This is a genomic window from Faecalibacterium intestinale (genome assembly GCF_040096575.1).
GTDB lineage: Bacteria > Bacillota > Clostridia > Oscillospirales > Ruminococcaceae > Faecalibacterium > Faecalibacterium intestinale.
The window spans coordinates 1-57,671 of record NZ_JBBMEN010000010.1; the positions used below are offsets into that span (position 1 = coordinate 1).

The following is a 57,671-nucleotide window of genomic DNA, read 5'->3' on the forward strand; positions in this document are numbered from 1 at the left end:
CCCCGCCCCCCCCGCGGCGGGCCCGGCTCTGCATTTTTATAAAGAAAATCTTATACCCGCAGCTGCCTTTTTGCCATTTGCAGCGCACGGCGCAGCGGACGGTAGAGCAGCAGCATCAGCACAAAATTGCCAATGCCGTGCAGTGCATCGTAGCTCAGCCCGCTGAGCCACCAGCTCAGGGCAAAGGCGGGCGTTTTGGCAAACAGATATACCGCCGCGCACAGCCCGCCGAAGCACAGGCCGTACAGCCCGCTGAGCACCGCCCAGAAAAAGGCGTAGTCCATGCGGCGCAGCAGCCATGCCAGCAGCGCCAGCAGATACCACACATACAGGTACATCACCCACCACAGGCCAAAGCCGTACAGCACGCCCTGCAGCAGGATAAATACCGTGATAGCGCCGGGCGTCTCCCGGGGCAGTTCCAGCGCAAACAGGATGATGAGCAGGCTTACCGGCTCCAGATTGGGCAGACCGCTCATGGCCTGCTTGCTCACCACCAGCAGCGCACCCATCAGGCCGCTGAGCACCAGCCGCAGCACCCGAGTGTGCAGCGCCACCGGCTTTTTAGCCCTTGGTGTAGGTAAAGGCATAGCTGTCACCATCGTGGAGTTCGATGTCTGCCACGCCCACCGTGGTCATCTCACCGGCAGCATCGGTCAGGCACCACCAAGCCTGATCTTTATTATAGTCGGCGGTCTCGCCGTTCACGGTGGTCACAAAGCCGGCATCGGCTTCTTCCTGACTGATGATACCGGCCTTGGCCAGTGCGGTGCTCAGCTTTTCGCCGTCGGTCACGTTCAGCAGAACGCTGGATACGCTGCCGTCCGCAGCGGTAACGGTGAACTCCACCGTGGCCTGTGTCTCGGCGGCAGCGGAAGAAGCAACCTCAGAAACGGCCACAGAAGAAGCCACGGAGGAAGCGGCATCGGAGACAGCGCTGGAAGCAGTGGAGGACGCAGAAGCGCCGCAGCCTGCCAGCAGGCAGACGGACAGCACAGCACTGAGGGTCAGGGCAGCAAATTTATGCAGAGTGTTCATGGTTCAAGATCTCCTTGTTTCGTGCTTTGTGTGCAGAGCGCACGGCAGATATAGTACCATGAAACCGGCTGAAAATCAACGTTTTTTCTGCATGGCTTCAAAATATGCGGCGGCGACGCCTACCTGATTGGCCTCACTGGAAAAGGCGCAGGGCACGATCTGGCAGCGGGGCAAACCCTCCATGTAAGCCTGTCCCGCCCGGGAGGCGTACAGTCCATTGTAGGCGCTGCGCAGGCTTTCCAGCAGCAGGGGCTGCTTGCTGATGCCGCCGCCGATGGCCACCTTTTCCACATCCAGCAGAACGGTCAGGTTGTAGATCTGCACCGCCACCGCGTGGCAGAACCGCCGCAGCACCTCTAAGGCTTCCGGCTCCCCGGCGTTGGCGGCAGCAAAAAAGCTGCGTCCGTCCAGCGGGGCATCCTCCGGCAGCGCCTTGCGGGCACGGTACCATTTAAGCAGATTGCTGGTGCTGCACTGGCAGGCCATGTTCTGGTCCGGGGCGTCCCACGCTTCGGCGTTGGTATTGACAAAGCTGTACTCCCCGGCGGTAAAGTGCACCCCGCGCACCAGCTGCCCGTTGGCAATGATGCCGCCGCCCACGCCGGTGCCGATGATGAACACCGCCGCGTTGCAGCAGTCCTTCAGCGCGCCGTTTGCCAGCTCTGCCATGGCGGCGGCCTTGCCGTCGTTTTCCAGGATGACAGGGCAGCCGCACTTTTCCGCCAGCAGCTGCCCCACCGGGGTAGCGGTATTGTACAGCAGCGCCCCGCCGTTGGACACATAGCCGGTGCGGTTATCCACAAAGCCCGGCAGCGCCATGGCAATGCCGGTCACTTCATCTTTGTGGGGCGCATACAGCCGGTAGACTGCATCCAGAAATTGCGCCTGCGTATCCTGCGGCGTGGGCACCGCGCCGCTGTCCGTGCGGTGCATCTGCTCGTCCATGACCGAGTATTTGATCTCGGTGCCGCCTACATCAAAAACCATGATCTTCATTTTGTAGCCCTCCCGTAAACGGTCGTTTTCTGTCCCTATTATGGCAAATCAGCGCGGGAAAGTAAAGCCCCGGCGGTAAAAATGAAAACTGCAAAAATCACCCCGGCTTGCGGTTGCAATCCACCCCGCCCTGTGATATCCTGAAAAGAGAGTATCTATTATATAAAGGAAGAAACTGCCATGGATTGCAAACTGCGTGCCAAAAACTGCGGCGGCTGCCCCCTGCTGGGGCTGGACTATGCCGCGCAGCTGAAACAGAAGGAAGAAAAAGTGCGGGCTCTTTTGGGCAAATACGGCCCGGTGCACCCCATCCGGGGCATGGAGCAGCCCTACCACTACCGCAATAAGGTGATCTCCACCTTTGCCCCCGGCTGGGGCGGAAAGCTGACCTCCGGTATCTACGCGGCAAACAGCCATAAGGTGCTGCCGGTGGAAAGCTGCCTGCTGCAGGACGAAGTGCTGGACAAGACCATGCAGGCAGTGCGTGCTGCCGCCAACGCCTGCCGCTACCAGCCCTACGACGAGGACAAGGGCACCGGACTTGTGCGCCACTGCCTGCTGCGGCGGGGCGTAGCCACCGGGCAGGTGATGGTGGTGCTGGTGACGGCGCAGCCGGTGCTGCCGGGCGCAAAGAACTTTGTCAAAGCGCTGCTGGCGGAAACTGCGCAGCGCGGCGTGACCGTGACCACCGTGGTGCAGAACGTGAACAGCCGCAAGACCAGCGTGGTGCTGGGCGAAGCGGAAAAGGTGCTGTACGGCAAGGGGTTCATTCTGGACACCCTTTGCGGCAAGACCTACGCCATCAGCCCGCGCAGCTTTTATCAGGTGAACCCGGCGCAGACCGCCGTATTGTACGGCCTTGCTGTGGAAGCCGCAAAACTGACCGGCAAAGAGGTGGTGCTGGACGCCTACTGCGGCATCGGCACCATCGGACTGACCGCCGCCGACCATGCAAAGCAGGTGGTGGGCGTGGAGCTGAACCGGGACGCCGTGCAGGATGCCATTGGCAACGCAAAGCACAACGGCGTAAAGAACGCCCGTTTCTTTGCTGCCGACGCCACCCGCTGGATCAGTGAAGCCGCCGCAGCAGGGGAGAAGGCAGACGTGATCTTTATGGACCCCCCGCGCGAGGGCTCTACCCCGGAATTCCTTGCCAGCGTGGCGCGTATGGCACCCAAGCGTGTGGTTTATGTCAGCTGCAACCCCGTCACCCTTGCCCGCGACCTTGCCACCCTGACAAAGCTGGGCTATAAGGCCGAGGGCTTTACCCCGGTGGATATGTTCCCGCATACGGAGCATATCGAGACGGTATGTGCATTGTCCAAACTGGATATCCACGGCAAAAAGCCGTCCGGGAGACGTTGAAGCTTTTTTATCGCGAGTCAAAAAAATGGTGTGTCATTCAAACAGCATATTTGCGATATGCAATGCAACGCTGTTGCATTAAAAAGTTGAATTGCTAGTTGAATGAAAATGAGCGGTTCCCGGTTGAGAAAAGTTTTGCGGAGTGATATACTAATATTGTATGTACCCGGACAGGGGTGTCAGTTCACAGAGCGAGATAATTTGTAATGGATGGCTATTTCTTTATTTTAACGACCATTGATCTTTTTGTGCTTGGCTTTATGTGCCTTCTTACAAAGCTGAGCGAATCTTTGAATAAAAAGCAGAAGCGCGGGTTCTTTCTGGCCTTTGCGCTGATCGCGGCGATCTCGGTGCTGGAGGTCATCATCATTGTGGTAGACAGCACACCGCCGGGCTACCGCTGGCTGAATATTTTGTCCAACTATCTGGGCTTCGGGCTGACACCGGCGGTGGCGCTGTGCCTTGTATATGTGCTGGACAAAAAATCCGTCATCCGGCGCGGGTTCAAGGCAGCGGTCTGCTGCGAGGGTGTGTATCTGCTTTTTCTGGCGGCAACGCTGCCCTATGGGCCGGTGTTCTCGGTGAGCAGGGAGAACCTCTACGCCCGGGGTGAGTACTTCTATATTTATGTCGTTATGTATTATGTCTCCATGCTGTACCTTATGGTGGCTACGGTGCGTACGGCGGCGGTCTTTCAGAACCGCAGCCGCACGCTGATCTACCCGCTGATCCTTTTTCTGGGCGCGGAGACTGTGATCCAGATCGCGCTGCCGAAGCTGCACGTCACATGGCTGTGCGTCACGTTGCTGTCGGTGCTGTATTATATCTATTGCAGCGAGATGTGGAACCAACTGGACGCGCTGACCGGACTTTTGAACCAGAACAGCTACCTGAACCGCACCATCGAGATGCGCCGCAGCGGCGGGGTGCTGGTGGTGTTCGATGTGGATGACTTCAAGCAGATCAACGACCGCTACGGCCATTTACAGGGGGACGTCTGCCTTGCCGAGATCGCAGACTGCATCAAAAAAGCCTACGCCCGCTGCGGATACTGCTACCGCATTGGCGGCGATGAATTCTGCGTGCTGCTGAAGGACGAAGCAAGCGAAGCCTGCTGCGCAGCAACGCTGCAAGCTCTGCTGGCAGAACGGCGCAAGACGCTTGCCATTTTGCCAACGGTCTCCCTTGGCTCTGCCGTCTTTTCCGGGGAGGACGTGGTCGCAGTGAAGGACCGCGCCGACCGCGCGCTCTACTGTGCTAAAAAGGAACAGAAGGCCCGCGCCGCAGCGGCAAAGCCCGCAGATGGCAGCGAGCAGACAGCTTGAAATTCTGCCCGAACAACGGATAAACGGAGGAACACCGATGAACACAGACTGGAACAGCCCGCAGGGCGATTTTGATACTGCTGAAAAGCGGGGGGAACTGCTGATGCTGCTCAGCCGGCAGCAGGTCACCGTGCACACATGGGACGACCCGGACTTTGATTACATGGAGGAGCAGGACCTTGCGCTGGTGGTGCAAAGCCCCTCCGGCACAGAGGATCTGCTGATTGAGCTGTGCGGGGAGTTCTCGGTGTTTTTTGAAAAGTGGCATGGCGAGTACGCCGCTACCGCCGAGGGCTACGCGCAGCTGCAGCAGGACATCACCGCCATTCTGGACGGCAAAGCGGGCGCACTGAGTCTGTACACAGAGAACGGCTGGCAGGGCACGGTGCTGTGCACCGAGCTGCCCGGCGCAGAGGATGACGGAGCTGCTGCGGTGCTCAAGCGCTGCTGGCAGACGGCAAAGCCGGACACCGCCCTGCCTGCGGGCAGTCGGCTGGAACTGGTGTGCTGGGATCCGGCACAGAACCGGAAAGTGCAGCTCCCGGCGGAGGAATGATAGAACAAAAAGGTCGCTGCACGTATTTGTGCAGCGACCTTTTTTCTTTGGCTAGAATTCAAAAGAATTTTTTATAGATGCTGGAAGTCGCATAGGGTAGCATCCTCGCCCTCTCCGTCACCTACGGTGACACCTCTCCCAAAGGGAGAGGCCTTGGCAAAGAGATGAAGCTTATGTGGACTGCCAAAGGCTCTCCCTTTGGGAGAGCTGGCAAATCCATAGGATTTGACTGAGAGGGCGAGCTTGCTAAAAAATCGCTGCAATAAAAGGTATGCAGAACTTTATACAATTCGTTGTTTCTCTTTGTGATTCGCCACATAGTTTGCGATTGCGGAAGCCGCAGCGCCCAGCGCGATGCCCAGCACTGCGCCGCCGAGGATATCGGTGGGGAAGTGCACATAGAGGTACAGCCGGGTAAAGGCGATAAAGGCTGCCAGCACCAGCGCGGGTGCACCCAGCTTTCGGTTTTGCAGCCAGAGCGCATAGGCTGCCGCCACCCCGGAAGCGGTGTGCCCGGAGGGGAAGGAGTGCCCATGCGGACGCGCCACCAGCATGGTGATGGAGGTGTTGAGATCGCAGGGGCGGGGGCGGGCAAACAGCGGCTTGAGGAAGAAGTGCCCCGCCGCCATGTACAGCACCAGCGCCACCGCCATGGCAAAGCCCGCTTTGCGGGTGCGCCGGAAGAGCAAAAGCAGCAGGGTGAACGCGATCCAGATCTCGCCGTGGGCACCGGCGTAATCAAAAAAGATGGAGATCGCGTTCATTACCGGGCTGCGGAACTGGTACAGCCAGTCCAGAAAAGCAAACTCAAAGGGCATGGGTTCCTCCTTTTGGGCGGTGAAAGAGCGGATTTTTTATACAATATAGCATATAAATATTAAAAAATACAGAATGCGCTGTAAATTTGCGCGGACATTAGTTTTCCGAATGAAGGCTTCCCACGGTCGGGGGAAGCTGTCACCGCAGGTGACTGATGAGGGCGCGGGCAAGCTGCTGCTTGCGAGAAATTACCCCTCATCCGTCTGCTCACTGCGTTCGCAGCCACCTTCCCCCCAAGGGGTGAAGGCTTTTGCTCCGGGTCGAGCTGCAAAAATTGATTTCTATGATGAATCGTCCTCAGGGCAGGGGAAATTCCGTTTCCATCTGTTCCAAGGTGGGGTAGCTGTCGATGGCACCGTGGTGCTGCACGCTGATAGCGCAGAAGCGGTTGGAAAAAATCAGATACTCGGTCAGGCGCTTGCGGGAAAGCTTTGGCAGCTCGGCGGCGGTCACGCCGTCCCGCTGCAGCTGCCACAAAAACGAGCCGATAAAGCCGTCTCCCGCGCCGGTGGTGTCCACCGCCACCACCTTGGGGCTGCGGGCATGGGCGCTGGCGGTGCGGGTATAGGCGCGGGCACCCTTGCTGCCGCAGGTGTACAGTACCAGCTGCACATCCCCGGTAAACAGCCGGGGCAGCGCGGCTTCAATATCCTCCGTGCCGGTGAGGAAGGGCAGCTCCTCGTCCGAAAGCTTCAGGATATGGGTCAGGGGGAGAAACTGCCACACGGTCTGGCGCAGCTGCTCCCGGTCCGGCCAGAGAGGGAAGCGGAGATTGGGGTCAAAGCTGAGGATGGCTCCCGCCTCCCGCGCGGCAGTGATGGCGGCCAGATGGGCGTAGCGCATGGGGCTGTCCACCAGCGAGACGCTGCAAAAATGCAGGGCAAAGGCCTGCGAAAACCAGCCCGGATCGATCTGCTCCGGGGCGTACAGCAGGTCTGCGGAGGGCTTGCGGCAGAAGCTGAAAGTGCGCTCGCCGTTTTCCGCTAAGCTGACGAAGGCCAGCGCGGTGCTGGCTTTGCTGGTAAATTCCAGATGGGAAAGCTCCACGCCGCATCCAGCCAGCGCCCGGGCGATCTTGTGACCGAAGGGGTCGTCGCCCAGCTGGCTCAGCAGCGCACTGCGCCCGCCCAGCCGGGCAACGGCGGCACAGACATTGGCCGGAGCGCCGCCCACCCGGGGGCTGAAGGCGGGGACTTCGTCAAAGCTGCACCCCACCCGGGAGGGGATCATATCGATCAGCGCTTCGCCGATGGAAAATAAGATCCTGTCGGACATAGGGCTTCTTCCTTTCTGCATTCAGGTGTGCCGCAGGGTGCGGCAGTGTACAGTATACACCCGCAGGGCGCTGTGCGCAACTGCTTCTTTTATACGGTAATGGGCGGGTTTTGCGGTTGACTTGCAGCAGCAGATATGCTACAATTTCCAGACGTATGCAACAACAGGAAAAGGAAAAAGTGTATGGATCTGACAAAACAGTTCTTTAAATATGTCTCGCAGAATATTTTTGGTCTGCTGGGAACCTCGTGCTATATTCTGGCCGACACCTATTTTATTGCACAGGCCGCCGGTACAGACGGCGTTACCCTGCTCAACCTCTGCCTGCCCATTTATAACTTTATTTTTGCCATTGGCTCCATGATCGCGCTGGGCTCGGCGACCCGCTACGCCATTGCCAAGGCACAGAACGATGCCCGGGGACAGCGGTATTTCTCCAACGCCATCCTGTGCGCCGTACTGGCGTCCATCCCGTGGATGCTGGCGGGTGCCTTTGTGCCCGGGGCGCTGCTGCGGTTCATGGGCGGTGATGCAGGCATCGTGGCACTGGGCATCCCCTACGCCCGCATTTTTCTGCTGTTCACCCCGTTTTTTATGTGCAACTACATCGTGTCGGTCTTTGTCCGCAACGACGGCGACCCCTCCCTTGCCATGGTGGCGACGTTGAGCGGCAGTCTGTTCAATGTGGTGTTCGACTATATCTTCATGTTCCCCCTAGGGCTGGGGCTGGCCGGTGCGGCGCTGGCAACGGCGGTGTCGCCTATCATCAGCATCGCCATTTGCAGCCGCCACTTCTTTAAAAAGGAGAACACCCTGCAATTCGTGCGGCAGCTGCCCTCGGCAAGGCTGCTGGGGCAGAGCTGTCAGCTGGGCATCTCCGGCTTTGTGGGCGAGCTTTCCTCCGGCGTGACCACCACGGTGTTCAACTTTCTGCTGCTGGGGCTGGCGGGTAACGTGGGCGTAGCAGCCTACGGCGTGGTGGCAAACTTTGCGCTGGTGGCTACCGCCATCTTCAACGGCGTGGCGCAGGGCGCACAGCCGCTGGTGAGCCGCTGCTACGGTCAGAACGACCACGCCGGGGCGCGGAAGCTGCTGCTGCTGGGCAGCGGCACTGTGCTGGTGCTGGCGGCGGTGCTGTACGCTGCGGTGTTCGGCCTGACCGATACCTTTGTAAGCTGGTTCAACAGCGAGAACTCGGTGCAGATGGCGCAGTACGCCCACACCGGGATGCGGATGTACTTTGTGGGCTACTTCTTTGCGGGCTTCAACATCATGGCGGCGGGCTATCTGAGCGCCGTGAACCGCCCGGCGGAGGCTTCCATCACCTCCATCTGCCGGGGCATGGTGGCCATCGTGGCCTGTTCGCTGGTGCTCAGCGCGGTGTTCGGGATGCCGGGTGTATGGGCGGCCTTCCCGGCTTCGGAGCTGCTCACCGCGCTGCTGACCCTGTTTTTGCTGCGCAGAAAAGAGAGCGGAAAAGCTTAAATATACATCTCCTGTTCCCGCATGGTCTCCTCGGGTGTAAGCCCGGCCTGTGCGGCGCGACCGGTCAGTGCCCGCCATTGTGCAGGGGACTGGCCGGTTTCTTTTTTGAATACCCGGCACAGGTAGTTGGCCCCGGAAAAGCCGCACAGGCTGGCCACTACGTCCAATGTGTACTCCCGGTGCAGCAGCAGACGCTGCGCGGCTTCGATGCGCACGGTGGTCAGGTACTTGCCCGGCGGCACGCCTACGGCGGCGGTAAAGGTGCGCACCAGATGGCTTTTGGAGACGCCCAGCCGCTCGCTAAGCTCCTCCACGCCGTACAGCCCGGCATAGTTGGCGCGGATATCCTCAATAGCGGCCTGCACCAGCGGCGGCAGGGTGGGTGCGGCGCTGTCGGCATCCGCCAGCTCGCACAGCAGGGCAAAGACCAGCTGGCTGCGGGCACGGCTGTGGGTGGGCTTTTCCTCGGCAAGCCGCCCCATCAGCTCGGCAGCGGCAGGGCAGGTCTCGCCTTTGGCAAGGTAGGGCAGCTCCCGCAGGCCGTTCAAAAACTGCGTGCTGGCCTGCCCGGTCAGCTGGACGCACAACAGGTGGCAGCTGTCCTCCGGGGTCAGGGTGAGCGGGGCGCGGCTCAAAATCAGGTGTCCCGCCGCAGCGGACTGCGGCGGCAGCACCAGCACAGCACCGGCGGGCGTGGCCGATGCCCCGGGCAGGGAAGCTGTGCATCTGCCGCTGGAAACAAGGCAGACCCACAGCCCCTCGCCGGTCAGGGTGCGGGGCGCGGAAAGCTGCACATCCAGCAGTGCAGCCGGTGCGGCGATGGTGTTCCAGTCAAACAGCAATATCTGACACCTCTAATCAATAAAATGCTATTTTATATCACAAAATTATCTGCTATTATAGTACCAACGAAACAACACGCCGTCAAGGGCGTGAAACATCAAATATTTTACGGAGGATAACGATTATGGCTTCCATTAGCTGCCAGCACATCTACAAGATCTATCCGGGCGCAACTGCCCCGTCTGTTACCGACTTCAACCTGGAGATCCAGGATAAGGAGTTCATCATCTTCGTCGGCCCCTCTGGCTGCGGCAAGTCCACCACCCTGCGTATGATCGCCGGTCTGGAGGAGATCTCCAAGGGCGAGATGTACATCGGCGGCCGTCTGATCAACGACGTTCCCCCGAAGGATCGTGATATCGCCATGGTGTTCCAGAGCTACGCTCTGTACCCCCACATGACCGTTTACAAGAACATCGCTTTCGGTCTGGAGCTGCGCAAGACCCCGAAGGACGAGATCGACAAGCGCGTGCACGAGGCTGCTAAGATCCTGGAGATCGAGCACCTGCTGGACCGCAAGCCCAAGGCTCTGTCCGGTGGTCAGCGTCAGCGTGTTGCTCTGGGTCGTGCAATGGTTCGTAACCCGGCAGTCTTCCTGCTGGACGAGCCCCTGTCCAACCTGGATGCTAAGCTGCGTACCTCCATGCGCACCGAGATCATCAAGCTGCACAAGAAGCTGGCTACCACCTTCATCTACGTTACCCACGACCAGACCGAGGCTATGACCATGGGCGACCGTATCGTTGTCATGAAGGACGGCATCATCCAGCAGGTCGATACCCCGCAGAACCTGTACGATATGCCCTGCAATATGTTCGTTGCAGGCTTCATCGGCAGCCCCCAGATGAACTTCCTGGACGGCACCCTGATCAAGAAGGGCGATCTGTACGGTGTTGATCTGGGCGGCGACGTGATCCCCCTGCCCAAGGAGAAGACCACCGACGGCAAGCTGGATTCCTACGTTGGCAAGAAGATCAAGATGGGCATCCGTCCCGAGGATATCGACGACGAGCCCGAGTTTATGGCAAAGCACACCGACTGCCAGCTGGATGCTCAGGTCGATGTTTCCGAAATGATGGGCGCTGAGATCTACCTGTATCTGGAGTACAAGGGCAACAAGATGACCGCCCGCGTTGCTCCCACCTCCAAGGCTCGCAACGGAGACACCGTCCGCGTTGCATTCGATCCCCATAAGGTGCACCTGTTCGACATCGAGACCGAGCTGACCATCCTGAACTAAGACTTAGCAAAGATCATTTTTGATCCTCCTATCATACGAAAGACCGCCGAAGGGAAACCTTCGGCGGTTTTTCGTTTCGGTGCAGCCTGCCTGCCCCAAAACCTTGCGCTGTCCTCTTGACAATCGGTGCGGGCACGGTTAAAATATGTACTGTATCAAACAGTTTCACATCGAACAACTTGAACAGAGGAAAAACATTATGTGTACACAGCACCCTATTGAAGAGCACTGCAAGCTGGACCCGCCGTGGGATGGGCCGCAGGTCATTCCCGCCCAGCTGCGCCGGGTGGATAACCTGATCTTCCGCAGGCTGAACCAGTTTTCCCGCGCCAACGGGGTAGAGCAGACCACCCCCATGCACGGGTGGATCATCGAGTATCTCTACCGCCACCGGGACGAGCCGGTGTTCCAGCGGGACATCGAGCGGGAATTTTCCATCACCCGCTCCACCGTGACGAACATTTTGCAGCTGATGGAGCGCAAGGGCTACATCCGGCGGCAGAGCGTGCCGCAGGACGCCCGGCTCAAACAGCTGGTTTTGACCGAGGAGGGCATCCAACGGCACGAAAAGACCCTGCTTTCCTTCCACCAGACCGACGATTATGTGGCCGGACTGCTGACCGAGGAGGAGAACGCAGAGCTGCTGCGGCTGCTGAACAAGCTGCGGGAAGCGTTGAAATAACCGCCTTTTCCGTCAAAGCGCCGAAAAAGGACTTGTTAAATTAGTAATTATGAACATTTTACGAAACGGCTTGACATTTAAATTGTTTTGTATAAAATTGTTTTGTAACAAACAAATGAATTCAACAGGAGGAAACTCAGATGATCAAAAAGCTTGTGTCGCATCTGGGCGAGTATAAAGCCGCCTCGATCAAGACACCGCTCTTTGCTGCGCTGGAAGCCGTTATGGATGTGCTGCTGCCCACCATCATGGCCTTTATCATCGACCAGGGCATTGAAAAGGGCGATATGAACGCCATCATCCGCTATGGCCTGCTTACCTTTCTGGTGGCAGCCATTGCGCTGGTGCTGGGCGTGCTGGCGGGCAAATACGCCGCCGAGGCATCCACCGGCTTTGCCGGAAATCTGCGCGATGCCATGTATGAAAATATCCAGCATTACTCTTTTTCCAACATCGACAAATTCTCCACGGCAGGTCTTGTCACCCGCATGACCACCGACGTGACCAACGTGCAGAACGCCTTCCAGATGATTTTGCGGATGTGCGTGCGCGCCCCGGTGCATCTGGTGTTTGCAATGTTCATGGCTGTGTTCATCGGCGGCCCGCTGTCGCTGGTGTTCGTGGTGGCAGTGGCCTTTCTGGTGGCGGTGCTGGCTGCCATCATGATCCCCACCTTCCGCATCTTTGACCGGGTATTCAAGAACTACGATAACCTCAACGCCTCGGTGCAGGAGAATGTCTCTGCCATCCGCGTGGTCAAAAGCTTTGTGCGCGAGGGCTTCGAGAACGAAAAATACACCGCCGCCTGCGAGAGCCTGTACAAGCAGTTCGTCAACGCCGAAAGCCGCCTGAGCTTCAATAACCCCGCCATGCTGGTGGCAGTGTACGGCTGCAACATCGCGCTGAGCTGGTTCGGCGCAAAGTATGTGCTGCACGGTGCCATTACCACCGGCCAGCTGAATGCCCTGTTCGGCTATATCATGAACATCCTCATGGCACTGATGATGCTGAGCATGGCCTTTGTCATGATCGCCATGTCCGCCGCCTCTGCCAAGCGTATCGTGGAGGTGCTGGACGAGCACACCGACCTGCCCCCGGCAAAGCAGCCGGTGCAGCAGGTGGCAGACGGCAGCATCCAGTTCGACCACGTTACCTTCAAGTATAAGCACGGCAGCGGCCAGCCGGTGCTGAACGATATCAGCTTTACCATCCAGCCCGGCGAGACACTGGGCATCATCGGCGGCACCGGCAGTGCAAAATCCAGTCTGGTGCAGCTGATCCCCCGTCTGTACGATGCCGAGAGCGGCACCGTGCGGGTGGGCGGCGTGGACGTGCGGGATTATAACCTTGACGTGCTGCGCCGCGAGGTCTCCATGGTGCTGCAGAAGAACGTGCTGTTCAGCGGCACCATTCTGGATAACCTCCGCTGGGGCGATGCCAACGCCACCGAGGAAGAGTGCATCCGCATGGCAAAGCTGGCCTGCGCGGATGAATTCATCCAGCGCTTCCCGGATAAGTACAATACATGGATCGAGCAGGGCGGCTCCAACGTGTCCGGCGGCCAGAAGCAGCGCCTGACCATTGCCCGCGCCCTGCTGCGCAAGCCCAAAGTGCTGATCCTTGATGACTCCACCAGCGCCGTGGACACCGCGACCGATGCCAAGATCCGCAAGGCCTTCCGGGAAGAGATCCCCGGCACGACCAAGATCATCATTGCGCAGCGCATTTCCTCGGTGCAGGATGCAGACCGCATTCTGGTGCTGGATAACGGCCAGATCAACGGTCTGGGCACCCATGCGGAGCTGCTGGCGACCAACGCCATCTATCAGGAGGTCTACAACAGCCAGACGCAGGGCGGCGGCGATTTTGACAAGCAGGGAGGTGCGCAGTAATGGCAGTAAAAGAAGTACATGGCCCCGGCCCGCGGGGCGCACGGGGGCCGCGCCCCAAGGTGGAAAACCCGGGCAAGCTGCTGAAGCGCATCATGGATGAGGTGTTCCGCAACTATCTGCCCCACTGCATCCTTGTGCTGATCTGCATCGTGGTCAGCGCGCTGGCCAATGTGCAGGCCAGCCTGTTCTTGCAGACTTTGATGGACGATTACATCGTGCCCATGACCCGCCAGCAGGACCCCAGCTTTGCACCGCTGGCCGGTGCACTGGTGCGGATGTGCTGCATCTACCTTGTGGGCATTCTGGCCGCATGGGCCAACGCCCGCATCATGGTCAACGTAACGCAGGGCACGCTGCGCAATCTGCGCACCAAGCTGTTCACCCACATGGAAAGCCTGCCCATCCGGTATTTTGACACCCATCCCCACGGCGATATCATGTCCGTGTACACCAACGATGTGGATACCCTGCGCCAGATGCTCAGCCAGAGCATCCCGCAGCTGGTGTCCAGCGTCATCACCATCGTGTCGGTGTTCTTCAGTATGTGTATGCTCAGCTGGCAGCTGACCATCGTTACCATGCTCATGGTGGCGCTGATGCTGTTCTGCTCCAAGCAGATCGCAAAAAGCTCTTCCAAGTACTTCATCCAGCAGCAGCGGGATCTGGGCAAGGTGAACGGCTACATCGAGGAGATGATGGAAGGCCAGAAGGTGGTCAAGGTGTTCACCCACGAGCAGCAGACCCTTGCCGGCTTCCGTGAGCTGAACGACCAGCTGAAGGAAAGCGCCAAGCAGGCCAACGCCTTCTCCAACATCATGATGCCGGTCAATGCCCAGTTGGGCAACATCAGCTATGCTATCTGCGCACTGGTCGGTGCAGCCATGGCTGTGGGCGGCGTTGGCAGCATGACCCTTGGTACCGTGGTGGCCTTCCTCAGCCTGAACAAGGGCTTCAATATGCCCATCAGTCAGGTGTCCATGCAGGCCAACAGCGTCATCATGGCACTGGCTGGTGCCGAGCGCATCTTCAAGATGATGGACGAGCCCAGCGAGACCGACGAGGGCTATGTGACGCTGGTGAACGCCAAGTACGACCGCAACGACCAGCTGGTGGAGACGAACGAGCGCACCGGCATCTGGGCGTGGAAGCACCCCCACCACGACGGCACTACCACCTACCACAAGCTGGCGGGTGATATCACCTTTACGGACGTGGACTTTGGCTATGTGCCGGAAAAAACGGTGCTGCATGACATCAACCTGTATGGCCGTCCGGGGCAGAAGATCGCCTTTGTCGGCTCTACCGGTGCAGGCAAGACCACCATCACCAACCTGATCAACCGTTTCTACGATATTCAGGAGGGCAAGATCCGCTACGACGGCATCAACATCCATAAGATCAAAAAAGCCGACCTGCGCCGCTCGCTGGGCATCGTGCTGCAGGACACCCACCTGTTTACCGGCACGGTGATGGAGAACATCCGCTACGGACGGCTGGAGGCCACCGATGAGGAGTGCATCGCCGCCGCCCGCCTTGCCAACGCCGACGGCTTTATCAAGCGCCTGCCGGAGGGCTACAACACTATGCTGACCGGCGATGGCGCCAACCTCTCGCAGGGACAGCGCCAGCTGCTGGCCATTGCCCGCGCAGCCGTGGCAGACCCGCCGGTGCTGATTTTGGACGAGGCGACCTCCTCCATTGATACCCGCACCGAGGCGCTGGTGCAGCGCGGCATGGACGGCCTGATGTACGGCCGCACCAGCTTTGTCATCGCGCACCGCCTGTCCACCGTCCGCAATGCAGACTGCATCGTGGTGCTGGAGCAGGGCCGCATCATCGAGCGCGGCAGCCACGACGAGCTGATCGCCAAAAAGGGCAAGTATTACCAGCTTTATACCGGTAATCTGGCCGAGAACTAAACAATTTCCCACCTTCGCATAAAGCCGCCGCACAGCCATGCCGCCGTGCGGCGGCTCTTTTTATCTCCCGTGAAAATGGTATACAAACGCCCCGGGCTGTGTTAGAATGGAGCAAACGAGTAGAAAAGGCTGGTGAGTGTATGCATCCTTTGACGGAATATCCCCGCCCCGCCATGCGCCGGGACAGCTACGAGAACCTGAACGGCCCGTGGCAGTACGCCATCACCGCTTCGGCACAGCGCCCGGCGGGCTGGGACGGTGAGATCTTAGTGCCCTACGCGCCGGAGTGCCGCGCCTCCGGGGTGGGGCGCATATTGCAGCCTGGGCAGTGGCTGCACTATCACCGGTACTTTGCGCCGCCCGCCGGGACGGGCGGACGGGTGCTGCTGCATTTCGGTGCAGTGGACTACGCCTGTGCCGTGCAGGTGAACGGCCATCTGGTGGGCGGTCACCGGGGCGGCTACTGGCCCTTTACGCTGGATATCACCGCGCAGCTTAACGGCACCGGCCGCAACAGCCTGTGGGTGGCGGTGCAGGACCCCACCGGCCACGGCACACAGGCGCGGGGTAAGCAGACCTTGCAGCCCGGCGGGATGTTCTACCCCGCGCAGAGCGGCATCTGGCAGACGGTCTGGCTGGAGCGTGTGCCGGAAAACTACATTCAATCTCTCACCGTTACGCCGGACTACGATGCCCGCACCGTGACCGTGAAAGCCCATACCTCTGCACCCGGCGGCGCGGTGAACCTGTGGGCGGTGGTGCGCGCCGGGGGTGTGACCATTGCCGAGGACTGGGGCAGCGATGAGGCCGACCAAGACGGCACGGTGACGCTGCATATCGCGGACGAGTATTTCTTCCCATGGAGCCCGGACACACCCTTTTTGTACGACCTGACCGTGGGCACTACACAGGGAGAGGAAGAGCAGTTCGACACTGTGCACAGCTACTTTGCCCTGCGCAAGTGGAGCTGCGCACCGGACGCAAGGGGCGTGCTGCGCTTTTGCCTGAACGATAAGCCCATCCTGCTCAATGGCCTGCTGGATCAGGGCTACTGGCCGGAGGGGCTGTACACCCCGCCCTCGGATGCGGCGGTGGAGCGGGAGCTGAGCGAGGTAAAGGCGCTGGGCTACAACCTGCTGCGCAAGCACGCAAAGATCGAGCCGCAGCGCTGGTACTACCACTGCGACAGGCTGGGGCTTGTAGTCTGGCAGGATATGGTCAACGGCGGCAGCAAGTATAACCTGTGGTTCGTCACCTACCTGACCAATGTTTTGCAGCCGCTTATGCGCCGCCTGCCGGACAAGGCGGCGCTGTGGGGACTGCTGAGTCGGGGCAGCGAAAGCAGCCGGGAAGAATACCGCCGGGAGCTGGAAGATACGGTACAGGCGCTGCGCTGCCATCCCTGCGTGGGCTGCTGGGTGCCCTTCAATGAGGGGTGGGGACAGTACGATGCCGCCGGGGCAGTGCAGGCAATCCGTACACTGGACGACACCCGCCTTGTGGACGAAGCCAGCGGCTGGTACGATCAGGGCGGCGGGGATGTATACTCCCTGCACAACTACTTCTACCCTTTGCGGGTGCGCCCGCAGACGCGCACCGTGGCGCTGAGCGAGTACGGCGGCATTGCATGGCCTATGCCGGGGCACGAGCCGCCCCGAAAGACCTACGGCTACGGCACAGCCAAAAGCAGGGAGGAGCTGACCGCCCGCTACAAAAAAATGCAGCTGGGCACGGTGCTGCCGCAGCTGCAAAAAGGGCTTTCAGCGCTGGTATACACCCAGCTGACCGACGTGGAGGACGAGGTGAACGGGCTGTTCACCTACGACCGCACCGCCATCAAGCCGGACGCTAACGCCGTCCGCTCGGTGAACGCCGCCCTTGCCGCAGAGTTTGCAAAAGTAATAAAATAAAAACAACGCCCGGGTTTTCCACCTTCCGCAGGAAGGGTGTGGAAAACCCGGGCGTGTTGTTTTTACAAAGCCATTAGCTGTTGGCGCTGTTGGCGCTGGTGTCGTTCACGATCTTGGCGGCGGGCAGCTTGCTCATGGCAGAGCTGCTCAGGCTGCTCGCCATCTGAGCACCGTAGGCGGCAAGGGCGTCGTCCAGCTCCTCGCCCTTCAGGTCGCTCAAAATCTGGCTGCGCAGAGCGTCCAGCGTGGAGACGCCCAGCGGGTCCAGACGGACGGCCAGCATCATGGCATAGCCGGTGTACTGGATGGCGGCTGCCTGCCCGTAGGCAAGGCCGCGCAGGGTATCGGCGGCACCCTCCTGTGTAAAGGCATCGGTCAGGTCGCTTTCGCTCAGCAGGTCGGTCTGCAGGGTGCTGGTGGAGGGAACCTCTGCATCCAGCACAGCACAGATCCCGGTCAGTGCGCTGCTTGCGATGCTGTTAAAGGTGGTCAGCTGGCTGGAAGTGTCCTCCGGGGCGCTGGCGTTGTAGCTGTCCGCAGCTTTCTGGGCAAGGGAGAGCATCTCGGCCTTCTGGTCATCGCTGGCAAAGGCGAAGGTGCTGGTGTTGTACAGCGGCACGGTGATAAAGCCGATCTCGTACATGGTGCTGTCCAGATGCTCGGTCAGCTCGCCGTCCTCCACAGGGGTCTCGCCGTTTTTACCGTAGACAAGATCCAGCAGCAGGGTGTGCTTGTACTGCAGCTGCTGGAACAGCTTCAAAGTCTCCAGTCCGATGCCGTTGGCGGTGTAGGTGTCGCCGTAGTTGTCCATCAGCTGCTGGGCGTAGCTGTCGGCGGCGGACTTCTGCTCCTCGGTCAGCTCGCCGCCCAGCTCGGTAAAGCGGGCATCCACAGCGGCAAGGGTCTGCAGGGTCTCCAGCGTCTTTTGCGCCACATAGTCGCTTACCACGGCGGTCTCGCCGGTGTCGGCATCGGTGGTGATGGTGGCCTTAAGGAAGGACTTTACCTTGCTGGCGTCCTGCTCAGAGCCTGCCAGCTGTGCAGCCTGCTGATAGGCATCGTACTGCGCCAGCAGATATAAGCCGCTGGTCACCTCAAAATCGCCGATCTTGCCCACGGTGTCCGGGGTGGAGAATACACAGCCTACAAGGCTGACGGTCAGTGCAAGTGCGCATACCAGCGCAAGCAGTTTCTTTTTCATTGGTTTGGCTCCTTGTTGTTCAAAATGGCATCCATGGCTTTCAGGATGCTTTGCAGCAGTTCCAGCGGCTTTTCGTCCGGCTGCAATACCACCGAGAGATAGGGTTTGCTGCCCGCTCCGGCGGTGACACGGCCATTGAAAGCCTGCAGCAGGCCGCGGATCATGGCAAGTTCCAGCGTTTCCAGGTTCAGCACGAGGGTGTCCTTCTTCTGGGTCACCTCGTACACGCCCACGGCGGCGGCCTGCACGCGGACGAGGGAGACGTTGACCAGATCGCTCACCGAGGGCGGCGGGTCACCGTAGCGGTCAATGAGCTCGTCCAGCACATCGGCGGCGTCCTCCGGGGTCTGGATGGCGGCAATGCGCTTGTAAGCTTCGATGCGCCCCGCGCCGTCCGGGATATACTTTTCCGGGATAAAGGCGTCCACCCGCAGGTCCACAAGACAATCGCTCTTGTCCCGCTGGACGGGCTCGCCCCGCGCCCGGGCAATGGCCTGCCCCAGCATTTTAACGTAGAGGTCGTAGCCCACGGCTTCCATGTGGCCGTGCTGGCTGTGCCCCAGCAGACTGCCCGCGCCGCGGATCTGCAGATCCCGCATGGCGATGCGGAAGCCGGAGCCGAAAGCGGTGAACTCCCGGATGGCGGAAAGCCGCTTCTGGGCGATATCGGTCAGGGTCTTGTCCCGGCGGAAGGTGAAGTAGGCGTAGGCTTTGCGGCCGGAGCGTCCCACCCGCCCACGGATCTGGTACAGCTGTGCCAGACCCATGCGGTCGGCATCCTCAATGATGAGGGTGTTGCAGTTGCGCACATCAATGCCGGTCTCGATGAGGGTGGTGCAGACCAGAATGTCGATCTCGCCGTTCAGCAGGTGCTGCCACACGGGGTTCAGCTCTTCTTCGGTCATCTTGCCGTGGGCAATGCCTACCCGCGCACCCGGCACCATCTGGCTGACATGGGCGGCGCAGGATTCAATGTTGTCCACCCGGTTGTGCAGGTAGTACACCTGCCCGCCCCGGGCAAGTTCTTTCTTCATGGCTTCGGCAAGGATGACATCGTTATATTCCAGCACAAAAGTCTCCACCGGCTGCCGCTCGATGGGCGGCTGCTCGATGGTGGAAAGATCCCGGATGCCGCTCATTGCCATGTTCAATGTGCGGGGGATGGGGGTGGCCGACAGGGTGAGCATATCCACCCCGATGAAGTTCTCCTTCAGCTTTTCCTTGTGCTTTACGCCAAAGCGCTGTTCCTCGTCGATGATGACAAGGCCAAGGTCGTGGAACTTCACGTCCTTGGACAGCAGCCGGTGGGTGCCCACCACGATATCCACGCTGCCGGCCTGTAAGCCGCGCAACGTCTCCTTTTGCTGCTTTGCGGTGCGGAAGCGGGACAGCATCCCGATCTTCACCGGGAAAGCCTCCATGCGGGAGAGCAGGGTGTTGTAGTGCTGCCACGCCAGCAGGGTGGTGGGTGCCAGCAGGGCGCATTGCTTGCCGCCCATGATGCACTTGAAGGCGGCGCGCAGCGCCACCTCGGTCTTGCCCACGCCCACATCGCCGCAGAGCAGCCGATCCATGGGGTAGCCCTTTTCCATGTCCTGCTTGATCTCGGCGGTGGCGTGCAGCTGGTCGTCGGTCTCGTCGTAGTCAAAGCGGGTCTCAAAGTCCCGCTGCCAGTCGCCGTCCGGCGGGAAGGCGTAGCCCGTGGCCTGACGGCGGCGGGCGTAAAGCTCGATCAGCTCCTGCGCCATCTCCTCGGTGGCCTTTTTCACCTTGGCGCGGGTGCGCTGCCACTCGGTGCCGCCCAGCTTTGCCAGCTTTACCTTTTCCTCGTCACCGGGGGCGGTGTAGCGGCTGAGCAGATCCAGCTGGGTCACCGGCACATACAGCACATCCGAGCCGGAATACTGCACCTTGAGGTAGTCCTTGGTAGCGCCCTGTACCTCTAACCGCTGGATACCGGCGTACATCCCGATGCCGTGGCTCTGGTGCACCACATAGTCCCCGGGCTTGATATCCGAAAGGCTGGACAGGGCGTTTTTATTCTTCTTGCGCTTTTTGGCTTCTGCGGCGGCTTCCTCGTCCAGCCCGTGGCGGCGGCTGGAAAGCACCGCTGCGTGGGCAAAGGGGAAGGTACACCCGGCGGTCAGGTGTCCGGGCAGCACCTGCAAAATGCCCTTGGCGGGGCGCACATCCCGGCTCATGCTCACGGAATAGCCCTTGTCGGCAAGGTCGCGGGTCAGGGCAGCTGTGCCCTTGGGCGTACCGGCAAACAGGGTAACGGCGTAGCCTTGAGCGATGAGCGGGTCGAGATCCTCCCGCAGGGAGGCAAGGTCGCCGTTCCAGTTGGGGGCGGCAAAGGCTTCGGCGTTGATGAGATCCTTCAGTTTGAACTCGTTCATCCCGCGCAGAAAGTTCTCGCACAGCAGGGTGCTGTGGTTCTGGGCGGCAATGACAAGATCGTCCATGGTCTGGTACAGCACGTCCAGCCCGGGGCAGAGCACGCCCTCTTCCAGCAGTCCGGTCAGCTCCTCGCTGCGGCGGAACTCGGTGGCTTTCTGGGCATCCCGGATGCCGCCAACTTCATCCAGAATGAACAGCGGCGCGTCCAGATGATCCAGCAGCGTGGCCGGGGCGGGGTAGCGGATGCCGTAATATTTATCCATGGCCTCCGGCATCATGCCGGAATCCAGCTGGGAAAGGTCGGCTTCGGTGGCCTTTTCCAGCGCGGTGCGGTGCTTGCCGCGCGCCTTTTTGATGGCGCTGCGCAGCGCTTCTGCAGTCTCGGCGGTGCTGCCGAACAGCACCTCGCGGGCAGGGGAGAGGTAGATTTTTTCCAGTGCGCCGTCCCGCCGCTGGGTCAGCAGGTCAAAGGAGGACATGGAGTCGATCTCGTCGTCCCAGTATTCCACGCGGGCAGGCTGGCGCATATCCGGCGCGTAGATATCCACGATATCGCCGCGCACGCTGAACTGCCCCGGGCCGTCCACCTGACTGCGCCGCACATACCCGGCGGCAAACAGCCGCGCCACCAGCGCTTCGCGGTTATACACCATGCCGGGCTTTAAGGTGAGGGTGTTCTGGATGAACTCAGCCCGGGGCACGGTGTACTGCAAAAGGGCTTCGGCGGGCACGCAGACGGCCTGCAGCCGCCCGCCTGCCAGTGCACCCAGCACCGAAAGGCGGCGGTACTCGTACTCGCGGCCTGCACCCTCCACCGGGCGCAGCATAAAGTCCCGGGGCGGGAACACTGCAGCAGTAAGCCCCAGCGCCTTGAGGTCGTCCGCAAAGTGGGTGGCTTCGGCCTCGCCGGGGGTCACGATGCACAGCACCCGCCCAAGGTCCTTTTGCAGGGCGGCATACAGCAGCGCCCTGCCTGCGGGCGGCAAGCCGAACAGCGCCGCCGGCCCTGCCGAGCCAAAGCTTGCGGCGACCTTCTGATATTCCGGTGTGGCTTTGAGTAAGGCTTCGTACATGGAAAAACCTCCTTTCCTGTCAGGATGCGGGAGAATGATTTTTACCCGTTATACTTGCTCTGTGCCAGACTGAGCTTGCCGTCCATGATAAGCTTTGCGGCGGCTTCAAGGTCAGAGTAGCGGTCGGCGATGGCCTTGGCGTCCTCCGGCGGGAACTTGCCCAGAACCCATGCGGCAAGGTCGTAGTCCGGGTGGGGCTTTGCGCCGATGCCGATGCGGATGCGGGGGAAGTTCTCCCCGCCCAGCCGGGCAATGATGCTTTTCAGGCCGTTGTGCCCGCCCGCAGAGCCGGAGGGGCGGATGCGCAGCTTGCCGGGTGCCTGCGTAATGTCATCGCACAGCACCAGCACATGGTCGGCGGGGATCTTGAAAAAGCCCGCCATAGGGGCGATGGAATCGCCGGAGAGATTCATGTAGGTCAGGGGCTTCAGCAGCACCACCTTGTGGCCATCCACCTCGCCCTGTCCCCACAGGCCTTGGAACTTGGTCTTGCCCACAGAGATGTTCCACTTATCGGCCAGCGCGTCCAGCGCGGCAAAACCGGCGTTGTGGCGGGTGCCATCGTACTTTGCTTCGGGGTTGCCCAGCCCTGCAATGAGCCAGATATCGTTTTCATTCATGATGTGATAATACCTTTTCCTGATAATAGTGTGATACAACATCTAAGTATAACATACGCGCGCGCAAAAAGATATACATTATAAGCAAAAAATGCCCCCGTGCCGCAGGGCACAGGGGCAGAGAAGCATTATATTACAGCTCCAGTGTGATGGCAGCGGCCTTCCAGCGGCCGTCCTCCTTCACCATGGTGATGGTGCCGGATACCTGCGCGGCGGCGGTGCTGTCCGTGACGGTCAGCAGGGTGGCAGAAAAGTCGTAGCAGTTTTCTGCCCCGGCGCGCTTTTTCAGGGTGAGGTCAGTGGGCACCAGCTTGTCGCCGGACTGCCCTGCCAGCGCGGTGATGCGGGTGGGCAGGCGGTTTGCCATGACTTTATTCAGACAGTCGGCTGTCATGGCATCGCCCAGCTGCGCCTGAAGAAAGGCGTACAGCCCATCAGTATCTACCGCAACAAGCCCCGGTTCACTGCCGGCGGGTGCGGCGACATCCACGGCCTGCTCCACGGCAGAGGAGCAGGAGAGCAGCTGCTGCACCACGAACTCCGCCTGCTTTTTTGCGGGGTCGCTGCGCAGACGGGTCAGGGCGAACACGGCGGCAACAGCCGCGAAGAAAAGGACAAGGCTCAGCGCCTGCTTGCGAAAACTTTCAGATTTCATACGCGGCTCCTTTCCGGCAGAGGGTTACTTGCTCTGCTCGTTTTCCAGTTTCTGCTTTTTGGCGATGTAGGCTTCCATCTTGGGCTCTGCCCAGCCGTCCAGATTGGTCTGGCGCTCCCGGGCGATGCCCAGTGCCTGCGCGGGCACATCCTTGGTGATGGTGCTGCCGGCGGCGGTGTAGGCTCCATCGCCCACCTTGACCGGAGCCACAAGGTTGGTGTTGCAGCCGATGAAGCAGTAATCGCCGATCTGGGTGCGGAACTTATCCTTGCCGTCATAGTTGCAGGTGACGGTGCCGCAGCCGAAGTTGCAGTACTTGCCCACATCGCTGTCGCCGATGTAGGTCAGGTGGCTCACGGTGTTGCCACGGGCAAAGTTGGAGTTCTTGGTCTCCACATAGGCACCCAGATGCACGCCGTAGTCGGTGACGGTGTTCACCCGCACATGGGTGAAGGGGCCGATGTTGTTGTGGGGGCCGATGTGGCTGCCGTAGATCTGGCTGGCATTCACGGCAGTGCCCTCGTCCACGGTGCTGTCCTCGATGAGGGTGTTGGGGCCGATGACGCAGCCCGCGCCGATGACCGTCTTGCCCCGCAGGATGGTGCCTGCAAGGATCACAGCACCCGGGGCAATGACCACCTCCGGGTCGATCTGCACGGTGCGGCTGTTGATGACAACGCCGTTTGCAATGTGCTGCACAAGGATGTCCTCGCGGGCAGCCTCGGCGGCGTCCAGCTGTGCCAGAGCAGCGGCGCGGGCCTGTTCAGAAATAGGATTCTGCATGAAAAAAATCTCCCTTCCCACCAAAGCGCGCGGCGGAAGAGAGACAGAAAAGGCGACCGGAAAATTGTTGCCTGTCCGCCCCAGCACCCCGCTGCGGAAAGCTTTGTTCCGACAAAATAGAATTTGAAAAGTTACAGGGATAGAAAGTTGTATCCAACAGGACGAGAAATCGCGTGTACAAACAAAAAACCTCTCGAACTTTCTCCCATTCTATACTACCTTAAAACTTGGAGAAATTCAAGAGATTTGCATAAAAAATAACAGACAAATTCGGGATTTTGCATGGTGGAAAGGAATGGATTTTCTGGTATAATAGTTTAGCATTCACAAAACAATGTTCATCGTACGTAAAAGACAAGGCAAACGATGAGACCGCGGCTGCTATGCCGCCGGTCACGAATGGGAGGTAAACAACGCATGAGCAAAAAGTATCTGTATTACTTCAGCGAAGGCAATGACGCTTTCGGCGGTGACAAGGTCACCATGAAGAACACGCTGGGCGGCAAGGGTGCCGGTCTGGCCGAGATGACCGCAGCCGGTATGCCGGTGCCGCAGGGCTTCACCATCACCACCGACGCCTGCACCCAGTACTATGCAGACGGCCGTCAGATCAATGCCGACATCACTGCTGACATCTTTGAGCACCTCAAGGGTCTGGAAGAGATCACCGGCAAGAAGTTCGGCGACAACACCAACCCCCTGCTGGTCTCCGTCCGTTCCGGCGCACGTCAGTCCATGCCCGGCATGATGGACACCATCCTGAACCTGGGCCTGAACGATGAGGCTGTTGAGGGTCTGGCAAAGAAGACCGGCAACGCCCGTTTTGCATACGACTGCTACCGCCGCTTTGTGCAGATGTTCGCCGACGTCGTTATGATGGTTCCGAAGAGCCTGTTCGAGGTCGAGATCGACAAGATGAAGGAAGCCAAGGGCGTCAAGAACGACGTTGACCTGACTGCTGACGACCTGAAGGAACTGGTCGGCACCTTCAAGAAGATCTACGAGGAGAACGAAGGCCGTCCCTTCCCGCAGGATCCCCGTGATCAGCTGATCGAGGCTGTCAAGGCCGTGTTCCGCAGCTGGGATAACCCCCGTGCAAACGTCTACCGTAAGATGAACGAGATCCCCTACGAGTGGGGTACCGCTGTCAACGTGCAGCAGATGGCCTTTGGTAACTCCGGCGACCGTTCCGGCACCGGCGTTGCATTCACCCGTGACCCCGCCACCGGCGCTAAGAAGCTGATGGGCGAGTACCTGATCAATGCACAGGGCGAGGACGTTGTTGCCGGCGTGCGCACTCCTTCTCCCATCAGCCACCTGAAGGATCAGATGCCTGAGGTGTACGATCAGTTTGTCGAGATCGCTACCCGTCTGGAGAACTACTTCCGCGATATGCAGGATATGGAGTTCACCATTGAGGACGGCCACCTGTATATGCTGCAGACCCGTAACGGCAAGCGTACCGCACAGGCTGCTCTGCAGATCGCCTGCGATCTGGTGGACGAGGGCATGATTACCGAGCAGGAGGCTGTCCTGCGCGTGGAGCCCAAGCAGCTGGATACCCTGCTGCATCCCCAGTTCGATGCTGCTGCCCTGAAGGCTGCAGAGGTCGTCGGCAAGGGTCTGGCAGCTTCTCCCGGTTCTGCCTGCGGCCAGATCGTCTTTACTGCTGAAGAGGCAGAGGAGATGGTCAAGTCCGGCAAGATGAAGAAGGTCGTTCTGGTGCGTCTGGAGACCAGCCCCGAGGATATCGTGGGTATGCAGGTCTCTCAGGGCATCCTGACTGTCCGCGGCGGCATGACCAGCCACGCAGCCGTTGTTGCCCGTGGTATGGGCACCTGCTGTGTCTCCGGCTGCGGCAATGACAACGAGGTCAAGATCGATGAGGAGGCAAAGACCTTCGAGATCAATGGCCACAAGTTCGTCGAGGGCGATTGGATCTCCATCGACGGCTCCACCGGCAACATCTACGGCGAGCAGGTCGCAACCGTGGCCGCTACCGGCAACAAGAACTTCAACCGCTTCATGGGCTGGGCAGACGCAGCTCGTCAGCTGCTGGTCATGACCAACGCTGATAACCCGCGTGACGCACAGCAGGCAGTGGATCTGGGTGCTGAGGGCATCGGCCTGTGCCGTACCGAGCACATGTTCTTCGCTGAGGACCGCATCAAGGCTGTCCGTGAGATGATCTGCGCACGCACCGTGGAAGAGCGCGAGGCTGCTCTGGCCAAGGTCGAGCCGTTCCAGCAGGGCGACTTCGAGGCTATGTACCGCATCATGGGTGAGCGCCCGATGACCATCCGTTATCTGGACCCGCCCCTGCACGAGTTCCTGCCCACTAAGGACGAGGACATCAAGGAGCTGGCTGCCGATATGGGCATGACCTACGAAGACCTGAAGAACGTGGTTGCTTCTCTGCACGAGTTCAACCCCATGATGGGTCACCGCGGCTGCCGTCTGGCTGTTACCTACCCCGAGATCGCTGCTATGCAGACCCGCGCCGTGATCAAGGCTGCTCTGAACGTCTCTGCTGAGACCGGCCATGTGATCACCCCGCACATCATGATCCCGCTGGTCGGCGAGGTCAAGGAGCTGAAGTTCGTCAAGGACGTTGTCGTCAAGGTTGCTGACGAGCTGATCGCTGCTGCTGGTGTTGACATGAAGTATCAGGTCGGTACCATGATCGAGATCCCCCGTGCAGCTCTGACTGCCGGCGAGATCGCCAAGGAGGCTGAGTTCTTCAGCTTTGGCACCAACGACCTGACCCAGATGACCTTCGGCTTCAGCCGTGATGACGCTGCCAAGTTCCTGGGCGCATACTACGAGAACAAGATCTACGAGAGCGATCCGTTCCAGCATCTGGATCAGATCGGCGTCGGCAAGCTGGTCAAGATGGCTGCTCACGACGGCCGCGAGACCCGCCCCGATCTGGGTCTGGGCATCTGCGGCGAGCACGGCGGCGACCCCACGAGCGTGGAGTTCTGCCACAATGTCGGTCTGGACTACGTCAGCTGCTCTCCCTTCCGTGTGCCTATCGCACGTCTGGCTGCTGCCCAGGCTGCTATCAAGAACCCCCGCAAGTAATTGCGTGAGCGCTTGAAAAAGCACAAATAAAGCAAACGAACCGCCCCGGTTTCCACAGCAGGAAGCCGGGGCGGTTTTTGCATTGCGGCATCCACCCGTGCGGGCGTTTATTTGCAAACTGTTCAAAATTACCACAAAGAATTGCCACGATTATCTGGCATAATAAGGGTGCACTCAGGGAGAACGGAACGGACATCCCCCATAACCTCCGAAAGGTTCTCCCCGCAAATGCCCATGCAGGCACATTTCCCTGCGGGTGCAGCCGCAGCAGCGGTGCACAGCAGGCCCATAAAAACTGTCTCCCGTTTCTATGCGAGGCAATAGCCAGAACGGTGGACAGACTACCAAATCCCTCCTGATCAAGCCGCAATGTTCAGGGGTTCCTAATACAGCAGGCAGTGTCGCTTTCCTCCTCCTTTCCACGACACTGCCTGCTTTTTGTTTGTATATTTATATCGACAAAACGAAAATACCGGAGCATCTGCAGATGCTCCGGTATTTTATATTGCTTGGTCGTTTTGATCTGTTACTGCCCGGCGGGGAGTTCCTTCTCCCGCTCTTCCTTCAAAATGGCGGTGGCGCGCTGCATGGTAGCAGCGGCGCGGCGCAGTTCTTCATCCCCAAGCTCGGCGCGCATCCGGCGGTAGCAGCGCTGCAAAAGCGCCTGCTCCTCTGCCATCAGCTCCACCGCCTTGCTGGAAAGTTCCACATAGGTGCGCCCGGCCTCGCGGTCGGTCTTCCATGTCACAAAGCCGCTGTCCTGCAGCTTCTCGATGCCCTTGGAAAGCTCGGTCACCCGCAGCCCCATGGCGGCGGCAAGGTCCGCAAGATAGAGCTTTTCGCCGGGATGTGTCTCCTGCTCTACCTTGATATAATACAGGATGAGATAATCTGCCCGCTGGATGGTGCTGAACACCTTATCCACGTTGAGCTCGTGGAGGAAGAACCATTCCCCCTGATGCTGCTGCATTTCTTCCATGCCGATGCCCTCCCTTTATGCCCGCTGGCTGCGCGGGAGATAATCGTGGGTGCCGCCAAGGCTCTTGTAGGCCGGGCGGATGATCTTGTTGGCGCTGAGCAGCTCCTCGATGCGGTGGGCGCTCCAGCCCATGACGCGCGCGACGGCAAACAGCGGAGTGTACAGTTCCATGGGGATGCCCAGCATCTCGTACACAAAGCCGCTGTAAAAGTCCACGTTGGGGCTGACGCCCTTGAAGATCTTGCGCTCCTGCGCGATAAGCTGGGGTGCCATGCGCTCGATGCGGGTGTAGAGGGAAAGCTCCTTATCTCGGCCTTTTTCGTGGGCCAGCTGCTCCACATAGCCCTTGAACACCACCTCGCGCGGGTCGCTGAGGGAGTAGACGGCGTGACCCATGCCGTAGATCAGCCCCTTGCGGTCAAAGGCTTCGCCATGGAGCAGCTTTTTCAGGTAGGCTTCCAGCTCCTCGTCGTCCTCGATGTCGTGGAGGTTGTCCCGGATGTTCTGCATCATATGCATGACCATCAGGTTGGCACCGCCGTGGCGCGGGCCCTTGAGGGAGCACAGCGCCGCCGCCATGGCCGAGTAGGTGTCGGTGCCGGAGGAGGTGACCACGCGGGTGGTAAAGGTGGAGTTGTTGCCGCCGCCGTGCTCGGCGTGCAGCAGCAGCGCCACGTCCAGCACGCGGGCTTCCAGCGGGGTGTACTGCATATCCGGGCGCAGCATCCGCAAAAAGTTCTCTGCGGTGGAAAGGCTGGGGTCCGGGCGGTGGATATACATACTGGCGTCTTTTTCGTAGTGGTTATAGGCGTGGTAGCTGTACACCGCCAGCATGGGGAAGATGCCCGCCAGCTGGATGCTCTGGCGCAGCACGTTGGCGGTGTCCAGGTCCGCCGCCTTGGGGTCGTAGGACGCCAGCGTCAGCACACTGCGCGCCATGCTGTTCATGATATCGTGGCTGGGTGCCTTCATAATGACATCGCGGGTAAAGTTGGTGGGCATGGTGCGGCACTCGCCCAGCACCGCGCAGAACTGTTCCAGCTGCTCCGGGGTGGGCAGCTGACCAAACAGCAGCAGATAGCCTGCCTCCTCAAAGGCAAAGCGGCTGCCGCGGCTGCCGTTGATGAGGTCTTTTACGTCATAGCCGCGGTACAGCAGCTGACCGTCTGCCGGGTGCTTGACCCCATCCACATACTGGAACGCCCGGATATCCGAGATGTTGGTCAGACCTGCTAGCACGCCCTTGCCGGTCTCATCGCGCAAGCCCGCCTTGACCCCGAACTCCCGGTAGAGATCCTTGGGGATGCGGTCGTGCTCTGCACAAAGGGGCTGCTGCTGGTCGAAGTAGCTTAATACATTCTGCAAATGATCCATGTGTCTGGCTGCTCCTTTCCTGTTCGTTCGTATCAGTTTCTCATTTCATAATAACTTTTATATTACAGAACGGATATTTCAGTGTCAACCAACCATTTGTAAACAAAAATAAAACAATTCAGCCGTAGGGGTCGTACAGGTCGTACTCCTCGGTCTCCTGATGCTTTTCTTCCAGCACCCGGATGGCCTGTTCCAAGGCGCTCTGAGAGCAGCCGCTCTCGCTTACCAGCGCATGGACGGCGGCGGCAAGGTCGCCGTCAAAAAGGATGTCCAGCCGCTGCCGCATACAGTACACGCCGTACGCCCGCCGGGTGACCAGCGGCACATACACGTTGCAGTTGCCCTGCTTTGCCGACCTGACCCAGCCTTTTTCCTCCAACCGGTAGAGAAAATTCAGCACCGTAGCTGCTGCCCAGCCGGTAGCCTTGAGTTTCTGGCTGATGTCCCGCCGCGCCGCCGCGCCCGGGCACGCCCACACGGCAAGCATCACCTGTTCTTCCGCCGCCGAAAGCGGCCGCAGGGTATCCGGTAAACCGTACATCTGTTGTACCTCCGTAAATTTTACGAACTCCCCCAGTCACGGCTACGCCGTGACAGCCCCCTCGGAGATGGGGCCTTTGGCATAGCGGTAAAGTTTCCAGCTGAAGCGCAAAGTATCCGGTTGCGCCAGAGGCTCCCTCTCCGAGGGAGCTGGCAAACCCGCAGGGTTTGACTGAGGGAGTTTATTTTACATTTGTCTCAGTATTCCCAGTATACCGCATTTCCGCCAAAGGTGCAAGAGTGGAAAATCCGCATGAAACCAAGGGATAGTGCATATCTTTTACAATTGTCTTATATTTTGTCCCTGCACGGCGTACATTTGTGTGCTTTGTGCCATCAGGCGGGGTGCAGGGGCAATATCTTTGTGCAAAGATGCTCTTGTTTTCGGCATGGAAAAACCGGTATACTACGGCTACGGAAAGTAACAGACACACCGCAAAAACAGCGGTGCTGCGTGATAGGTATATCACAGGAAAAGGAGAGGTTGATTATGGCACGAGTATATAACTTCAGCGCAGGTCCCAGTATGCTGCCCGAAAAGGTGCTGCGGCAGGCACAGGCCGAGCTGCTGGAATACGGCGACAGCGGCCAGAGCGTCATGGAGATGAGCCACCGCAGCAAGTGGTTCGACGCCATCATCAAGGACACTGAAGCCACGCTGCGCCGGGTAATGAACATTCCCGATAACTACAAGGTGGGCTTCTTTCAGGGCGGCGCTACCCAGCAGTTTGCCATGGTGCCGCTGAACTTTATGACCACCGGCAAGGCAGACTATATCGTGTCCGGCAACTTCTCGGGTCTGGCTGCCAAGGAAGCCGCCAAGTTCGGTGAAGCCAAGATCGTAGCGTCCAGTAAGGATAAAAACTTCACTTATATCCCGGATGTAAACGCCATTGACTACGACAAGGACGCCAGCTACATCCACATCTGCCAGAACAACACCATTTTCGGCACCCAGTATGTGGAGCTGCCGCAGGTGGAGGGTGTGCCGCTGGTGGCAGATATGAGCTCCATGATCCTTTCCAAGCCCGTGGATGTCAGCAAGTACGGCTGCATCTACTTTGGCGTGCAGAAGAACGTAGCCCCCGCCGGCATGGCCATTGCCATCATCCGGGACGACCTGCTGGGTCACGCCGCAGACAACGTACCCACCATGATGAACTACACCACCCTGCTGGCGAAGGACAGTATGTACAACACCCCGCCGTGCTGGTGCATCTACATGACCGGTCTGGTGCTGAAGTATCTGGAAAACGACATCGGCGGTCTTGCCAATATGCAGAAGATCAACGAAGCCAAGGCCAAGGTACTGTATGACTATCTGGACGGGCAGGAGTTCTTCACGAACCCTGTGGAGCACCGCTACCGCAGCACCATGAACGTCACCTTCACCAGCCCCAACCCGGACATGGACAAAAAGTTCTGCGCCGAGGCTGCCGAGGCGGGCTTTGTGAACCTGAAGGGTCACCGTCTGGTAGGCGGTATGCGCGCTTCCATCTATAACGCTATGCCTGCCGAGGGCGTGGACAAGCTGGTGGACTTCATGGAGAAGTTCCGCAAAGAGAATGCATAAAGAGGGGTTTCAGATATGTACACCATCAAAACGCTCAACGCCATCAGCCCGGTGGGGCTGGCAAAGCTGCCCAAGAACCAGTTCGATGTCACGGTGGATGCCGATGCTCCGGACGGTATTCTGGTGCGCAGCGCCGACCTTTTGAACACCACCTTCAACGATAATCTGCTGGCTATCGCCCGCGCCGGTGCGGGTGTGAACAACATCCCGTTGGAGCGCTGCAGCGAGCAGGGCATCGTGGTGTTCAACACCCCGGGTGCCAACGCCAACGCCGTGGCAGAGCTGGTCGTCGGGATGCTCATTGCGGGCAGCCGCAACGTGGCAGCCGCCGCCCAGTGGTGTCAGGGATTGGCTGGTGATCCCGCCATGGCCAAGAGCGTGGAAAAGGGCAAAAAGCAGTTTGTGGGCAACGAGATCAAGGGCAAGACCCTTGGCGTTATCGGTCTGGGTGCCATCGGCTCCCGGGTGGCAAACTGCGCCATCGAGCTGGGCATGGAGGTCTACGGCTACGACCCCTACATCTCCATTGAAGCCGCATGGAACCTGAGCAGTCAGGTGCACCACTGCGTAAACCTGAACGATATGCTGCCCCTGTGCGACTACATCACCATCCATGTGCCCTACCTGCCCACCACCAAGGACACCATCAACGCCCAGACCCTTGCCCTGTGCAAGGACGGCGTCAAGATCCTGAACTACGCCCGCGGCGAGCTGGTGAACACCGCCGCCCTGCTGGAAGCCATGGACAGCGGCAAAGTGTCCGGCTACATGACCGACTTCCCCTCCGAAGCCATTCTCGGCCGTCCCGGCATCGTGTGCACCCCGCATCTTGGCGCTTCCACCCCGGAAGCCGAGGACAACTGCGCCGTCATGGCGGCGCAGGAGCTGAGCGACTACCTGCGCAACGGCAACATTGCCCACTCGGTCAACCTGCCGGAGGTGCACCAGCCCCGCGCCGGCGGCAAGCGCATCTGCATCATCCACAAAAACGAGCCGGGCATGATCAGCCAGATCACCGCCCTGACCACCGAAGCCGGCCTGAACATCGAAAACATGGTGAACAAGAGCAAAAAGAACATGGCCTACACCATGCTGGACGCCACCGGTGCTGTGGATGCCCGCCTGAGCGAGAAGCTGAGCAGCATCCCCGCCGTGATCCGGGTACGCATCCTGTAAGCGGGAAAGCAGCGGACAGGCTGCGAATCATAGAATAAAGATCCCCCTGCAAGCCTTTAAGTGCCTGCAGGGGGATTTTTGTGCTCCTACTATTCCGCGTTACACCCCAAAGAACTCTTTGGCAATGTCAGCGCTGCGCTTGGCATCCTTGGCGTACCAGTCCGCGCCGATCTTCTCGGCGTATTCCGGGGTCAGCACGGCACCGCCCACCATGATCTTGCAGTCCAGCTTGGCCGCGTGCAGGGCGGCGATGGTCTCCTCCATGCTTTTCAGGGTGGTGGTCATCAGGGCGGAAAGCCCTACCAGATGCACGTCCTTTTCCCGCACGGTGTCCACCACCGTCTCCACCGGCACGTCCCGGCCAAGGTCCAGCACCTCAAAGCCGTAGTTTTCCAGAATGACCCGGACGATGTTCTTGCCGATGTCGTGCACATCGCCCTTGACGGTGGCAAGGACGATGCGTCCCTTGCTGGCGCTTCCTTCGCCCTTTTGGGCAATGGCGGTCTTGATCTCCTCAAAGGCGCTCTGGGCGGCGCTGGCGGCCTGCAGCAGCTGCGGCAGGAACAGGGTGCCTTTTTCGTACTTAGCACCTACGATGTCCAAAGCGGGGATCAAGGCTTCGTCCACCACCTCCAGCGGCTGCTTTTCCGCCAGCAGGGCGCGGGTATGGGCGGCGGCGTCACCCTTCAAGCCCTTTTCCACCGCTTTCATCAGGGCAGCGTAGGGGCCGGTAAGCTCTGTTTCGGCAGCACTGGCGGCAGGCGCGGCCTTTGCAGCCTGTGCCAGCGCGGTGCTGGCGGGCACACGGCCGGCAAAGCGCTCGATGTACTTTGTGCTCTGCTTGTCCCGGTTGGTCAGCACGTTGTAGGCGTACACCGCCGCCATCATCTCCTCGCTGGAAGGGTTCATGATGGCAAGGTCCAGCCCGGCGTACATCGCCATGGTCAGGAAGGTGGTGTTCAGGTAGGTGCGGCAGGGCAGACCAAAGCTGATGTTGGACACGCCCAGCACGGTGCGCACTCCCAGCTCCTTTTTGCAGGCTTCCAGCGCCTGCACCGTGGCAAGCACATCCTCCTGCTGGGCGCTGGCGGTCAGGGTAAGGCAGTCGATGTAGATATCCTCCCGGGGGATGCCCGCTGCCAGTGCCGCTTCGGTGATGCGGCGGGCAATGGCCACGCGGTCTGCGGCCTTGGGCTGGATGCCTTTTTCGTCGATGGCAAGCCCCACGATGGCGGCTCCGTACTTTTTGCACAGCGGCAGGATGGCGGCAAGCTTTTCCGGCTCGCCGTTGGTGGAGTTGACGATGGGCTTGCCGTTGTACACCCGCAGACCCCGCGCCAGCGCTTCCACGTTGGAGGAATCCAGCTGCAGGGGCAGGCTGGTCACGCTTTGCAGTGCCTTGACCACCTGCTCCATCAACACCGGCTCATCCACGCCGGGTGCGCCCACATTCACGTCCAGGATCTGCGCCCCAGCTTCTGCCTGACTGACGGCCTGTTCCAGCACATAGTTCATGTCGCCCTCCCGCAGTGCCTGCTGGAAGCGCTTTTTGCCGGTGGGGTTGATGCGCTCGCCCACCACCGTGATGCCGTCCACCGTAACGGTGTCCACCGGGGTGCACAGCACTGAGGGCATCCGGTGCGCGGGACGCCCCGGGGTGCAGCCTGCAAAGGTGCCGTTGAGCAGCTTGATGAACTCCGGGGTGGTGCCGCAGCAGCCGCCGGCGGCAAACAGGTGCAGCTCCCGGTAGGGCTTCATCTGCAAGGCGAACAGCTGCGGGGTGATGTCGTAGCCGCTGCCGTCTGCCCGGGGCAGACCGGCGTTGGGCTTGACGAACACCGGGAAGTTGCCGGGCACGGCTTCTGCCAGCCGCTTTGCCATGGGGAAGATCTCCTTGGGACCCAGTGAGCAGTTGATGCCCACGGCGTCTGCGCCCAAGCCCCGGGCGGTGGCGGCAAAACTTTCCACCGTACAGCCGGTAAAGGTGCGCCCACCCGCTTCAAAGCTCATGCTTGCCAGAATGGGCAGGCGGGTATTCTCTTTGGCAGCCAGCAGGGCGGCTTTCAGCTCGTACAGGTCGGTGTAGGTCTCAAAAAAGATCAGGTCTGCCCCGGCGGCTTCGCCTGCCTTGACAATGCGGGCATACTCGGCCACAGCATCCTCAAAGGCCAGCGTTCCGCTGGGCTCCAGCAGCTCGCCCAGCGGGCCTACGTCCAGCGCGGTCAGCGTACCGTAGGGCGCACAGGCGCGCTTGCAGTTTTCGATACCTGCTGTGATGATCTGCTCCAGCGTGTAGGCGCTGCCCGCCAGCTTGTGGGCAGAAGCGCCGAAGGTGTTGGCGTTGACGATGCGGCTGCCCGCCGCAGCGTACTGCGCATGGATGCCCTCAATGAGCGCAGGGTCGGTGATGTTCAGCTCTTCCGGGCGTGCACCCAGCTTGAGCCCGGCGGCTTGCAGCATGGTGCCCATGCCGCCGTCCAGCAGGATAGTATTGCTCTGCTTGAAAAGTTCATTCACTTGCACAGGTCTTTCCCCTCTTTCTGTATTCGCAGCGGGTGCGCAGCACACAATGGCCGCACCCGGCCAGTTGTCCCTTTACCGGGTGGTCGCTGACCCCCAGCAGGGCAGTCACGCTCTTGCGCGGAGTCATCAGGTTGGTGTCGGTGACGCACAGCCCCGCCTTGCGCACCGTGTCCAGTGCTGCTGCCACCAGCGGCTGCACCGCGATGTCCCAATCGCCGTAGCCGGGCGAAAAGCGCCCGGTCAGATACTTTCCCTCAGTGGCCGCCCACTGGCGCAGCTGTGCCTCGGCGGCATCGGCGGTCTGCTCGGCCAGTGCGCTGCCCAAGGCATCGGAGGCCACCCCGGCGGCGATGTCGCCCACGCCCGCCCGGCGGATCTGGGCATCCACCCCGGGGCCCAGCGTTACCGCCAGCAGAATGGCCTGCCCGCAGCCTTTCAGGTGCTTGTGCACGTCCTCGCCGGGCAGAAGTCCGGCATCGGTCAGGGCGGGGGTATCTGCCAGCAGCCACACCGCCCGGGGCGTCGCTGCCGCCAGCAGCGGCACCGCGCACTTTTGCAGCAGTGCCAGCGTGGCAGCGTCCGGCTCGCCGTGCGCGCCGAAATACCGCGCCGCCTGCGCCAGATCTACTGCCTGCGGCTTTTCCAACGCCAGCGGGCGGGGCACACCGATCGCCATGAGCCGCACCTCCTTACTTCTCTTAAATAAAGTACTATTCAGTATACCGCACTTGTGGGCTTTTATCAATCCCGCAAAAAGGGAGAAATAAAAACTCCCTCGGTCATGACCGGGGGAGTGCGCTTTTTATTTGATGCAGCTTGCGCAGGGGGTATAGCCTGCGGCAATGGCTTCGTCATAGCTGGAAAAGAGGATCCGGTTCTTTTCCGCAGGCAGGTTGGCGCAGGTGGGCAGGTGGAACTTTTTGCTGTTCACGTTGCCGATGTAAGTCTGCTGCGCGGTGCTGGAAGCCGACGGGTCGGTGGGGTTCAGCTGGCTGTCCGGCACAAAGTGCTCGGTGCCCACGGTGAAGTTCTGACCGTCGCTGCCAATGGTGATGGTGCCTTGCAGGTCGGTGCGGTAGACGTCCACCTTTGCGTCCCGCAGGATGCTCAACGTCTCCTCGTGCGGATGACCGTACTTGTTGCCCGTGCCGCAGGAGATGACGCCCATTTCTGGCAGAACAGCGTTCAAAAACAGGTAGCCGGTGCTGGTGCTGGAGCCGTGGTGCCCTACCTGCAAAACATCGGCTTTCAGGTTGGCACCGCTGTTCACAAGGTCGGTCTCGGCGGTCTTTTCCATGTCGCCGGTCAGCAGAAAGCTGGTGTTGCCGTAGTCGATGCGCAGCACCAGCGAGGTGTTGTTGGTGTCGCTGTACCCGGTCACCGGGCCCAGCAGGGTAACGGTGGCGCTGCCCAGCGGCCAGACCGTGCCCACGGAGGGCACTTCCAATTGCAGACCCTGCTGCTGCGTATACTTGACAAAATCGTTGAAGCATTTGGTGCTGCTCTCGGTCACCGGGCTGTAAGCGTGCTGTGCCGGGAACTTTGCCATCACGGCGGCAAGCCCACCCACATGGTCCTCGTGAGCATGGGAGCAGAACACATATTGCAGCTGCTGCACCCCCTGCTTTTGCAGGTAGGAGACTACCAGACTGCCGTCGTCTACGTTGCCGCCGTCGTAGAGCATGAACTGTCCGTCACACTCCACCAGTACGCTCAGCGCCTGCCCTACGTCAATGAAGTGCATCTCAAAGGGCTGGCTTGTCCCGGTGGAGGGCTTGACGATGTGTCCGCCGTCGCCGGGCAGGCTGTCACAGGCGGTAAGCCCCAGCGCCAGCACAGCGGCCAGCGCCAGCGCAGCCAGCCGCAGGAACAGGCGGCGGGGGAACAGGGTTACTTTTTCTTCTTTCCAGTTTTCCACGTTGCGTTCTCTTTCTGTTGATTATTCTTAGGTTTATGGCCGGGCGCAGAGTTGGGCGCAAAGCGTGCACCCGGGCTGGGCTGACGGCCTGCCGGGGCGGCGGCGCGGGCATTTTTGCCGGTGCTGCGCCCCTTCTGGCTGGAATGTACGGTATAAGTGCCGTCATTGTGGATGGTCACCTCGGCGCTTTCTGCCCGGCGTGCGGTGCGCTGCACGGCGCGGCGGCCGGCGGCGGGCACCAGCAGGGGGATGAGGTCCTCCCGGTGGGTCAGCTGCAAAGCCTTGACCACCTTTTCGGCGTTGCGGGGCTCATAGTACTGCAGCAGTGCACGCTGCAAAGCCTTGCCTTCGGGGGTCTTTTCCACAAACACCGGCTTGAGAGTGTAGGGGTCAAGGCCGGTATAGAACATACAGGTGCTCACCGTGCCGGGGGTGGGGTAGAAGTCCTGCACCTGCTCAGGGCGCATATGGTTCTTATAGAGGTACTCGGCCAGATAGACCGCGTCCTTCAGAGTGCTGCCCGGGTGGCTGGACATGAGGTAGGGCACCAGATACTGCTTTTTGCCCGCCTTCTTGCTCAGCTCGTAGAACTTATCCTTGAACTTGTTGAAGGTCTCGATGGGCGGCTTGCCCATGTAGGCAAGGGTGTTGGGGGCGCAGTGCTCCGGGGCGACCTTCAGCTGGCCGGACACATGGTACTCCACCAGTTCCTTAAAGAAGGTATCGTCTGGGTCAGCCATCAGGTAGTCGAACCGGATGCCGCTGCGGATGAACACTTTTTTTACGCCCGGCAGTTCCCGCACCCGGCGCAGGATCTTAAGGTAGTCGCTGTGATCCACGATCATGTGGGAGCAGGTGGTGGGGGCAAGGCAGTGCTTGCCGCCGGTGCACATCCCGCGCAGCATCTGCTCGCGGCAGGAGGGGAAGCGGAAGTTTGCGGTGGGGCCGCCCACATCGTGGATGTAGCCCTTGAAATCCGGCTCGTGAGTCATGCGCTCGGCTTCCTCCACGATGCTGTCGGCGCTGCGGCTGGTGACCCGCCGCCCCTGATGCAGCTGGATGGCGCAGAAGTTGCAGCCGCCGAAGCAGCCGCGGTTCTGGATGATGGAGAACTGCACCTCGCGGATGGCGGGCACGCCGCCCATGCTCTCGTAGATGGGGTGGTAGCGGCGGGTGTAGGGCAGGGCGTACACCTTGTCCAGCTCTCCGCGCACCAGCGGCTTTGCGGGGATGTTCTGCACCAGATACTTTTCGCTCTGCTTCTGTACAATGATCTGGCCGCTGACCACGTCCTGATTGTCCATCTGAATGCGGCAGGCCTTGGCGTAGGCGGTCTTATCGCTGGCCACCTTTTTAAAACCGGCGCACTCCACATACCGCTGGGGCAGGTGGTCGAAATCGGTCAGGTAGCAGGTGCCGTTCACGTCCGTGATGGTCTCCACCGGCTCTCCGGCGGCCAGACGGCGGGCGATCTCTACGGTCTGGTGCTCGCCCATGCCAAAGCTGATGAGATCCGCGCCGGAGTCCTCCGCGATGCTGGGCAGCACGGTGTCCAGCCAGTAATCGTAGTGGGCAAACCGGCGCAGGCTGGCTTCCAAACCACCTAAGATCACCGGCAGGTCGGGGTAAGCCTGCTTGGCAAGCTTGGTATACACGGTGGCGCTGCGGTCCGGGCGGGCACCGGCCTTGCCGCCGGGGGAGTATTCGTCCTCGGCGCGGGGAATTTTTGCCACGGAATAGTGGCTGACCATGCTGTCCACGTTGCCGCCGCCGATGAAAAAGCCGTACTTGGGCTTGCCGAACCGCTTGAAGTCCTCGCAGTCGGTATAGCGGGGCTGTGCCAGCACGCCCACCTTGTAGCCCTCGGCTTCCAGCAGGCGGCTGATGATGGCAGTGCCAAAGCTGGGGTGGTCCACATAGGCGTCACCGCCCACCACCACAAAGTCCAGCTGCTCCCAGCCCCGGGCTTCCATGTCCGCCCGGCTGATGGGAAGAAATTCGGTGTAGATCTGGGGAGTAGAATGTTCCATTATTTTGTATTTCCTTATCTGCTGTTTTATGTAGAGCAATCATCATACAGACAGATCCAGCGGCAGATCTGATATATCTTTCAACCGCTTTCCCTGTACAAGAGTTTCTAATATCTCTACCGCATCTTCAGACCCGACCTCTTTGACCGCACGGAGCAATTCGTATAGAGCAAAATGATATACACAGTCAATATCTCCGGTTCCAAGTGCAAGAGAAGCAAGACGATTCGGCATGGGTTCTGCGGTCACAACAACGATGTGCGGCAAATGTCCCTTTCGGTTGCGAATAAGGTTTAATGCTTCTGTCCGGCTGTTTTGCGCACGGTCGCTGCGCATTGTATATTTTGCAGAAACGCTTGCGTGAAGGATCGGCTTGCCGCCATTGGATTTTCGGATATCTGTCATTTTGCAAACGGTGTCATCCACAATCAACTGTTCAGTGTTGATCACACGATCTTCATACAGGTCACGATATACCACAACATCCGGTGCAACAAGATAATCATTGCCCAATGCTGCTGCCAGCTGTGAATTCTGCTGTGTGAGTGCATTCAGATAGGCCAGATGCTCATATTGGGCGAAGTCACTTGTTTTCAGCTTGTTGTTGTTTCCTAGCTGAAGGATCGTCCAGTTTCCCGGACGGAGATTTTGCAGCTGTGGGAAAGTAGCTTGCAGGAATTCCATCGTCAGGAACTCAAATTGTTTTCCAAGCGTCTGTCCTGATATTTTGTCTACCGTTGAAATAGTGTGCGCCTGCTCGTCCACCAGAATATCAATGATTCGGCGTGCGATAGCTTTGGAACCACGACTGCTGGTATCTGCATTTGATGCAACACCGGCTGAAGTTAAAGTCAGAGTGTTGGTTTCAAACAGCCTTTTATGAAACTGAAACCTTGCTTTGGCAATCAACGCATCCATAGTCCAGACACTCCTTTATTTTTATTCCGACAGCTTGTGCGACCGGGGGTGGAAAAGCATTCCCGATCATTCTGCAAGCGATAGTCTTTTTGTTCCCGAAAGTCCATGTATCGGGAAAGCCTTGAATGCGTGCCATCATCCGACTGGTCAGGCGCGGCATTCCTTCAAAATCCGGCGAGGGGGCTTCGTTTGCGATTCCCCGCCCGTCTACGCCCAGTTCTGCCCAAGCGGTTCTTGCCCTTGTTGGTCCTAAATCGGGACCGCCATGTTTTTTGGAACCACCAACCAAAGTAGGGGCTATTTTATTAGCGCCGGAAGCCCATTTTTTTGCACCTTTCCAACCGCTCTGCGCCATCAGATCGTACAAAGTCTCGCCGACAGAAGGCGCTTCTCCTGAGCGCTCTTCCGGGTATGCAAATGCACCACACTGGTCTTTTCGGATACCGATGATAACCACTCTGGGGCGAAGCTGCGGTACGCCGTAATCCGAGGCATTCAGCAGCTTAATGTGCGTGACATAGCCAAGCTGCTGAATGGATGAAAAAATGTGCTCTCTGTACTCATCGAATCCCGGGTCAAGAAAACCTCTGACATTTTCCAGCATAACGGCGCGGGGATGAATCTCTTTGATCAGTCGGATGGCTTCCGGGAATAAGTCACGTTCATCGTCTTTTCCTAACTGTTTTCCAGCAATAGAAAATGGGGGACACGGAACGCCGCCGGCCAGCAGATCGACCCCTTTGTACGGAGTGCCGTCAAAATCATGAACATCTGCACAGATGACATTCCATTCCGGGCGGTTTGCCTTCAGAACGTTACAGTAGCTTTGCTCATACTCTATAAGTGCTACATGAACAAAACCAGCCATTGCAAGCCCCAAAGCCTGCCCTCCTGCACCGGCACATATTTCAACACAAGTCAGTGGTCGTTTCATCTTTTTCTCCTGCTTTTATTCCTCCGGTTGGTTCATCTGCATTTCCAGCCACTGCTGGCGGCTGATGAGCACGGCGCGGGGTTTTGCGCCCTCGTAGGGGCCGATGATGCTCTTTTGCTCCATCTCGTCCATGATGCGGGCGGCGCGGGCGTAGCCCAGCTTGCAGCGGCGCTGCAAAAGGCTGGTGGAAGCCTGACCGGCGTCGATGACCACATCCACGGCCTGCTTGAACATGGGGTCGGAGCCTGCATCCTCCTCGGCATCGGCACCGCCGCCCTTTTTGCCGTCCTGAATGGCGTGCTTTTCCATGGCCTCGATCATGGCTTCGTCGTACTGCACGGTGGCACTGGACTTGATAAAGTCCAGCACACGGCTGATCTCTTCATCCCGCACAAAGGTGCCCTGGATACGGGTGGGCTTGGGCGCGCCCACGGGCATAAAGAGCATATCGCCCTGACCCAGCAGCTTTTCTGCACCGGCACCGTCCAGAATGGTGCGGCTGTCCACCTGACTGGACACCGCAAAGGCGATGCGGCTGGGGATGTTGGCCTTGATCAGGCCGGTGATCACGTCTACGCTGGGACGCTGGGTGGCAACGATCAGGTGCATACCGGCGGCACGGGCTTTCTGGGCGATGCGGCAGATGGAATCTTCCACATCCTTGCCCACAACCATCATCAGATCGGCCAGCTCGTCGATGATAATGGCGATGTAGGGCATCTTTTCCAGCTCCGGCTGCTCGGCAGCCAGCTTGTTGAAGGACTTGATGTCGCGCACGTTGTTCTCTGCAAACAGGCGGTAGCGGCGCTCCATCTCCTGCACCGCGCTGCCCAGTGCACCGGCGGCCTTGCGGGGCTCGGTGACCACCGGCATCAGCAGGTGGGGGATGCCGTTATACTCGGCCAGCTCCACCACCTTGGGGTCGATGAGCAGCAGCTTCACGTCCTCCGGGCTGGAGCGGAACAGCAGGCTCATGATGATGCTGTTCACGCATACGGATTTACCGCTGCCGGTGCTGCCCGCGATGAGCAGGTGGGGCATCTTGCACAGGTCGGTCACCTGCGCCACACCGGCAATGTCCTTGCCAAGGGCGATGCCCAGCGGCGAGGTCATGCGCAGAAAACTCTGGCTCTCAAAGATGCTGCGGATGGAAACGGCGGTCTTTTTGTGGTTGGGCACCTCGATGCCCACGGCGGGCTTGCCGGGGATGGGGGCTTCCATACGCACATCTGCCACCGCGAGGTTCAGGGCGATATCGTCCGCCAGCGAGGTGATGCGGCTGATCTTCACGCCCGCCATGGGCTGCAGCTCGTACCGGGTAACGGAGGGCCCGCGGGAGATATCCAGCACCCGGGTGCGCACGCCGAAGCTTTCCAGCGTGTCCACCAGCTTCTGGGCGTTGGCTTTCAGCTCCTCCTGTGCGCCGGGGTCGCTTTCCTCCTGCGTTTTTTCAAACAGCTCGATGGGCGGGTACTGGTACTCGTAGCTGTCCACTGGCTCGGCTTCCTCGGTGGGGGCGGTGGCAGCTGCCTGCTCCGAGACGGCGGGCTTTTCCATGGCCGCTGCCACCAGCGAGTTGATGTCCTTTTCCTCCACCGGTTCGGCGGTGATGCTGATCCAGCCGTCCTCATCCGGCGCAGAGCGGAACGCCACAGCGTTCTCGGCGCTCACCCGGGGCACAGCGGGCTGGATGGGCGCAGCCTCCGGCTGCGGCGGCATCTGCGGCTGCACCACCGGCGCTGCCGGCTGGACGATGGAAGTATCAAAAACAGGGGCAGGGGAAGGCTCTTCCGGCTGGGGGGCATCTTTGGCAAAGAAATCTGCCGCAGCGGTGACTACCGGGTCTGCCACGATGGGCGGCGGCGTGGGTTTGGACGCAGAACGCAGTGGGTCTTGCCCGAAGGTGCCGCCCGGCCCGACGATCAGCGGCTCAATGGGCTCGCTGCCACCCTCGGAGAGAGCGGTGTGGTCGGGGCCAAGGTCTACGTCAAAGGCGGCGCGGGGATGGGCAACGCTGACCCGTACCGGGGTGATGGGCGGTGCAGCGGGCTCCGGCTGGGCAGGGGCGGCGGGCGCGGCTTCGGTGTCCGCCGCGTCTGCTTCCATCTCCTGCGTTACCTTATGCCCCCAGCGCAGCACGCCGGACATCCAGTCCGGCACACCCAGATGCAGCCCGGCAGGCTCGTCCTCCTCGTCCAGCGGTTCGTCCTCGGCTTCGTCGTATTCCTCGTCGATCTCCCGCTCTGCCTGCCGGATGGCGGCGCGCTCGGCACGGCGGGCAGCACTCTGCTCTGCAAAGGCAGAGCCGCGGGCGTGGATGCCGCCGGTGACGGCGCACAGCCAGACCCAGACCTCGGCGGGGGTGACATCAAAAATGTACAGGCTGCCGCACAGCAAGAGCACGATCATGATGAGGTTTGCCGCCGGGCGACCGCACAGCAAAAGCAGCACGCCGCCCAGCACAAAGCCTATTGCGCCGCCGGACAGCCATGCGTTGACGCCATTGGCGTAGCAGGCAGAAAGCATTTGCAGCGCCGACAGCCCCTGCGGCTGGATATCGGAAAACACGATGACCGTGCCGCAGACAAAGACAAGCCCTAGCACCAGCTTGAGGATGCGGGACAGCAGCTCCTCGCCCCGGGTGTACAAAACGGCCAGACAGCACACGGCCGCACCCAGCACAAAGCTGCCGCAGCCGAACAGCCCGAACAGCACATCATGGAGCACCCGCCATACGGAATCGCCCTGCACAAAGGCCAGCACCATCAGCAGCAGGCCGCCGAACAGGGTGCCAAGCCCTGCCGGGAGCCGCTGTTCTGCCTTTTTACGGCGGGCAGCAGTACGCCGTTTCGTTGATTTTCGTTTTTTCGTTGCCATTCTACTCTGTTCCCCAACTTCCCATAGACACAATAATTGATTCTACTATTGTACCACGCAAGGGCAAAAATGGCAAACCATAATGTTGTTTTTGTTGAGGAAATAAAACTCCCCCAGTCTGCTCCCGCTGGTCGCAGCCAGCCCCCTCTGGGATGGGGCCTTTGGCATGACGGTAAAGTTTCCGGCTAAAGTGCAAAGTTGGCGGCTGCGCCAGAGGCTCCCTCTCCGAGGGAGCTGGCAAAACCGTCAGGTTTTGACTGAGGGAGTTCGTTCCAGCCCCTCTCGTGAAAAGGCAGTTCCGAAACGCCCGCAGGCGTTTCGGAACTGCAAATAAAAAAATAATTCCGCTGCTTCTGCGCAAAGCGAACGCGGAGCGCAGTTCAAATCGTCCGGCGGGGGAGATGCAAGGCCTTACCCCCGTTCGATTTCCTTATACAGCCACGCCAGCGCGTCCGAAAGACCGCCCAGTTCATCGATCAGCTTTTCCTTTACGGCGCGGCGCCCGTCCAGCACCGTGCCCATGTCCATGACCAGCTCCCCGGTGTGGAGCATCAGCTGGGTGTAGCGCTTTTCGGGCATACCGCTGTGGGCGGCTACAAAGCCGGTGATGCGCTGCTGCATCTGCTCAAAGCAGTGCATGGTCTGCGGTACGCCTAAGATCAGCCCGGAGTGTCGCACCGGATGCACCGTCATGGTGGCGGTGGGTACGATGAAGCTGTGCCGCGCGCTGACCGCCAGCGGAATGCCGATGGAGTGCCCGCCGCCCAGCACCAGCGTGGCGCTGGGCTTGGAGATGCTGGCAATCAGCTCCGCCAGTGCAAGCCCAGTCTCCACATCGCCGCCCACCGTGTTCAGCAGCACCAGCAGCCCCTCGATGCGGGGGTCCTCCTGTACCGCCACCAGCTGGGGGATGACGTGTTCATACTTGGTGGTTTTTTGCCCCTGCGGCGCTTCGGTGTGTCCTTCGATCTGGCCGATGACGGTCAGGCAGTGGATGACATGACCGCCCCGGGTCAGGGTGACTGTGCCCAGATCCTCGATATCCTCTTTTTCCATCCGGTGCTGCTCTGCGGGGGTGTCTTTTGCCGTATCCATGCGCGTTCTCCTTCCGTAGCGGGGTCTTTGTGGGGTCAGTATCCCCCGGCTGCCGGGGAAGTATACAGGAGAAAAGAAACAAAAAACTTTGTGAATTTTTTGCTTTTTTACAAATAGGTATTTGACATTCGCCTTTCATGCTGTATACTCTAAATAATATAACAGGATAAAATGGAACATCTCTCTGCGCGCAAAGAAGCCCCTTGCATGGCGGCAGAAGCTGCAGCGCGTTGGGCAGAAAGGAGAATTTTCCCATGAACACCCCCCAAAAAGCATCGATCCCTGTGATCAAGCGTCTCCCCAAATATTACCGGTATCTGCGCTCCTTGCAGGCCGACGGCATTACCAGCATCTCCTCCCGGGAGCTGGCTTCTCAGATGGGCACCACCGCCTCGCAGGTGCGGCAGGACTTCAACTGCATCGGTGACGTGAACGGCCGGCAGGGCATCGGCTACTCGGTGGAGAACCTGCTTTCCATTCTGGAAAGCCTGCTGTTCGGCAACGGCGACCGTCTGCCCACCATTCTGATCGGCTGCGGTCGTCTGGGCAAGGCGGTGAGCCGCTTTATCACCACCGATACCAACGGCTACAAGCTGATCGCGGCCTTTGACGTGGCCGAGAACGAGGTGGGCAAGGAGATCAGCGGCATCCGCATCCGGCACATTGACGAGCTGGAAGCCTTCTGTGAGGAAAACAAGCCCAAGGTGGCGGTGCTCTGCGTCCCCCGCGATGGTGCACAGCAGGTCAGCGGACGGCTGGTGGATCTGGGCATCGAGGGCTTCTGGAACTTCTCCCACTATGATCTGTCGGTGTCTTACCCCGATGTGGTGGTGGAAAACGTCCATCTGGGCGACAGCCTGATGAGCTTGGGCTACCGTCTGCGCAATCAGGAGTGACGGCATGGCAAAATTGTATTTCCGCTACGGTGCCATGAACAGCGGCAAGAGCACGGCGCTGATGCAGGTGGCACACAACTACGAAGAGCAGGGCATGAAGGTGCTCATTTTAAAGCCGCAGGTGGATACCAAGGGCGGCGGGGAGCTGGTAAGCCGTCTGGGCGTGCGCCGCAAGGCAGATTTGCTGATCCCGCCGGAGCTGAATGTGTTCGAAGCCGTGAAGGCGGCAAACGATGCTTCTGGCCCGCTGGCCTGTGTGCTGTGCGACGAGAGCCAGTTCTTTACCCCGGAGCAGGCCGAGCAGCTGTTCATGGTCACGGTAGATCTGAACATCCCGGTGATCTGCTACGGTCTGCGGGCAGATTTTTCCCTCAAGGGCTTCCCGGGCTCTACCCGTCTGCTGGAGCTGGCGCACACCATCGAGGAGATGAAAACGATCTGCACCTGCGGGCGCAAGGCCATCTGCAACTGCCGCAAGGTGAACGGACAGTTCGTCTTTGAGGGCGAGCAGGTAGCCATCGACCTTGAAAACGATGTGCAGTATGTCAGTATGTGCCCCCAGTGCTACTTCAAAGCGCGGCGGGCGTTCTACGCTGCAAAGAAAAACTGAGATACTTTTATGTTGTATACAAGCAGCTGTACCGTGCCGGGTGCAGCGGCTTTTTTGCGTGGATTGCGGAAGAGTTACCCCCTCAGTCTCGCTGCGCTCCGCGGGGGCAGTTCCTGCTTGCCGGGGGATGTTCTCTTTTGACACCAAAAGAGAACCAGAAAAGTGCCAGCGATTTCGACGCGCTGGAGCCACGAAAAAGGGGCTGCTCGCCCCTTTTAACCCCAAAGAGGAGGGCTGCACCGGAAAAAACTGAAGATTCACGCCTGTTCGGCGTGAAGATCTTTTAACCGTTTTTTCCGGCTCCGCCGATTTGAAGCCCCTCAGTCGCTGCGCGACAGCTCCCCCAAGGGGGAGCGGGCACGCCCGCAAGCTTTGCACTTTAGCTGGAAACTGTATCGCTATGCCAAGGGCTCTCCCTTTGAGGAAAGACTTCCCCCGTTCCGGGGGAAGATGTCGCGCAGCGACAAAAGGGGGAGTCTGTCACCGCAGGTGACTGAGAGGGCGAGGACGCTGCCCTTGGGGTAGGTGGCTGCGAACACAGTGAGCAGACGGAAGGGGTATCCCCAACAGGCTGTATACAGACTGATATATTAATTTGCTGTGTTTCGCGACCACTGATATATCAACCGGGCGAAATACGCACGTTTTTTGCGCTATTGATATATCAGTTCGGACTGGGCAATTACTCGACGGAGGGGGGAGGAAGTGGGAAAAGAAGAGAGCAGCGGGGGGCGGCAGAGCATAAAAAATTACAGGCAGAACGGTAAATGTAACAGGAATTATTGAAGTTTTTGCCGTTCTTCCCATGTTGCATCCCAGATTTTTATGCAAGTCATTGAAGTATACAAGTTGCACGGTTTTTCAGCGCAAGTTTATTCATTTCGGCAAGGACGTCGAATCTCTTTCAAAAACAAGGGCAATATTTGTATGTTTTTATCCCGTATCACTGTAAATTGCATCTTTCTTTTTTCGGTGGCTTTTGTTATCATAATTGTATACAAGGGGGATATGTGCAGACCCCCTACATGAAGATGTTTTCTATTAGGAGGAGAACAAAAATGAGCAAGGCAATTTCTCGTCGTAACTTCCTGATGGCTACCGGCGCTGTCGGTGCTGCAGGTCTGCTGGCTGCCTGCGGCAGCAAGCCCGCTGCTTCTTCCACCGCTTCTTCCGCTGCTGCTTCTCAGGCTCCCGCTGCTTCCGCAGATGAGAGTCTGGCTCTGTCTGACGGCCCCGTCAACCTGAGCATCAGCTGGTGGGGCGGCGACAGCCGTCACGCTGCTTACCAGAGCGCTCTGGAGGCTTTCCAGGCTGAGCACTCCAACATCACCGTGGAGCCCACCTTCGCCGCATGGTCCGGCTGGGAAGAGAAGATGGCTGCTGCCTTCATCGCAGGCAACGCTCAGGATGTCTGCCAGGTGAACTGGAACTGGCTGTACAACTACTCTGCTGACGGCAGCAAGTTCGTGGACCTGAACACCACCTCCAAGTTCATCGACCTGACCCAGTGGGATGCCGCTGCTATGGACGCCTGCTACGTGGCCAACAGCCAGCAGTGCGTGCCCGTCTCCATGACCGGCCGTATCTTCTACTGGAACATGACCACCTTTAATAAGGCTGGCATCACCGAGGTCCCCAAGTCTCTGGACGATCTGATGGCTGCCGGTAAGGCTTTCCAGGAGAAGCTGGGCAACGATTACTACCCCATGCACCTGGGTGCATACGACCGTATGATCCTGATGGTGTTCTACCTCGAGTCCAAGTACGGCAAGGACTGGGCAGATCCCGTTACCTCCACCCTGAACTACACCGAGGACGAGATCGCTGAGGGTCTGGCCTTCATCAAGAGCCTGGTGGACAACCACGTCATGATGAACCTGAAGACCTACTACTCTGCAAACTCCGATACCGCTACCCACCAGTCCAACGAGTGGATCACCGGTAAGATCGCAGGCATCTTCGAGTGGGATTCCGCTGCTACCAAGTACGCTTCCGCTCTGGACGACAGCAACAAGGACGGCTTCACCGTCGGCGAGGAGATCAAGTTCGGCGACAACAACGGCGGCTTCTCCAAGGTGTCCATGGGTCTGGCTATCACCAAGACCTGCAAGAACGTTGCCGAGGCTGCTACCCTGATCAACTTCCTGCTGAACGAGGAGAAGGGCGCTTCCATCATGGGTTCTGAGTGCGGCATCCCCGCTTCCAAGGCTGGCCTGAAGTTCGCTCAGGACGCCGGCGCTGTCAAGAGCCTGGTTGCTGACGCAAATGCCAAGGTCATGGCATTCACCACCAACAAGCTGGATCCCCTGTTCGAGAACAACGACCTGAAGGCTTCCGGCACCGGCATCTATCAGGAAGTGTTCGACAACATCGACTACGGCGATCAGACCCCCGAAGAGGCTGTCGAGACTCTGCTGGACGGCATGGAGTCTGTTGGCTACACCGTCGGCTAAGCTTACCGCACTGACAGCAGCCTGAACCGGCAGCGATACTCTGAATGAAATAGGGGCATCTGCCGCCCGTACGACAGGTGCCCTTGTTTTTTCGGAGAATGATTATCAAACCTTGAATGAATTGTTGCCGGTCTGTGACCTGCTGCACTGTCTGCTTCAAAATCCTGTAAAAGGAGGACTTCGGATGAAAAAAAGTAATGCGCCCGCAGGCGCACGAACTCCGTTCCAGAAATGGGTCGATAAGTATCAGGGTCTGTTTTATCTGATCCCTTGGATCATCGGCTTTCTCGTCTTTAAGGCGTTCCCCTTCGGTCAGTCGCTGTATTACAGCTTTACCGATATGAACTTCTTCAAGGACGGTACCAGCTTTGTTGGTCTGGCCAACTACATTACCGCATTCCACACCAAAAAGATCACCAAGGCGCTGATCATCACCTTTAAGTACGCCTTTATCACCGTGCCCCTGAAGCTGATCTTCGCGCTGTTCATCGCCTACATCCTGAACTTCAAGATCGCCTGCGTCAACCTGTTCCGCACCGTGTACTACATCCCCTCCATTCTGGGCGGCTCTGTGGCTATCGCTGTGCTGTGGAAGGCTGTGTTCAGCGTGGACGGTCTGCTGAACACCGTGGTGCGCGCTGTCACCTTTGGTGCGGTGCAGGGCCCCGAGTGGCTGTCTGACCCCAACTACGCACTGTGGATCATCTGTTTCCTGCGTATATGGCAGTTCGGTTCCGCCATGGTGCTGTTCCTTGCTGCACTGAAGGGCGTGCCCGCAGACCTGTACGAGGCTGCTACCATCGATGGTGCCGGCAAGTGGCGTCAGTTCTTCTCCATCACTGTTCCGATGATCACCCCCATCATCTTCTACAACCTGGTCACTCAGATCTGCCAGGCTTTCCAGGAGTTCAACGGCCCCTACATCATCACCAACGGTGGTCCCCGTGGTTCCACTACCCTGATCTCCCTGCTGGTTTACAACTACGCATTCAAGTCCTACGACATGGGCATGGCTTCTGCTCTGGCATGGATCATGTTCATCATCGTCTGCATCCTGACGATCATTGCGTTCACCAGCCAGAAGAAGTGGGTCTACTACTCGGATGAAAGGTAAGGTGACCAATATGGGAATGAAAGCATCGAATAAGATCGCAACCTTCTTTAAATACTTCGTGCTGATCCTGGTTGGCATCATCATGATCTATCCTCTGCTGTGGATGATCAGCGCTACCTTCAAGGATAACAGCGAGATCTTTGCAGGCATCAGCCTGTGGATCAAAAAGCCTACGCTGGATGGCTACCGCAACGCTCTGAACAACTTCGGCGGCTCCATCAACATTCTGCAGGCCATGCTCAACACTTACAGCTACGTCCTCCCCAAGGTGATCTGCACTGTGGTGTCTGCCTGTATTGCCGCTTACGGCTTTGGCCGTTTCGACTTCCCCGGCCGCAAGCTGCTGTTCAACATCATGCTGGCTACTCTGTTCCTGCCGCAGGTCGTGCTGAACGTGCCGCAGTACCTGCTGTACAACAAGTTCGGCTGGGTCGACAGCCCCTTCTATCTGGCCATCTGGGTGCACTGCGCATTTGCTACCGAGACCTACTTCGTGTACCAGCTGGTGCAGTTCATGCGCAACGTCCCGCGTGATCTGGACGAGGCTGCCGCCATTGACGGCTGCTCCTCCTTCCAGACCCTGTACAAGGTCATCGTGCCCATGCTGGGACCCGCTCTGGTGTCCTGCGCACTGTTCCAGTTCATGTGGAGCTGCAACGACTTTATGGGCCCGCTGCTTTACGTCAGCACCCCCGGCAAGTACCCCATGTCCCTGTTCGTCAAGCTGTCCATGGACGGTGATACCGGCTTTGCTTGGAACAAGATCCTTGCTCTGTCCCTCATCTCCATCCTGCCGCAGCTGATCGTATTCTTCTGTGCACAGGATCAGTTCGTTGAAGGTATCTCCGCAGGTGCCGTCAAGGGCTAATGCGCCATAAGAACATCTGACCAAGACCAACACCCCCTGTGCTGCTCCCAACGGATGGCACAGGGGGTGTTTTGGTAGGTGTATCATTTCTTCTGCTTTTTGCGGTATTGCAGGGGACTGATATCCGTCACCTCGCGGAACACGCGGCGGAAGTGGGCGGCGCTGGCAAAGCCGGTCTGCTCGGCAATAGCGCTGATGGAAAGCTCGGTGGTCTCCAGCAGCTTCTGCGCAGACTCGATGCGGCGGTTGTTCAGGTAGTCCACGATGGACTGCCCGGTCACCCGCCGGAACAGGCGGCTGAGATAGTAAGGGGAAAGGTAGAACCGCGCCGCTACCTCGGTAAGAGAGAACTTTTGCCGGTAGTTGGCGGCAAGGTAGGCACACACCTGCTCAACGGTCTCGTTGCGGGGGCGCGCCACGGCGCTGCTCTCGGCAAGGCACTCCTGCTCTACATAGTGCAGGATCAGCAGCAGGTACAGCCCGCCGGGGTAGTCCTGCTCCGGCATGGCGGTGCGCATCATCTCCAGCAGGGTGCGCAGGCGGCGGGTCCACGGCACCGGGCCGTACAGCACCGTGGCTTCCCCGGGCACGAACAGCCGGACAAAATCCCGCTGGGCGGTGCTGCGCAGCTCGTGCAGGGCACTGAGCGGGAACCGGCAGCCTACCAGCTCCGGTACGGCTGCACTGGCGGCAGAGAGCACCGCATCCCCCGCACCCAGCAGCAGTGCGCTGCCGGGGTTCAGCAGCAGACTGTTTTCCCCCATTTGCAGGGTGCAGCTGCCCTCGCTTACCAGCAGAAAGGTGCACATCTCCTCGTCTGCCGTCAGCTCCAGCTTGCCGCCGGTCAGCCGCACGGTGTCTGCCTTTACCTTGGCGTTGATCTTTTCCCGTTCCGCTTTCATTTTGCGCATCCTTTCCGGAAACAGCCCTCCCGGTCGCCGGGAGAGCGCTTTTCCTCATGATACCACGTCTGCCCCGTGGGGGCAAGACAAACTCACAGGAGGTTATTTCGCATGAATCTGACCCTGATCCGTTCCATGACCCGCAGCGCCGTTTTCGAGCTGGAAAACGAGCTGTGCTACCGTCCGGCACACCCCTTTACCGTTGCCCTGAACGGCAAGACGATATACGAAGCCTGCAACACCAACGTGTTCTCCCTGTTCTCCCTGCTGCCCGGCACCACCTATACGGTGGAGGTGCAGGCAGAGGGCGAGACCCTGAAGCTGGATTTCACCACCGAGGCTGAGACCTTCTTCGTGGATGCTGCCCGCTACGGTCTGGTGGCCGATGGCGAGACGGACAACACTGTGCGGCTGCAGGCGGCGCTGTCTACCTGCCCCAAGGGCGGCACGGTGTATGTGCCCGCCGGCCGTTACCGCACCGCCAGCCTGTTCATGAAGAGCAACACCACGCTGTATCTGGAAAAGGGTGCTGTGCTGCTGGGTGATAACGACCGCACCCATTACCCCATTCTGCCCGGCGTGCTGCCCAGCGAGAACGAGGTGGACGAGTACTACCTGACCGGCTGGGAGGGCAACCCGCTGGACAGCTTTGCAGGCCTTTTGAACATCACGCAGGTGCATGACGTAGTGGTGACCGGCGAGGGCACGCTGGACTGCGATGCCCAGAACGGCGACTGGTGGGTGAACCCCAAGGTCAAGCGCATCGCATGGCGTCCCCGCGCCGTGGCTGCGGTGGACAGCGAGAACGTCTGCCTGCACGGCATCACGGTGCAGAACAGCTTCTCGTGGACCATCCACCCCATCTTTGTCAAGCATCTCGACCTGCTCAACTTCAACATCAACAACCCCTACAACGCCCCCAACACGGACGGCATCGACCCTGAAAGCTGCGAGTATATCCGCATCATCGGCATGAACATCCATGTGGGTGACGACTGCATCGCCATGAAGGCCAGCAAGGTCTTTTTGGGCATGAAGCTGAAGCGCAGCTGCGAGCACACCGTTATCCGCAACTGCCTGCTGGACAAGGGTCACGGCGGCATCGTCATCGGCAGCGAGATGAGCGGCGGCGTCAAGGATATGGTGGTGACCCAGTGCCTGATGGACCACACCGACCGCGGTCTGCGTGTCAAGACCCGCCGCGGCCGCGGCAACACCGCCGTCATCGACGGGCTGGTGTTCCGCAACGTGGAGATGCGGGGCGTCAAGGCACCCTTTGTCATCAATATGTTCTACTTCTGCGACCCGGACGGTCACGGCCCCTATGTGCAGTGCCGCGAGGCGATGCCGGTGGACGAGTACACCCCCAAGCTGGGCAGCCTGACCATGGAGAACATCGTGGCCACCGATGCCCAGTTCGCGGGCTGCTACTTCGACGGCCTGCCGGAGCAGCCCATCGAGCGGGTGACCATGCGGGATGTGAGCATCACCTTTGACCCCAACGCCAAGGAGGGACAGGCCGCCATGGCCGACAACCGCCCGCTGGTGAAAAAGCTGGCCATCTATGCCGAGAACGTCAAGGAGATCGACCTGCATAACGTGAAGATCGAAGGCTACGAGGGCGAGCGGCTGCACTTTGTCAACGTAGGACATTTTGAGGAGGACTGACCCATGACCCATGAAGAGATCCTGTCCATGCTGGGCGACTATGTGGACTACCTGATCGCCAATTCCAGCGCCGAGACACCGATGTGGAACATCGAAAAGGTGCGCAGCGGCAAGCCCAACAAGTGGAACTACATCGATGGCTGCATGATCACCGCCTGCCTGAGCCTGTACAAGACCACCGGCGACGAGAAGTATCTGGAGTTTTCCAAGGAGTTTATCGACTACTTTGTGCAGCCGGACGGCTCCATCAAGACCTACGACCCCAAGGAGTACAATCTGGACAACGTGAATCAGGGCAAGAACCTGTTCATCTTGTATGACATCTACGGGGACGAGAAGTACCGCAAGGCAATCGACACCATCCGCAGCCAGCTGCTCACCCAGCCCCGCACCAAGGAGGGCAACTTCTGGCACAAGGACATCTACCCGTGGCAGGTGTGGCTGGACGGCACCTATATGGCACAGCCCTTCTACATGGAGTACGAGACCCGCTTTAACAAGATGCAGGGCTGTATCGACAGCTACAAGCAGTTCATGAACATCAAAAAGCATATGCGGGACGAAAAGACCGGCCTGTACTACCACGGCTACGACGAGAGCCGCCAGATGTACTGGGCAGACCCTGAGACCGGCTGCAGCCCCAACTTCTGGCTGCGCGCCATGGGCTGGTTCCTTGTGGCGATGGTGGACGTGCTGGAGCGCATGGACGAGCAGCTGTACAACGAGTACCGCGGCATCATGGCCATGCTCAAGCAGACCGTGGAGGATATGCACAAGTTCCAGGACGAGCAGAGCGGGATGTTCTGGCAGGTCATCGACCACCCGGAAGCCGAGGGCAACTATCTGGAGACCAGCGGCACCGCCCTGTTTGCCTACGCAGTGCTCAAGGGCGTGCGTCTGGGCTACCTGCCTAAGCGGATGGCTGCATGGGCAGAGAAGGCCTTCTACGGCACCTGCGACCGGTACCTGTCCAAGAACCCGGACGGCAGCTTGCAGCTGGACGGCATCTGCCTTGTGGCAGGTCTGGGCGGCAAGGATCACCGTGACGGCTCGCTGGCCTACTACTTCAGCGAGCCGGTGGTCTGCAACGACGCCAAGGGCGTAGGTCCGCTGGTGCTGGCCTATACCGAGATGATCGCACGGAAGTAAACCGAATCACAACCGTACCAAAATATAAAGGGGTTGCTGTAAAATACAGCGTCCCTCATCGCTGATAATATGGCGCGGCGATTTGCGCTGAAATCTCACATAAAGAAAAGCAAGTGCAACACGTTCTCTCAAAAACCAAAATTTTTGAGGGAGATGTGATGCACTTGCTTTTTTTGTAATATTCGATCTTCCGTTCCGTTTTGAAAGCGCTATAGATATTTTGCTGCCGGAAAAGCTTTTGCAAAGTCAGGAGTCTATGGCCTGCAGCACGCAGGCACAATACCCCGGTTCAGGCTGGTAACAATGGATGGTCAGGTATTTGTCCACCTCCGGGCTGTAATCGTGGAGGGTGTGCCTTGTGCCGTTCAACGCCACATCTGCATACGATACAAGCCACTTTTTATCACCATTGGGGAACACCTCGTAAAAAGAGCGGTTCAGCATTTCTTCTACCGGCACCCCTTCGATCGTTGCCATCTCCGCGTTGCAGTAGCGGAAGATAAAATCCACGCCATGCCCGGATTCATTGAATACCAGCTCGATGACGCAGAACGCCAGCGGCATATCGTCCAGCAGGCTGCACTTTTCCAGCAGGCTCATGCTCATGGGGCGGGGCTGTGTGTCCGCCAGCCCGATCTCTGCACGCAGGCGGCGGTGGTCGCTCAGTCCGCGCTTGCGTCCCTGAAAGGTGCGGCCGTCAGACATGGTGTAGATCCCATCGTTGCTGATGTTTACGATCTGGCTGCGGCACACCGCAATTCCCTTGCTGATGTTCAGGAACAGATTTTCCGGCAGCACAGACAAAACGCTGTGCAGCGGCGCATACAGCGCAGCTTCCTCGCCGTCCATGCGGTGAACGACTGTTTTACGGTCGCTGCGGTAAAGATACAAAATGTTTTCCGGACAAAGGTCATTTTTTTGAAACCATTCATGCAGATCGTTCATCGCCGTGCTCCGTTGTCAATTGATGTGCTTAGTATAGCACATTATCGTGCAGAGTACAAGATTTTAATGGCGTTTGCGTCAAATTTTATCGGGCTTTTTTGTTGAAACTTACGTTTTTGTTACGGAAAATGCAAAAATCATTGACTTTTAATCATTGTCCGTGTATCTTGAACACAGAGAGCCAAATGGTTTTTTCCCATAAGGCGCATAAAGCAAAAGACATAACAGGAGGTCTCATGTTATGAAAATGACCCGCCGTGATTTTTTGAACGTTTCTACTGCGGCTGCGGTGGTTTGCGCAGCTACACTTTTGCCCGTAGAGAAAGCCGCAGCCGCACAGCAGACGCTGGCTGCACAGAACCTTCTGGAGCAGGCGTATCTGTACGCCTTTCCGCTGGTGATCATGGATGCTACGCGGACGGCTTCCACAAACACCCGCACAGCTACAAGCAACAAGGCCCCCATCAACCAGTTCATCCATGCGGAAAAGCTGGCAGATGCAACGACCCGTGTGGTGGTTACGCCGAATGTGGATACCATCTATACGCAGGCGTTTCTGGATGTCGGCGCAGAACCAATGATCTACGGCGTGCCGCAGACCGACCGCTTTTTTAATGTACAGGTGCTGGATGCGTGGACAAACACCGCCGCTGTGCTGGAAACGCCGGGGCTTTATGCCATTACCCGTGCAGACTGGCAGGGCGAACTGCCGGAAGGGGTGCAGCGCATTGATGTGCCTACCACGATGGTCTGGACCATTGCCCGCATCGTGCTTTCCGGACAGGAGGACCTGCCCAACGTCCGGGCTATTCAGGATAAGATGCAGCTGATGCCGCTTTCCGCCTATCAGGCGGGTGGATGGACCGCCCCCGCAGGCAGCTATGACCCTGCCAATGACTTTGTGCCGGTAAAGCACGTTCTTGCTATGGACGCAAAGGAATTCTTTGATACCGCTAACCAGCTGATGGAAACCAACCCGCCCGCTGCGGCAGATGCGCCGGTACTCCGGGAGCTTGCAGCACTGCATGTCGGCCCCGGTGAGAAGTTCGATGACAAGGCGCTGGGTCTGTTCAGCGGGCTGCGCTGGAAGCTGATGCTGCTCCAGCTGAAGAAAAAGCTGCAAAGCGAATCGGAGCGCTATACACGCCAGATGGGTCAGTGGATCTATTTCGGCGACCCCATCGGCAACTTTGGCACAGCATATACCTACCGTACCATGGTGGCGCTGCGGGGTCTGGGTGCCAACACCACCGATGTTGCCATCTACCCTAAAACAGATGTGGACAGCACCGGCACAGTCCTGACCGGCAAAAAGACCTATACGCTGCATATCGAGGCAGATCCTCCCACACTGGAAAAGGGCTTCTGGTCGGTGACCGCCTACGGGGAGAGCGATTTCCTCATTGAAAACCCCATTGACCGCTACTGCGTCAACGACCGCTCCGGTCTGCACCGTAATCCGGACGGCTCGATCGATATCACCCTTTCCAAAGAGGCACCGGCGGACACGACCAACTGGCTGCCGGTAGGAGAGGGAGATTTCCACCTCTTCCTTCGTATCTATAAACCGGATGCCGCCGCACTGACAGACTGGCAGCCGCCGGTCGTCCGCACAAACTGATCCGTAATAAGGAGGAACCTGCTATGAAAATGACCCGTCGGAATTTTATTTCCGCTTCGGCTGCTGCAATGCTGGCGTGCGGCGCATCTCTGTCTGCCCATGCTGCGGAAAATACCACAGAAAACGGCCTGAATTTTATCACAGACATTTTCAAGGATCCCACCCAGCCGGGCGAGACCGAAGGCGCAACGACCATCACAGCAGAGACCAACGCCGAATGGTATGAAAAGCTGGATTTTTCTGACCGGCGGGAGTTTGCCAACGCCGAGCGCGGCTGGCTGGACAATGCGGAAGGCAGGATCATCGATGGTGATGATAACAGATCTGCATGGGATCTGCAGAGCTAC

General features: G+C 59.2%; 45 protein-coding genes (1 of these 45 running past the window's edge). 21 read left to right on the forward strand and 24 right to left on the reverse strand.

Annotated elements, in window-relative coordinates:
• Positions 1–50 precede the first annotated feature (50 nt).
• The 3 genes from WMO20_RS08430 to WMO20_RS08440 form a co-directional block, all read right to left on the reverse strand.
• On the reverse strand, positions 51–590 hold the full coding sequence (locus WMO20_RS08430; protein WP_349186457.1) for a hypothetical protein: 540 nt from the start codon (positions 588–590) through the stop codon (positions 51–53).
• Positions 565–1,038, reverse strand: coding sequence for a DUF4430 domain-containing protein (locus WMO20_RS08435; protein ID WP_349186458.1), 474 nt, complete (start codon positions 1,036–1,038; stop codon positions 565–567). Before WMO20_RS08435 ends, WMO20_RS08430 begins: the two co-directional genes overlap by 26 nt.
• 75 nt (positions 1,039–1,113) lie before the next feature.
• Entirely contained in the window at positions 1,114–2,034 is a 921-nt protein-coding gene (locus tag WMO20_RS08440) for an ROK family protein (RefSeq protein ID WP_349186459.1), read from the reverse strand.
• A 180-nt stretch (positions 2,035–2,214) separates the two neighbouring features.
• Between WMO20_RS08440 and rlmD the strand changes: the two genes are divergently transcribed.
• From rlmD to WMO20_RS08455, 3 genes are all read left to right on the forward strand, one after another.
• Complete coding sequence (gene rlmD, locus WMO20_RS08445; RefSeq protein WP_349186460.1) at positions 2,215–3,399, forward strand: 23S rRNA (uracil(1939)-C(5))-methyltransferase RlmD; 1,185 nt, start codon at positions 2,215–2,217, stop codon at positions 3,397–3,399.
• Positions 3,400–3,605: 206 nt separating this feature from the next.
• Positions 3,606–4,724: a GGDEF domain-containing protein gene (locus WMO20_RS08450; protein ID WP_349186461.1), complete on the forward strand. Its 1,119-nt coding sequence runs from the start codon at positions 3,606–3,608 to the stop codon at positions 4,722–4,724.
• 37 nt (positions 4,725–4,761) lie between these two features.
• Positions 4,762–5,280 (forward strand): hypothetical protein, encoded by a 519-nt coding sequence (locus tag WMO20_RS08455; RefSeq protein WP_349186462.1) that lies wholly within the window; start codon positions 4,762–4,764, stop codon positions 5,278–5,280.
• Between the two features lie 281 nt (positions 5,281–5,561).
• Here WMO20_RS08455 and WMO20_RS08460 read toward each other — a convergent pair whose 3' ends face one another.
• The gene (locus tag WMO20_RS08460) at positions 5,562–6,098 is read right to left on the reverse strand and encodes a phosphatase PAP2 family protein (RefSeq protein ID WP_349186463.1); all 537 of its coding nucleotides are present in this window, start codon (positions 6,096–6,098) and stop codon (positions 5,562–5,564) included.
• Positions 6,099–6,396: 298 nt separating this feature from the next.
• On the reverse strand, positions 6,397–7,374 hold the full coding sequence (locus WMO20_RS08465; RefSeq protein WP_349186464.1) for a carbohydrate kinase family protein: 978 nt from the start codon (positions 7,372–7,374) through the stop codon (positions 6,397–6,399).
• A gap of 183 nt (positions 7,375–7,557) precedes the next feature.
• Here WMO20_RS08465 and WMO20_RS08470 point away from each other — a divergent pair, with 183 nt between their 5' ends.
• Complete coding sequence (locus tag WMO20_RS08470; protein ID WP_349186465.1) at positions 7,558–8,859, forward strand: MATE family efflux transporter; 1,302 nt, start codon at positions 7,558–7,560, stop codon at positions 8,857–8,859.
• Here the strand turns inward: WMO20_RS08470 and WMO20_RS08475 are convergent.
• Positions 8,856–9,701, reverse strand: coding sequence for a helix-turn-helix domain-containing protein (locus WMO20_RS08475; RefSeq protein ID WP_349186466.1), 846 nt, complete (start codon positions 9,699–9,701; stop codon positions 8,856–8,858). The two genes, WMO20_RS08470 and WMO20_RS08475, sit on opposite strands and share 4 nt — an antisense overlap.
• Before the next feature lie 125 nt (positions 9,702–9,826).
• Here WMO20_RS08475 and WMO20_RS08480 point away from each other — a divergent pair, with 125 nt between their 5' ends.
• From WMO20_RS08480 to WMO20_RS08500, 5 genes are all read left to right on the forward strand, one after another.
• Entirely contained in the window at positions 9,827–10,942 is a 1,116-nt protein-coding gene (locus WMO20_RS08480; protein ID WP_217296558.1) for an ABC transporter ATP-binding protein, read from the forward strand.
• 199 nt (positions 10,943–11,141) lie between these two features.
• Positions 11,142–11,624, forward strand: coding sequence for a MarR family winged helix-turn-helix transcriptional regulator (locus WMO20_RS08485; protein ID WP_118657852.1), 483 nt, complete (start codon positions 11,142–11,144; stop codon positions 11,622–11,624).
• Positions 11,625–11,764: 140 nt separating this feature from the next.
• Positions 11,765–13,516, forward strand: coding sequence for an ABC transporter ATP-binding protein (locus tag WMO20_RS08490; RefSeq protein WP_349186467.1), 1,752 nt, complete (start codon positions 11,765–11,767; stop codon positions 13,514–13,516).
• On the forward strand, positions 13,516–15,435 hold the full coding sequence (locus WMO20_RS08495; protein WP_349186468.1) for an ABC transporter ATP-binding protein: 1,920 nt from the start codon (positions 13,516–13,518) through the stop codon (positions 15,433–15,435). Before WMO20_RS08490 ends, WMO20_RS08495 begins: the two co-directional genes overlap by 1 nt.
• 140 nt (positions 15,436–15,575) lie before the next feature.
• Complete coding sequence (locus WMO20_RS08500) at positions 15,576–17,345, forward strand: glycoside hydrolase family 2 protein (RefSeq protein ID WP_349186469.1); 1,770 nt, start codon at positions 15,576–15,578, stop codon at positions 17,343–17,345.
• A gap of 73 nt (positions 17,346–17,418) precedes the next feature.
• Here WMO20_RS08500 and WMO20_RS08505 read toward each other — a convergent pair whose 3' ends face one another.
• The 5 genes from WMO20_RS08505 to WMO20_RS08525 all read right to left on the reverse strand — a co-directional run bounded on the left by WMO20_RS08505 (position 17,419) and on the right by WMO20_RS08525 (position 24,077).
• Positions 17,419–18,546 carry a foldase gene (locus tag WMO20_RS08505; RefSeq protein WP_349186470.1) on the reverse strand — a complete coding sequence of 376 codons (1,128 nt, stop codon included), beginning with the start codon at positions 18,544–18,546 and terminating at the stop codon, positions 17,419–17,421.
• A complete protein-coding gene (gene mfd / locus WMO20_RS08510; RefSeq protein ID WP_349186471.1) occupies positions 18,543–22,019 on the reverse strand; it encodes a transcription-repair coupling factor in 3,477 nt (1,158 codons plus the stop codon). The genes WMO20_RS08505 and mfd overlap by 4 nt, the downstream gene beginning before the upstream one ends.
• Positions 22,020–22,060: 41 nt before the next feature.
• Positions 22,061–22,639: an aminoacyl-tRNA hydrolase gene (gene pth / locus WMO20_RS08515; RefSeq protein WP_349186472.1), complete on the reverse strand. Its 579-nt coding sequence runs from the start codon at positions 22,637–22,639 to the stop codon at positions 22,061–22,063.
• Between the two features lie 133 nt (positions 22,640–22,772).
• Positions 22,773–23,294: a hypothetical protein gene (locus WMO20_RS08520; RefSeq protein WP_349186473.1), complete on the reverse strand. Its 522-nt coding sequence runs from the start codon at positions 23,292–23,294 to the stop codon at positions 22,773–22,775.
• A 24-nt stretch (positions 23,295–23,318) separates the two neighbouring features.
• Positions 23,319–24,077, reverse strand: coding sequence for a UDP-N-acetylglucosamine diphosphorylase (locus WMO20_RS08525; protein ID WP_349186474.1), 759 nt, complete (start codon positions 24,075–24,077; stop codon positions 23,319–23,321).
• A 417-nt stretch (positions 24,078–24,494) separates the two neighbouring features.
• Here WMO20_RS08525 and ppdK point away from each other — a divergent pair, with 417 nt between their 5' ends.
• Positions 24,495–27,161 carry a pyruvate, phosphate dikinase gene (ppdK, locus tag WMO20_RS08530; protein ID WP_112091178.1) on the forward strand — a complete coding sequence of 889 codons (2,667 nt, stop codon included), beginning with the start codon at positions 24,495–24,497 and terminating at the stop codon, positions 27,159–27,161.
• Between the two features lie 526 nt (positions 27,162–27,687).
• Here ppdK and WMO20_RS08535 read toward each other — a convergent pair.
• The 3 genes from WMO20_RS08535 to WMO20_RS08545 all read right to left on the reverse strand — a co-directional run bounded on the left by WMO20_RS08535 (position 27,688) and on the right by WMO20_RS08545 (position 30,055).
• A complete protein-coding gene (locus WMO20_RS08535) occupies positions 27,688–28,140 on the reverse strand; it encodes a winged helix DNA-binding protein (protein WP_349186475.1) in 453 nt (150 codons plus the stop codon).
• A gap of 15 nt (positions 28,141–28,155) precedes the next feature.
• Entirely contained in the window at positions 28,156–29,514 is a 1,359-nt protein-coding gene (locus WMO20_RS08540; protein ID WP_349186476.1) for a citrate/2-methylcitrate synthase, read from the reverse strand.
• A gap of 118 nt (positions 29,515–29,632) precedes the next feature.
• Positions 29,633–30,055, reverse strand: coding sequence for a BlaI/MecI/CopY family transcriptional regulator (locus tag WMO20_RS08545; RefSeq protein WP_349186477.1), 423 nt, complete (start codon positions 30,053–30,055; stop codon positions 29,633–29,635).
• Positions 30,056–30,544: 489 nt separating this feature from the next.
• On the opposite strand from WMO20_RS08545, the gene serC reads away from it, so the two are divergent.
• Both serC and WMO20_RS08555 read left to right on the forward strand, forming a co-directional pair.
• A complete protein-coding gene (serC, locus tag WMO20_RS08550; protein WP_349186478.1) occupies positions 30,545–31,627 on the forward strand; it encodes a 3-phosphoserine/phosphohydroxythreonine transaminase in 1,083 nt (360 codons plus the stop codon).
• 15 nt (positions 31,628–31,642) lie between these two features.
• On the forward strand, positions 31,643–32,803 hold the full coding sequence (locus WMO20_RS08555) for a phosphoglycerate dehydrogenase (protein WP_349186479.1): 1,161 nt from the start codon (positions 31,643–31,645) through the stop codon (positions 32,801–32,803).
• 99 nt (positions 32,804–32,902) lie between these two features.
• Here the strand turns inward: WMO20_RS08555 and WMO20_RS08560 are convergent, their stop codons facing one another.
• From WMO20_RS08560 to WMO20_RS08595, 8 genes are all read right to left on the reverse strand, one after another.
• Entirely contained in the window at positions 32,903–35,326 is a 2,424-nt protein-coding gene (locus WMO20_RS08560) for a homocysteine S-methyltransferase family protein (RefSeq protein ID WP_349186480.1), read from the reverse strand.
• Positions 35,313–36,002, reverse strand: a complete 690-nt coding sequence (locus WMO20_RS08565) for a methionine synthase (protein WP_308563393.1) — start codon at positions 36,000–36,002, stop codon at positions 35,313–35,315. Before WMO20_RS08565 ends, WMO20_RS08560 begins: the two co-directional genes overlap by 14 nt.
• A gap of 126 nt (positions 36,003–36,128) precedes the next feature.
• Positions 36,129–37,244: a ComEC/Rec2 family competence protein gene (locus tag WMO20_RS08570; protein ID WP_349186481.1), complete on the reverse strand. Its 1,116-nt coding sequence runs from the start codon at positions 37,242–37,244 to the stop codon at positions 36,129–36,131.
• On the reverse strand, positions 37,217–39,274 hold the full coding sequence (locus tag WMO20_RS08575; protein WP_349186482.1) for a YgiQ family radical SAM protein: 2,058 nt from the start codon (positions 39,272–39,274) through the stop codon (positions 37,217–37,219). Before WMO20_RS08575 ends, WMO20_RS08570 begins: the two co-directional genes overlap by 28 nt.
• A gap of 42 nt (positions 39,275–39,316) precedes the next feature.
• Positions 39,317–40,192: an NgoMIV family type II restriction endonuclease gene (locus tag WMO20_RS08580; protein WP_349186483.1), complete on the reverse strand. Its 876-nt coding sequence runs from the start codon at positions 40,190–40,192 to the stop codon at positions 39,317–39,319.
• Positions 40,152–41,126: a DNA cytosine methyltransferase gene (locus WMO20_RS08585; RefSeq protein WP_349186484.1), complete on the reverse strand. Its 975-nt coding sequence runs from the start codon at positions 41,124–41,126 to the stop codon at positions 40,152–40,154. Before WMO20_RS08585 ends, WMO20_RS08580 begins: the two co-directional genes overlap by 41 nt.
• Before the next feature lie 15 nt (positions 41,127–41,141).
• Entirely contained in the window at positions 41,142–44,003 is a 2,862-nt protein-coding gene (locus tag WMO20_RS08590; RefSeq protein ID WP_349186485.1) for an FtsK/SpoIIIE family DNA translocase, read from the reverse strand.
• A gap of 411 nt (positions 44,004–44,414) precedes the next feature.
• Positions 44,415–45,098: a ClpP family protease gene (locus WMO20_RS08595; protein ID WP_349186486.1), complete on the reverse strand. Its 684-nt coding sequence runs from the start codon at positions 45,096–45,098 to the stop codon at positions 44,415–44,417.
• A gap of 254 nt (positions 45,099–45,352) precedes the next feature.
• Between WMO20_RS08595 and WMO20_RS08600 the strand changes: the two genes are divergently transcribed.
• The 5 genes from WMO20_RS08600 (at position 45,353) to WMO20_RS08620 (ending at position 51,039) form a co-directional block, all read left to right on the forward strand.
• Positions 45,353–45,994, forward strand: coding sequence for a redox-sensing transcriptional repressor Rex (locus WMO20_RS08600; protein ID WP_349186487.1), 642 nt, complete (start codon positions 45,353–45,355; stop codon positions 45,992–45,994).
• 4 nt (positions 45,995–45,998) lie between these two features.
• Complete coding sequence (locus WMO20_RS08605) at positions 45,999–46,604, forward strand: thymidine kinase (protein ID WP_112091167.1); 606 nt, start codon at positions 45,999–46,001, stop codon at positions 46,602–46,604.
• A gap of 1,058 nt (positions 46,605–47,662) precedes the next feature.
• Entirely contained in the window at positions 47,663–49,057 is a 1,395-nt protein-coding gene (locus WMO20_RS08610) for an ABC transporter substrate-binding protein (RefSeq protein WP_308563404.1), read from the forward strand.
• 184 nt (positions 49,058–49,241) lie between these two features.
• Positions 49,242–50,171: a carbohydrate ABC transporter permease gene (locus tag WMO20_RS08615; protein ID WP_112091164.1), complete on the forward strand. Its 930-nt coding sequence runs from the start codon at positions 49,242–49,244 to the stop codon at positions 50,169–50,171.
• Positions 50,172–50,187: 16 nt separating this feature from the next.
• Positions 50,188–51,039, forward strand: a complete 852-nt coding sequence (locus tag WMO20_RS08620; protein ID WP_431733129.1) for a carbohydrate ABC transporter permease — start codon at positions 50,188–50,190, stop codon at positions 51,037–51,039.
• A gap of 83 nt (positions 51,040–51,122) precedes the next feature.
• Here WMO20_RS08620 and WMO20_RS08625 read toward each other — a convergent pair whose 3' ends face one another.
• Entirely contained in the window at positions 51,123–51,941 is an 819-nt protein-coding gene (locus WMO20_RS08625; protein WP_349186488.1) for a helix-turn-helix domain-containing protein, read from the reverse strand.
• 111 nt (positions 51,942–52,052) lie between these two features.
• Here WMO20_RS08625 and WMO20_RS08630 point away from each other — a divergent pair, with 111 nt between their 5' ends.
• Positions 52,053–53,609 carry a glycoside hydrolase family 28 protein gene (locus tag WMO20_RS08630; protein WP_349186489.1) on the forward strand — a complete coding sequence of 519 codons (1,557 nt, stop codon included), beginning with the start codon at positions 52,053–52,055 and terminating at the stop codon, positions 53,607–53,609.
• A gap of 3 nt (positions 53,610–53,612) precedes the next feature.
• A complete protein-coding gene (locus WMO20_RS08635) occupies positions 53,613–54,758 on the forward strand; it encodes a glycoside hydrolase family 88/105 protein (protein WP_349186490.1) in 1,146 nt (381 codons plus the stop codon).
• 246 nt (positions 54,759–55,004) lie between these two features.
• Here WMO20_RS08635 and WMO20_RS08640 read toward each other — a convergent pair whose 3' ends face one another.
• On the reverse strand, positions 55,005–55,703 hold the full coding sequence (locus tag WMO20_RS08640; protein WP_112091159.1) for a LytTR family transcriptional regulator DNA-binding domain-containing protein: 699 nt from the start codon (positions 55,701–55,703) through the stop codon (positions 55,005–55,007).
• A 241-nt stretch (positions 55,704–55,944) separates the two neighbouring features.
• Between WMO20_RS08640 and WMO20_RS08645 the strand changes: the two genes are divergently transcribed.
• Entirely contained in the window at positions 55,945–57,324 is a 1,380-nt protein-coding gene (locus WMO20_RS08645) for a DUF1254 domain-containing protein (RefSeq protein WP_349186491.1), read from the forward strand.
• Positions 57,325–57,347: 23 nt separating this feature from the next.
• A protein-coding gene (locus WMO20_RS08650; RefSeq protein WP_349186492.1) for an alkyl/aryl-sulfatase crosses the window boundary here: on the forward strand, positions 57,348–57,671 show its start. It continues 1,728 nt past the right edge of the window; the window shows 324 of its 2,052 coding nt (coding positions 1–324); the start codon lies at positions 57,348–57,350; its stop codon lies beyond the right edge, outside the window.

What these genes read in the sequence shown, in the direction of transcription:
- WMO20_RS08620 (WP_431733129.1), top strand. Translation starts at nt 50,188, where the DNA reads ATGAAAGCATCGAATAAGATCGCAACCTTCTTTAAATACTTCGTGCTG.
- WMO20_RS08470 (WP_349186465.1), top strand. Translation starts at nt 7,558, where the DNA reads ATGGATCTGACAAAACAGTTCTTTAAATATGTCTCGCAGAATATTTTT.
- WMO20_RS08455 (WP_349186462.1), top strand. Translation starts at nt 4,762, where the DNA reads ATGAACACAGACTGGAACAGCCCGCAGGGCGATTTTGATACTGCTGAA.
- WMO20_RS08545 (WP_349186477.1), bottom strand. Translation starts at nt 30,055, where the DNA reads ATGTACGGTTTACCGGATACCCTGCGGCCGCTTTCGGCGGCGGAAGAA.
- WMO20_RS08565 (WP_308563393.1), bottom strand. Translation starts at nt 36,002, where the DNA reads ATGGCGATCGGTGTGCCCCGCCCGCTGGCGTTGGAAAAGCCGCAGGCA.
- WMO20_RS08600 (WP_349186487.1), top strand. Translation starts at nt 45,353, where the DNA reads ATGAACACCCCCCAAAAAGCATCGATCCCTGTGATCAAGCGTCTCCCC.
- WMO20_RS08635 (WP_349186490.1), top strand. Translation starts at nt 53,613, where the DNA reads ATGACCCATGAAGAGATCCTGTCCATGCTGGGCGACTATGTGGACTAC.
- WMO20_RS08640 (WP_112091159.1), bottom strand. Translation starts at nt 55,703, where the DNA reads ATGAACGATCTGCATGAATGGTTTCAAAAAAATGACCTTTGTCCGGAA.
- WMO20_RS08535 (WP_349186475.1), bottom strand. Translation starts at nt 28,140, where the DNA reads ATGGAAGAAATGCAGCAGCATCAGGGGGAATGGTTCTTCCTCCACGAG.
- WMO20_RS08555 (WP_349186479.1), top strand. Translation starts at nt 31,643, where the DNA reads ATGTACACCATCAAAACGCTCAACGCCATCAGCCCGGTGGGGCTGGCA.
- WMO20_RS08615 (WP_112091164.1), top strand. Translation starts at nt 49,242, where the DNA reads ATGAAAAAAAGTAATGCGCCCGCAGGCGCACGAACTCCGTTCCAGAAA.
- WMO20_RS08465 (WP_349186464.1), bottom strand. Translation starts at nt 7,374, where the DNA reads ATGTCCGACAGGATCTTATTTTCCATCGGCGAAGCGCTGATCGATATG.
- WMO20_RS08580 (WP_349186483.1), bottom strand. Translation starts at nt 40,192, where the DNA reads ATGGATGCGTTGATTGCCAAAGCAAGGTTTCAGTTTCATAAAAGGCTG.
- rlmD (WP_349186460.1), top strand. Translation starts at nt 2,215, where the DNA reads ATGGATTGCAAACTGCGTGCCAAAAACTGCGGCGGCTGCCCCCTGCTG.
- WMO20_RS08645 (WP_349186491.1), top strand. Translation starts at nt 55,945, where the DNA reads ATGAAAATGACCCGCCGTGATTTTTTGAACGTTTCTACTGCGGCTGCG.
- ppdK (WP_112091178.1), top strand. Translation starts at nt 24,495, where the DNA reads ATGAGCAAAAAGTATCTGTATTACTTCAGCGAAGGCAATGACGCTTTC.
- WMO20_RS08605 (WP_112091167.1), top strand. Translation starts at nt 45,999, where the DNA reads ATGGCAAAATTGTATTTCCGCTACGGTGCCATGAACAGCGGCAAGAGC.
- pth (WP_349186472.1), bottom strand. Translation starts at nt 22,639, where the DNA reads ATGAATGAAAACGATATCTGGCTCATTGCAGGGCTGGGCAACCCCGAA.
- WMO20_RS08485 (WP_118657852.1), top strand. Translation starts at nt 11,142, where the DNA reads ATGTGTACACAGCACCCTATTGAAGAGCACTGCAAGCTGGACCCGCCG.
- WMO20_RS08480 (WP_217296558.1), top strand. Translation starts at nt 9,827, where the DNA reads ATGGCTTCCATTAGCTGCCAGCACATCTACAAGATCTATCCGGGCGCA.
- WMO20_RS08520 (WP_349186473.1), bottom strand. Translation starts at nt 23,294, where the DNA reads ATGAAATCTGAAAGTTTTCGCAAGCAGGCGCTGAGCCTTGTCCTTTTC.
- WMO20_RS08610 (WP_308563404.1), top strand. Translation starts at nt 47,663, where the DNA reads ATGAGCAAGGCAATTTCTCGTCGTAACTTCCTGATGGCTACCGGCGCT.
- WMO20_RS08525 (WP_349186474.1), bottom strand. Translation starts at nt 24,077, where the DNA reads ATGCAGAATCCTATTTCTGAACAGGCCCGCGCCGCTGCTCTGGCACAG.
- WMO20_RS08430 (WP_349186457.1), bottom strand. Translation starts at nt 590, where the DNA reads ATGCCTTTACCTACACCAAGGGCTAAAAAGCCGGTGGCGCTGCACACT.
- WMO20_RS08450 (WP_349186461.1), top strand. Translation starts at nt 3,606, where the DNA reads ATGGATGGCTATTTCTTTATTTTAACGACCATTGATCTTTTTGTGCTT.
- mfd (WP_349186471.1), bottom strand. Translation starts at nt 22,019, where the DNA reads ATGTACGAAGCCTTACTCAAAGCCACACCGGAATATCAGAAGGTCGCC.
- WMO20_RS08460 (WP_349186463.1), bottom strand. Translation starts at nt 6,098, where the DNA reads ATGCCCTTTGAGTTTGCTTTTCTGGACTGGCTGTACCAGTTCCGCAGC.
- WMO20_RS08540 (WP_349186476.1), bottom strand. Translation starts at nt 29,514, where the DNA reads ATGGATCATTTGCAGAATGTATTAAGCTACTTCGACCAGCAGCAGCCC.
- WMO20_RS08625 (WP_349186488.1), bottom strand. Translation starts at nt 51,941, where the DNA reads ATGAAAGCGGAACGGGAAAAGATCAACGCCAAGGTAAAGGCAGACACC.
- WMO20_RS08440 (WP_349186459.1), bottom strand. Translation starts at nt 2,034, where the DNA reads ATGAAGATCATGGTTTTTGATGTAGGCGGCACCGAGATCAAATACTCG.
- serC (WP_349186478.1), top strand. Translation starts at nt 30,545, where the DNA reads ATGGCACGAGTATATAACTTCAGCGCAGGTCCCAGTATGCTGCCCGAA.
- WMO20_RS08575 (WP_349186482.1), bottom strand. Translation starts at nt 39,274, where the DNA reads ATGGAACATTCTACTCCCCAGATCTACACCGAATTTCTTCCCATCAGC.
- WMO20_RS08495 (WP_349186468.1), top strand. Translation starts at nt 13,516, where the DNA reads ATGGCAGTAAAAGAAGTACATGGCCCCGGCCCGCGGGGCGCACGGGGG.
- WMO20_RS08585 (WP_349186484.1), bottom strand. Translation starts at nt 41,126, where the DNA reads ATGAAACGACCACTGACTTGTGTTGAAATATGTGCCGGTGCAGGAGGG.
- WMO20_RS08490 (WP_349186467.1), top strand. Translation starts at nt 11,765, where the DNA reads ATGATCAAAAAGCTTGTGTCGCATCTGGGCGAGTATAAAGCCGCCTCG.
- WMO20_RS08595 (WP_349186486.1), bottom strand. Translation starts at nt 45,098, where the DNA reads ATGGATACGGCAAAAGACACCCCCGCAGAGCAGCACCGGATGGAAAAA.
- WMO20_RS08435 (WP_349186458.1), bottom strand. Translation starts at nt 1,038, where the DNA reads ATGAACACTCTGCATAAATTTGCTGCCCTGACCCTCAGTGCTGTGCTG.
- WMO20_RS08505 (WP_349186470.1), bottom strand. Translation starts at nt 18,546, where the DNA reads ATGAAAAAGAAACTGCTTGCGCTGGTATGCGCACTTGCACTGACCGTC.
- WMO20_RS08590 (WP_349186485.1), bottom strand. Translation starts at nt 44,003, where the DNA reads ATGGCAACGAAAAAACGAAAATCAACGAAACGGCGTACTGCTGCCCGC.
- WMO20_RS08500 (WP_349186469.1), top strand. Translation starts at nt 15,576, where the DNA reads ATGCATCCTTTGACGGAATATCCCCGCCCCGCCATGCGCCGGGACAGC.
- WMO20_RS08630 (WP_349186489.1), top strand. Translation starts at nt 52,053, where the DNA reads ATGAATCTGACCCTGATCCGTTCCATGACCCGCAGCGCCGTTTTCGAG.